The 57,671-nt window shown below is 63.9% G+C and carries 51 protein-coding genes (1 of these 51 running past the window's edge); 23 read left to right on the top strand and 28 right to left on the bottom strand.

The features are described 5' to 3' along the window. On the top strand, positions 1–676 hold the 3' portion of the coding sequence (locus tag AC07SZ_RS32950; RefSeq protein WP_494917581.1) for an ABC transporter ATP-binding protein. 302 nt of this gene lie to the left of the window's left edge; only the last 676 of its 978 coding nucleotides appear in the window; its start codon lies off the left edge, out of view; the stop codon is at positions 674–676. Between the two features lie 47 nt (positions 677–723). Beyond that, a complete protein-coding gene (locus tag AC07SZ_RS32945) occupies positions 724–2,751 on the top strand; it encodes a CocE/NonD family hydrolase (RefSeq protein WP_081294662.1) in 2,028 nt (675 codons plus the stop codon). A gap of 21 nt (positions 2,752–2,772) precedes the next feature. On the opposite strand, the gene AC07SZ_RS32940 is transcribed toward AC07SZ_RS32945, so the two are convergent. Continuing rightward, positions 2,773–3,675: a LysR family transcriptional regulator gene (locus AC07SZ_RS32940; protein WP_494917580.1), complete on the bottom strand. Its 903-nt coding sequence runs from the start codon at positions 3,673–3,675 to the stop codon at positions 2,773–2,775. A 102-nt stretch (positions 3,676–3,777) separates the two neighbouring features. On the opposite strand from AC07SZ_RS32940, the gene AC07SZ_RS32935 reads away from it, so the two are divergent. From AC07SZ_RS32935 to AC07SZ_RS32925, 3 genes are all read left to right on the top strand, one after another. Further along, positions 3,778–4,767, top strand: coding sequence for a zinc-dependent alcohol dehydrogenase family protein (locus AC07SZ_RS32935; protein ID WP_056564699.1), 990 nt, complete (start codon positions 3,778–3,780; stop codon positions 4,765–4,767). A 210-nt stretch (positions 4,768–4,977) separates the two neighbouring features. After that, complete coding sequence (locus AC07SZ_RS32930; protein WP_494917579.1) at positions 4,978–5,277, top strand: TFIIB-type zinc ribbon-containing protein; 300 nt, start codon at positions 4,978–4,980, stop codon at positions 5,275–5,277. A gap of 70 nt (positions 5,278–5,347) precedes the next feature. Then, positions 5,348–6,331, top strand: coding sequence for a Tim44 domain-containing protein (locus tag AC07SZ_RS32925; protein WP_056564705.1), 984 nt, complete (start codon positions 5,348–5,350; stop codon positions 6,329–6,331). A 37-nt stretch (positions 6,332–6,368) separates the two neighbouring features. Here AC07SZ_RS32925 and AC07SZ_RS32920 read toward each other — a convergent pair whose 3' ends face one another. Continuing rightward, on the bottom strand, positions 6,369–7,466 hold the full coding sequence (locus AC07SZ_RS32920) for a lactonase family protein (RefSeq protein WP_494917578.1): 1,098 nt from the start codon (positions 7,464–7,466) through the stop codon (positions 6,369–6,371). A gap of 197 nt (positions 7,467–7,663) precedes the next feature. Between AC07SZ_RS32920 and AC07SZ_RS32915 the strand changes: the two genes are divergently transcribed. Genes AC07SZ_RS32915 through AC07SZ_RS32905 form a run of 3 tightly spaced genes read left to right on the top strand, consistent with a single transcriptional unit; the run spans position 7,664 to position 10,538 of the window. Further along, a complete protein-coding gene (locus AC07SZ_RS32915; protein WP_056564709.1) occupies positions 7,664–8,215 on the top strand; it encodes a MaoC family dehydratase in 552 nt (183 codons plus the stop codon). 2 nt (positions 8,216–8,217) lie between these two features. Continuing rightward, positions 8,218–9,378: a CaiB/BaiF CoA transferase family protein gene (locus AC07SZ_RS32910; RefSeq protein WP_494917577.1), complete on the top strand. Its 1,161-nt coding sequence runs from the start codon at positions 8,218–8,220 to the stop codon at positions 9,376–9,378. A gap of 14 nt (positions 9,379–9,392) precedes the next feature. Further along, complete coding sequence (locus AC07SZ_RS32905) at positions 9,393–10,538, top strand: type 2 periplasmic-binding domain-containing protein (protein ID WP_494917630.1); 1,146 nt, start codon at positions 9,393–9,395, stop codon at positions 10,536–10,538. Positions 10,539–10,603: 65 nt separating this feature from the next. On the opposite strand, the gene AC07SZ_RS32900 is transcribed toward AC07SZ_RS32905, so the two are convergent. Together AC07SZ_RS32900 and AC07SZ_RS32895 are read right to left on the bottom strand one after the other, a co-directional pair. Next, a complete protein-coding gene (locus tag AC07SZ_RS32900) occupies positions 10,604–11,443 on the bottom strand; it encodes an amidohydrolase family protein (protein ID WP_494917576.1) in 840 nt (279 codons plus the stop codon). A gap of 64 nt (positions 11,444–11,507) precedes the next feature. Continuing rightward, entirely contained in the window at positions 11,508–12,293 is a 786-nt protein-coding gene (locus AC07SZ_RS32895; RefSeq protein ID WP_494917575.1) for an IclR family transcriptional regulator, read from the bottom strand. A 167-nt stretch (positions 12,294–12,460) separates the two neighbouring features. On the opposite strand from AC07SZ_RS32895, the gene AC07SZ_RS32890 reads away from it, so the two are divergent. The 8 genes from AC07SZ_RS32890 (at position 12,461) to AC07SZ_RS32855 (ending at position 19,746) form a co-directional block, all read left to right on the top strand. Then, positions 12,461–13,780, top strand: coding sequence for an ABC transporter substrate-binding protein (locus AC07SZ_RS32890; protein WP_056564722.1), 1,320 nt, complete (start codon positions 12,461–12,463; stop codon positions 13,778–13,780). 125 nt (positions 13,781–13,905) lie between these two features. Then, on the top strand, positions 13,906–14,802 hold the full coding sequence (locus tag AC07SZ_RS32885; protein WP_056564725.1) for a carbohydrate ABC transporter permease: 897 nt from the start codon (positions 13,906–13,908) through the stop codon (positions 14,800–14,802). Further along, complete coding sequence (locus tag AC07SZ_RS32880; RefSeq protein WP_494917574.1) at positions 14,802–15,668, top strand: carbohydrate ABC transporter permease; 867 nt, start codon at positions 14,802–14,804, stop codon at positions 15,666–15,668. Before AC07SZ_RS32885 ends, AC07SZ_RS32880 begins: the two co-directional genes overlap by 1 nt. A gap of 4 nt (positions 15,669–15,672) precedes the next feature. Further along, positions 15,673–16,770 carry an ABC transporter ATP-binding protein gene (locus tag AC07SZ_RS32875; protein ID WP_494917573.1) on the top strand — a complete coding sequence of 366 codons (1,098 nt, stop codon included), beginning with the start codon at positions 15,673–15,675 and terminating at the stop codon, positions 16,768–16,770. Positions 16,771–16,773: 3 nt separating this feature from the next. Then, positions 16,774–17,886, top strand: a complete 1,113-nt coding sequence (locus AC07SZ_RS32870; RefSeq protein WP_494917572.1) for a mandelate racemase/muconate lactonizing enzyme family protein — start codon at positions 16,774–16,776, stop codon at positions 17,884–17,886. Between the two features lie 9 nt (positions 17,887–17,895). Beyond that, complete coding sequence (locus AC07SZ_RS32865; protein WP_056564736.1) at positions 17,896–18,225, top strand: L-rhamnose mutarotase; 330 nt, start codon at positions 17,896–17,898, stop codon at positions 18,223–18,225. Continuing rightward, complete coding sequence (locus AC07SZ_RS32860) at positions 18,218–19,294, top strand: Gfo/Idh/MocA family protein (RefSeq protein WP_494917571.1); 1,077 nt, start codon at positions 18,218–18,220, stop codon at positions 19,292–19,294. Before AC07SZ_RS32865 ends, AC07SZ_RS32860 begins: the two co-directional genes overlap by 8 nt. After that, on the top strand, positions 19,291–19,746 hold the full coding sequence (locus AC07SZ_RS32855) for a MaoC/PaaZ C-terminal domain-containing protein (protein WP_056564742.1): 456 nt from the start codon (positions 19,291–19,293) through the stop codon (positions 19,744–19,746). Before AC07SZ_RS32860 ends, AC07SZ_RS32855 begins: the two co-directional genes overlap by 4 nt. Before the next feature lie 13 nt (positions 19,747–19,759). Here the strand turns inward: AC07SZ_RS32855 and AC07SZ_RS32850 are convergent, their stop codons facing one another. The 10 genes from AC07SZ_RS32850 to AC07SZ_RS32805 form a co-directional block, all read right to left on the bottom strand. After that, complete coding sequence (locus AC07SZ_RS32850; protein ID WP_056564745.1) at positions 19,760–20,557, bottom strand: ABC transporter permease subunit; 798 nt, start codon at positions 20,555–20,557, stop codon at positions 19,760–19,762. A 2-nt stretch (positions 20,558–20,559) separates the two neighbouring features. Continuing rightward, positions 20,560–21,417 (bottom strand): 2-aminoethylphosphonate ABC transporter permease subunit, encoded by an 858-nt coding sequence (locus tag AC07SZ_RS32845; protein WP_494917570.1) that lies wholly within the window; start codon positions 21,415–21,417, stop codon positions 20,560–20,562. Then, complete coding sequence (locus AC07SZ_RS32840; RefSeq protein ID WP_494917569.1) at positions 21,410–22,555, bottom strand: ABC transporter ATP-binding protein; 1,146 nt, start codon at positions 22,553–22,555, stop codon at positions 21,410–21,412. The genes AC07SZ_RS32845 and AC07SZ_RS32840 overlap by 8 nt, the downstream gene beginning before the upstream one ends. 32 nt (positions 22,556–22,587) lie before the next feature. Next, complete coding sequence (locus AC07SZ_RS32835; RefSeq protein ID WP_065004922.1) at positions 22,588–23,619, bottom strand: 2-aminoethylphosphonate ABC transporter substrate-binding protein; 1,032 nt, start codon at positions 23,617–23,619, stop codon at positions 22,588–22,590. 255 nt (positions 23,620–23,874) lie between these two features. Beyond that, the gene (locus AC07SZ_RS32830) at positions 23,875–24,885 is read right to left on the bottom strand and encodes a 2-hydroxyacid dehydrogenase (RefSeq protein ID WP_494917568.1); all 1,011 of its coding nucleotides are present in this window, start codon (positions 24,883–24,885) and stop codon (positions 23,875–23,877) included. Between the two features lie 2 nt (positions 24,886–24,887). After that, positions 24,888–26,246, bottom strand: a complete 1,359-nt coding sequence (gene pbfA / locus AC07SZ_RS32825) for a (R)-1-hydroxy-2-aminoethylphosphonate ammonia-lyase (RefSeq protein ID WP_494917567.1) — start codon at positions 26,244–26,246, stop codon at positions 24,888–24,890. A 72-nt stretch (positions 26,247–26,318) separates the two neighbouring features. Next, positions 26,319–27,776, bottom strand: a complete 1,458-nt coding sequence (gene phnY / locus AC07SZ_RS32820) for a phosphonoacetaldehyde dehydrogenase (protein WP_494917566.1) — start codon at positions 27,774–27,776, stop codon at positions 26,319–26,321. 244 nt (positions 27,777–28,020) lie between these two features. Then, on the bottom strand, positions 28,021–29,277 hold the full coding sequence (gene phnA / locus AC07SZ_RS32815) for a phosphonoacetate hydrolase (protein WP_494917565.1): 1,257 nt from the start codon (positions 29,275–29,277) through the stop codon (positions 28,021–28,023). 24 nt (positions 29,278–29,301) lie between these two features. Then, complete coding sequence (locus AC07SZ_RS32810) at positions 29,302–30,501, bottom strand: 2-aminoethylphosphonate--pyruvate transaminase (protein ID WP_056564766.1); 1,200 nt, start codon at positions 30,499–30,501, stop codon at positions 29,302–29,304. A 133-nt stretch (positions 30,502–30,634) separates the two neighbouring features. Next, positions 30,635–32,350: a Na/Pi cotransporter family protein gene (locus AC07SZ_RS32805; protein ID WP_494917564.1), complete on the bottom strand. Its 1,716-nt coding sequence runs from the start codon at positions 32,348–32,350 to the stop codon at positions 30,635–30,637. Between the two features lie 153 nt (positions 32,351–32,503). Between AC07SZ_RS32805 and AC07SZ_RS32800 the strand changes: the two genes are divergently transcribed. Continuing rightward, entirely contained in the window at positions 32,504–33,373 is an 870-nt protein-coding gene (locus AC07SZ_RS32800; protein WP_056564771.1) for a LysR substrate-binding domain-containing protein, read from the top strand. Here the strand turns inward: AC07SZ_RS32800 and AC07SZ_RS32795 are convergent. The 13 genes from AC07SZ_RS32795 to ehuR all read right to left on the bottom strand — a co-directional run bounded on the left by AC07SZ_RS32795 (position 33,370) and on the right by ehuR (position 47,388). Continuing rightward, complete coding sequence (locus AC07SZ_RS32795) at positions 33,370–35,847, bottom strand: GcvT family protein (RefSeq protein WP_172374294.1); 2,478 nt, start codon at positions 35,845–35,847, stop codon at positions 33,370–33,372. The genes AC07SZ_RS32800 and AC07SZ_RS32795 overlap by 4 nt on opposite strands. Before the next feature lie 77 nt (positions 35,848–35,924). Further along, positions 35,925–36,719, bottom strand: coding sequence for a DeoR/GlpR family DNA-binding transcription regulator (locus AC07SZ_RS32790; protein ID WP_494917563.1), 795 nt, complete (start codon positions 36,717–36,719; stop codon positions 35,925–35,927). An 85-nt stretch (positions 36,720–36,804) separates the two neighbouring features. Then, positions 36,805–37,512: a GntR family transcriptional regulator gene (locus tag AC07SZ_RS32785; RefSeq protein ID WP_056564778.1), complete on the bottom strand. Its 708-nt coding sequence runs from the start codon at positions 37,510–37,512 to the stop codon at positions 36,805–36,807. A gap of 99 nt (positions 37,513–37,611) precedes the next feature. Beyond that, positions 37,612–38,613 carry a N(2)-acetyl-L-2,4-diaminobutanoate deacetylase DoeB gene (doeB, locus tag AC07SZ_RS32780; RefSeq protein WP_494917629.1) on the bottom strand — a complete coding sequence of 334 codons (1,002 nt, stop codon included), beginning with the start codon at positions 38,611–38,613 and terminating at the stop codon, positions 37,612–37,614. Positions 38,614–38,618: 5 nt separating this feature from the next. Then, on the bottom strand, positions 38,619–39,797 hold the full coding sequence (gene doeA, locus AC07SZ_RS32775) for an ectoine hydrolase DoeA (RefSeq protein ID WP_494917562.1): 1,179 nt from the start codon (positions 39,795–39,797) through the stop codon (positions 38,619–38,621). An 89-nt stretch (positions 39,798–39,886) separates the two neighbouring features. Next, positions 39,887–40,879 (bottom strand): cyclodeaminase, encoded by a 993-nt coding sequence (locus tag AC07SZ_RS32770; RefSeq protein ID WP_494917561.1) that lies wholly within the window; start codon positions 40,877–40,879, stop codon positions 39,887–39,889. Continuing rightward, entirely contained in the window at positions 40,876–41,862 is a 987-nt protein-coding gene (eutB, locus tag AC07SZ_RS32765) for a hydroxyectoine utilization dehydratase EutB (protein WP_494917560.1), read from the bottom strand. Before eutB ends, AC07SZ_RS32770 begins: the two co-directional genes overlap by 4 nt. 5 nt (positions 41,863–41,867) lie before the next feature. Then, positions 41,868–42,647 carry an ectoine utilization protein EutA gene (gene eutA / locus AC07SZ_RS32760; RefSeq protein WP_494917559.1) on the bottom strand — a complete coding sequence of 260 codons (780 nt, stop codon included), beginning with the start codon at positions 42,645–42,647 and terminating at the stop codon, positions 41,868–41,870. Between the two features lie 3 nt (positions 42,648–42,650). Next, on the bottom strand, positions 42,651–43,310 hold the full coding sequence (ehuD, locus tag AC07SZ_RS32755; RefSeq protein WP_056564800.1) for an ectoine/hydroxyectoine ABC transporter permease subunit EhuD: 660 nt from the start codon (positions 43,308–43,310) through the stop codon (positions 42,651–42,653). Positions 43,311–43,343: 33 nt separating this feature from the next. After that, entirely contained in the window at positions 43,344–44,003 is a 660-nt protein-coding gene (gene ehuC / locus AC07SZ_RS32750) for an ectoine/hydroxyectoine ABC transporter permease subunit EhuC (protein WP_494917558.1), read from the bottom strand. 157 nt (positions 44,004–44,160) lie between these two features. After that, positions 44,161–45,012, bottom strand: a complete 852-nt coding sequence (gene ehuB / locus AC07SZ_RS32745) for an ectoine/hydroxyectoine ABC transporter substrate-binding protein EhuB (RefSeq protein ID WP_056564808.1) — start codon at positions 45,010–45,012, stop codon at positions 44,161–44,163. Positions 45,013–45,091: 79 nt separating this feature from the next. After that, on the bottom strand, positions 45,092–45,877 hold the full coding sequence (gene ehuA / locus AC07SZ_RS32740) for an ectoine/hydroxyectoine ABC transporter ATP-binding protein EhuA (protein WP_494917557.1): 786 nt from the start codon (positions 45,875–45,877) through the stop codon (positions 45,092–45,094). 125 nt (positions 45,878–46,002) lie between these two features. Beyond that, on the bottom strand, positions 46,003–47,388 hold the full coding sequence (ehuR, locus tag AC07SZ_RS32735) for a MocR-like ectoine utilization transcription factor EhuR (RefSeq protein ID WP_056564813.1): 1,386 nt from the start codon (positions 47,386–47,388) through the stop codon (positions 46,003–46,005). A gap of 83 nt (positions 47,389–47,471) precedes the next feature. Between ehuR and AC07SZ_RS32730 the strand changes: the two genes are divergently transcribed. From AC07SZ_RS32730 to AC07SZ_RS32710, 5 genes are all read left to right on the top strand, one after another. Then, the gene (locus AC07SZ_RS32730; protein WP_056565735.1) at positions 47,472–47,963 is read left to right on the top strand and encodes an Lrp/AsnC family transcriptional regulator; all 492 of its coding nucleotides are present in this window, start codon (positions 47,472–47,474) and stop codon (positions 47,961–47,963) included. A 130-nt stretch (positions 47,964–48,093) separates the two neighbouring features. Next, the gene (locus AC07SZ_RS32725; protein WP_056564816.1) at positions 48,094–49,587 is read left to right on the top strand and encodes an NAD-dependent succinate-semialdehyde dehydrogenase; all 1,494 of its coding nucleotides are present in this window, start codon (positions 48,094–48,096) and stop codon (positions 49,585–49,587) included. 175 nt (positions 49,588–49,762) lie between these two features. Further along, complete coding sequence (locus AC07SZ_RS32720; RefSeq protein WP_494917556.1) at positions 49,763–51,142, top strand: aspartate aminotransferase family protein; 1,380 nt, start codon at positions 49,763–49,765, stop codon at positions 51,140–51,142. Between the two features lie 9 nt (positions 51,143–51,151). Beyond that, entirely contained in the window at positions 51,152–52,255 is a 1,104-nt protein-coding gene (locus AC07SZ_RS32715) for an alcohol dehydrogenase family protein (protein ID WP_494917555.1), read from the top strand. 142 nt (positions 52,256–52,397) lie between these two features. Further along, on the top strand, positions 52,398–53,894 hold the full coding sequence (locus AC07SZ_RS32710) for an HAL/PAL/TAL family ammonia-lyase (protein WP_494917554.1): 1,497 nt from the start codon (positions 52,398–52,400) through the stop codon (positions 53,892–53,894). A 39-nt stretch (positions 53,895–53,933) separates the two neighbouring features. Here AC07SZ_RS32710 and AC07SZ_RS32705 read toward each other — a convergent pair whose 3' ends face one another. After that, complete coding sequence (locus tag AC07SZ_RS32705) at positions 53,934–55,373, bottom strand: NAD(P)-dependent oxidoreductase (protein WP_172374300.1); 1,440 nt, start codon at positions 55,371–55,373, stop codon at positions 53,934–53,936. A 267-nt stretch (positions 55,374–55,640) separates the two neighbouring features. On the opposite strand from AC07SZ_RS32705, the gene AC07SZ_RS32700 reads away from it, so the two are divergent. Continuing rightward, positions 55,641–57,497: an ABC transporter ATP-binding protein gene (locus AC07SZ_RS32700; RefSeq protein ID WP_494917553.1), complete on the top strand. Its 1,857-nt coding sequence runs from the start codon at positions 55,641–55,643 to the stop codon at positions 57,495–57,497. Positions 57,498–57,671 lie beyond the last annotated feature (174 nt).

Below are 57,671 nucleotides of genomic sequence, written 5' to 3'. Positions count from 1 at the left end.
GTTCCAGGATCCGATCGGGTCGCTGTCGCCACGGCTCAGCGTGCGGTCGCTGCTGTCGGAGCCCTTCGTCATCCATGGGCTCTCCAACCGTGATCTCGACGCCGAGGTCACGCGGCTTCTGACGCTGGTCGGGCTGCCGCGCGAGTTCGCCGACCGCTATCCGCACCAGCTGTCCGGCGGCCAGGCACGCCGCGTCGGCGTCGCGCGGGCGATCGCGCTCGATCCCGTGCTGGTGGTAGCCGACGAACCGACGGCCGGCCTCGATGTCTCCGTACAGGGCGAGGTGCTGAACCTGCTCAACGATCTGCGCGACCGCATGGGCCTGTCGATGCTGATCATCACCCACAATCTGCATGTCGTGCGCCAGATCGCCGACCGCATGGCGGTGATGTATCTGGGCCGTTTCGTCGAACAGGGCGAGACCGAAGCGATCTTCCGCGCGCCGCACCATCCCTATACGGCGGCACTTCTATCGGCCAATCCGGAGCCCGATCCCGACAGGATGCACCAGCGCATCACCCTGCCGGCGGACGTGCCGTCGCTGCTGGCGCGGCCGAAGGGCTGTGAATTCCATACACGCTGCCCGCAAGCACGGGACCGTTGCGCGGTCGATGCCCCTATCCCGGCCGCTGTGGGCGACAGCCGTCTGACCTGCCATTTCCCGCTGAACACATAAGGACAGCCCTCGGCACAACTATTGGCCGGGGCGTCGAGAGGAGCCGCATGCAAGATATCCGCGTCATCACCGATTTTCCGCGCAAGGTGCGAGAGATCGAGAACCTCTGGATTCCGATGCCCGACGGCATCAAGCTGGCGGCGCGCGTCTGGCTGCCGGAAGACGCCGACGCCGATCCGGTGCCGGCGATCCTTGAATACCTGCCCTATCGCAAGCGCGACGGAACGGTGGAACGCGATGCGCTGACGCACCCCTATTTCGCCGGGCACGGCTATGCCGGCGTGCGTGTCGACATGCGCGGCTCGGGCGACAGCGAAGGGCTGTGCAAGGGCGAGTATCTGAAGCAGGAACAGGACGACTGCCTGGCGGTGATCGAATGGTTGGCCCGGCAACCCTGGTGCTCGGGCAGCGTGGGCATGATCGGCATCAGCTGGGGTGGTTTCAACGGACTACAGGTCGCCGCCCGGCGCCCGCCGGCGCTGAAAGCTGTCATCTCGCTGTGCTCGACCGACGACCGCTACAATGACGATGTGCATTACCTCGGCGGCGCCATGATGTGCGACAATCTAATGTGGGGAACGACGGCCTGGGCGATCGCCATGACGCCTCCTGATCCGCTGATCGTCGGCGACCGCTGGCGTGACCTGTGGGAGCAGCGGCTGAACGGCAACGGCATATGGATGCAGGACTGGTTCGAACACCAGCGCCGCGACGATTTCTACAAGCATGGCTCGATCTGCGAGGACTATGCCGATGTCGAAATTCCGGTCTATGCCGTCGGCGGCTGGGCCGATGGCTACCCCAATCCGATCTTCCGCATGCTGGAAAACCTGCCCGGTCCCCGCAAGGGCCTGATCGGCCCCTGGGGGCACAAATATCCCCACTTCGCCATGCCCGGCCCACGCATGGGCTTCCTGCAGGAATGTCTGCGCTGGTGGGACCAGTATCTGAAGGGGATCGATACCGGCATTGCCGACGAGCCGATGCTGCGCGCGTGGATCCAGGATCCGGCGCGGCCGGCCGCGATCTATGATGAGCGGCCCGGCCGCTGGGTGGCCGAGCCTTCCTGGCCAGGGCCGGGCGTCGGGCAAAAGGTGCTGAACCTTGCTCCCCATGTGTTGAGCGAGGCCAAGGGCGATAACGCGATCCTGGAGATTTCATCGCCACAGACGGCCGGACTGTCTTCAGGCGCCTGGTGTGGCTACGGCGTCATGCCGACCTTGCCGGTCGACCAGCGGAGCGAGGAAGGCAACGCCCTGATCTTCGAGACGGCGCCGTTGACCGAAGCCGTCGAGATCCTCGGCTTCCCCGAATTCGAGGTCAAGCTCGCCTCCGACAAACCGGTCGCGCTCCTCTCCGCCACCCTGTCGCAGGTGTTCGCGGACGGTGCGGCCTCGCGCGTCAGCTACGGCATCCTCAACCTCAGCCATCGCAACGGCGACCTGGAGATCGAGCCGCTGGTGCCAGGGCAAGCGGAGACAGTTCGCATCAAGCTGCGCTGCTGCGGACAGCGTTTCGAGGCCGGCGAGCGCATCCGGCTGGCGCTTGCGACGTCGCACTGGCCGATCGTCTTCCCCACGGCCGAACAGGCGACGCTGTCGATCCATTGCGGCAGCAGCCGGCTGATCCTGCCGGTGCGCGCGCCGCAGAAGCTGGATGACACGCTGGGAGCATTTCTCGGCCCGGAGAGCGCCAGCCCGATGGAGCAGGAGGTGCTGGCCAAGGGCGACGGCTTCCAGCGCTCGGTGTCGACCGACCAGGTCACCGGCGAAACCGTCTACCAGGTGATCAATGACGGCGGCACGGTGCGGCACCCGCATACGGGAATGACCCTTTCGGCAAGGCATGTCGACCGCTTCACCATCCACCCCGACGATCCGAACACGGCGGTCGGCACCTGCACATGGGAGAAATCCTACGGCAGAGGCGACTGGCAAGCGCGTGTTTCGGTCAAGGCGACGGTGCGCGCGCTGCGCGATGTCTGGCGGATCGAGACCCACATCACCGCGCATGATCGCAACGAGGTGGTCGTCGACCGGAGCGAGGTCAAGGAGTATCCGCGCGACCTCAACTGAGAGGCCCGGCACGGCTCGCGATCACGCCATCAATTTCGGCAAGGCGGCCGCCAGCGCGTCGACGGCGAGCCGCACCTTGAGCGGCAGATGCGGCGTCCGCAGCCAAAGGGCGTGGCAGTCGTAGGGATAGCGCGGCTGGTCCGGCAACAGCGCCACCAGCGCACCGCTTCGAATGCGCTCGCGCACCAGCCACCAGGGCAGCCACGCCAGCCCCATGCCTTCGACCGCAGCATCGGCGATGGCATCGAGATCGTCGAGCCGCAGCCGGCCGCTGGGCACGATCTCCCGCGCAGTTTGCCCTTCACGCGCAAACAGCCAGGGCTGAACGACCTGGCCGAGGCGGCGATAGACGATTGCCTGATGGTCGGCGAGATCCTCGATCCGCCGCGGTTCGCCATGGCGTTGCAGATAGGAGGGCGCCGCGCAAACGATCATGCCCTGGCGCGCGACACGGCGCGCGATCACGCCAGCCTTGTCGTCCAGATCGCCGGTCCGGATGGCGAGATCGTAGCCGTCCTCGGCAAGATCTGCGAAGCGGTCGCTGAGCGACAGGTCTAGTTCCAGCATCGGATATTGCCGTGCCAGTTGCAGCAGCACGGGGGTGACGCAGTGGCGGCCGAAATGCGCCGGCATGGTGACGCGCAGTTTTCCGCGCGGTTCGGAGAGTTGGTCGGCGGCCAGCGCGTCGGCGGCCTCCGCCTCGGCCAGCACGACCCGGCAGCGTTCGTAATAGGCACGGCCGAAATCGGTCAGGCTCTGACGGCGCGTGGTGCGGTTGATGAGGCGCACCCCCAGCCGTTCCTCGAGAAAGCGGACGTGCTTGCCCACCATAGGTCCGGACAGGTCGAGCGCGACCGCAGCAGCCGCGAACGAGCCAAGATCGGCCGCCTTGACGAACACGGCCATGCTCTCGAGTCGATCCATATTCGAAACCCTTGGTTTCTACTGCTTTATCACTACGCCCATTTATCCATGAAACCTTTATCTGCATAGCTCATTCGGTTCAGATAATTTGGAGTAACCCGAATGGCACGTGTTGTCCGCTTCCACCAGCATGGCGGTCCCGAGGTTCTGCGCATCGAGGATGTCGACCTCTCCCCACCGGCTCCGGGCGAGGTTCAAATCCGTATCAAGGCACTCGGCATCAATCGCGCCGAAGCGCTGCTGCGCGCCGGCACCTATATCGAGACACCCGCCCTGCCCTCCGGGCTTGGCCTCGAGGCGGCGGGGGTTGTCGAAACAGTGGGCGAAGGCGTGAAGGGTTTCGCGCCGGGCGACGCTGTCAGCGTCATCCCGCCGCAATCGATGGTGCGCTGGCCGGCTTATGGCGAGTTGGTCACCTATCCCGCCGCGCTGCTCGTCAAGCACCCACCGTCGCTCGACTGGAAAACGGCGGCGGCTGTCTGGATGCAATACCTCACCGCCTATGGCGCGCTGATCGACATTGCCAAACTTGGCGATGGGGATGCCGTCGTCATCACCGCGGCCTCAAGCAGCGTGGGGCTTGCCGCGATCCAGATCGCCAACAAGGTTGGCGCGGCAGTCATCGCGGTGACTCGGACATCGACGAAGAAACAGGCCTTGCTCGATGCCGGAGCGGCTGAAGTTGTGACCCTAGCCGAGGAGGATCTCACCGCACGGCTGAACACAATCGTGGGACCGAAAGGCGTGCGCGTCGTGCTGGATGCGGTCGGCGGCCCGATCTTCGGGCCGCTGACGGCAGCGATGTCAAAGGGCGGCATCCTGATCGAGTATGGCGGCCTCAGCAGCGAGCCGACGCCGTTTCCCCTGGCTGCCGTGCTGGGCAAGACGCTGACGCTGCGTGGCTACCTCGTCCACGAGATCACCGGCGACCCGAGGAAATTGGAGGCAGCGAAGACGTTCATCCTCGAGGGCCTGGAGACAGCCACGCTGAGGCCAATCATCGACAGGACCTTTGCCTTCGACCAGATCGTCGAAGCGCATCGCCATCTCGAATCGAACGACCAGTTCGGCAAGATCGTAGTGACGATCTGAGATCGTGGTGACGGTCTGAGCAACGGCAAACAAATCACCCGGGCCGGCACTATCGCCCTTGAAGGCGCGGCTCCGCGTTCCTAACTGACTGGTGCGGGCCGGGCCCCTCTGACTGTCGCCAATGGCGACCGTGATGTCGGACCGCTTTAACGGGCCCGTTTCCATCCTTTTAGGTCAAGCGGGCTCAATCCTTTCGGTTTGGAGCCCCGTATGACATCTTCCCTCCTTGGCCTGGTTTGCCCCTCCTGCCGCGTCGCGCTTGTGATGAGCGAACGCCAGGGTATCGAAATCGACTACTGTCCGCAGTGCCGCGGCGTCTGGCTTGATCGAGGCGAACTCGACAAGATCATCGAGCGTTCCGGCAGGGAGGCGTCGCCCGCGCCGCAGCAGCAGCCGGCAGCCTTCTCGCAGCCGCAGCAAGGCCATGGCCGCGATGACGATTATTCGCGCTCGCAGGGTCACCGTTATCCCAAGCGGAAGAAATCATTCTTCGAAGAATTGTTCGATTGACCGGGCTCCGGAGCCCGGGCCGACGTTTGCTGAAAATTTCCAAAACCACATCGATAAAGGTTCATTTCCTATGATGTCTCGCACCAGCCGATTTGCAACCCTGTTTGCCGGACTGTTCCTCGCATTCTCCATGGTCGCGATCGATCATGCCGAAGCGCGGCGCGGCGGCAGTTTCGGCAGTCGCGGCACGCGCACGTTCCAGTCGGCGCCGCCGACAAGGACCGCACCGGCGCCGACCGCTCCGGTCGAGCGTTCGATGACGCCCAACACCGGTGTGAACCCTGCCGCCCGGCAGCCTCAGGCCGGCCCGCAGAGGCCGGGCTTCATGAGCGGCTTCGGCGGAACGATGATGCGCGGACTGCTGATCGGTGGCCTGATCGGACTGCTCCTGGGTCAAGGCTTCGGCGGCCTGGCCGGCATGTTCGGCTTCCTGCTTCAGGCCCTGCTCATCGGTGGCGCCATCATGCTGGCCATCCGCTTCTTCCGCTCGCAATCCGCGCGTGGCCCCGCGCCGGCGCTCGCCGGTGCCGGCAATGTCCAGGCGTCGCGATTTGAGAACCGCGCAACGGGACAGCAGCAGGCGGCAGGCTCGTTCTCAATCCCCGGCTTTGGTTCGGGCGGAGGCTCTCCGGCCACTGCTGTCTCCGAGGAGATCACACTGGCTCAGAGCGACCTCGATGCGTTTCAGCAGTTGCTGACCGACGTCCAGGAAGCTTTCGGGCGCGAAGACCATGCCGCCCTGCGCCAGGCAACGACGCCCGAAATGGTGTCCTATCTCTCGGAAGAACTGGCCGACAATGCCCAGAAAGGTCTCAGGAACGAGGTCTCTGACATCACTCTGCTGCAGGCCGACATCGCCGAAAGCTGGCGCGAGGATGACCGCGACTACGCCACGGCCGCGCTGCGCTACGAGTCTCGCGACGTGATGCGCGAACGGGCCAGCGGCAAGGTCGTCGAGGGCGACGAGGGCCATCCGACCGAAACGACCGAGCTATGGACATTCACGCGTCAGAACGGCTCGAGCTGGAAACTCTCGGCCATACAGCAGGCCTGAGCCCGGCCAGTTCATCCGGAGGGGCGCTGCAAGCCCCTCAGCGCACGATCCTGACGCACATCGGCGTGCCGATCTCGATGGCGCGTCCGGTGTCGGTCAGCATGCCGCTCGCCGCGTCACGCGCGAAGAGCGAGATGAGGTCGGCATCCTGGTTGGCGCAGAACAGATGGCTGCCGGACGGCGTCAGGGCCAGGTTGCGTGGCGTGGCACCCCCGCAAGGGACATAGCCGACGAGGCTCAGCACGCCGGTCTGCTGGTCGACAGCCATGATGACGACGCTGTCGTGACCACGGTTGGAGCCGTAGACAAAGCGGCCATCCGGCGAGATCTGGATATCCGCGCAGTGATTGCCATCGCGCGCCGCGGCGGGGACCGCCGGTTTGACGTCGATGATGGAGAGCTTGCCTGATGCCTCGTCCAGCACCATCGACACGACGGTCGAATCCAGCTCGTTCATGACGAAGACGAAGCGTCCGTTCGGGTGCAGTGCGAGATGGCGAGGTCCCGCGCCCGGCGTCAGGGCGGACTCGGTGACCTTCGTCAGCTTTCCATCATGCCTGATCCGGTAGGATACCAGCCGGTCGATACCGAGATCGGCGACGATGGCCGTTCCGCCGGCAATGGTTTCGGTGACGCTGTGGGCGTGCGAGCGTTCCTGCCGCGCCGCATTCGGGCCGCTGCCCTTGTGCGAGACACTGGCCAGCGGCGGCGTCAACGCGCCGTCCTTCTCAAAGCCGTAGACCACCACCGCACGATCCGGACCGCCCTCCCCCATGCCGTAATTGGCGACCAGCAGTTTGGCGCCATCGCGGGTGATGGTGTTGTGAGCGGTGATGCTGCCAAGCGACGGCTGCTTGTTCAGATAGGTGAGCGTGCCTGAACCACGATCGAAGCGGTAGGCGGAAACCGTTCCCTCGCGCCAGGCGAATACTTCCGAATTGGCGTAGATGCGCGAACCATCCGGCGTCACCGACAGAAAGGTCGGATTGTCGACGTCGTCGGTCTCCGCCAGCTTTCGTATTTCCAGCGTTGCTTCATCGAAGCTGTAGACGCCGAGCCCGACGCCCCGCGCGCCCTGGAAATAGGGCGCCTCGCGGTTCAGGCTGCCGACGAAGACCAGACAGTCCGTGCTCATGATTCCTCCCTGCCCGCCTGCGCCTGGGCGTGCGGGGCCGGTCAAAATTTCGCCTGTCCTCGCTTGCAACACAACCCCATATGTGAAAATAGTATTTACAAAAGAAGATTGACGGGAGGAGACGTCGTGCAGCCAAGCGCTTTCAGCGGTATTCAAGCGGTTGCCCGGAGCCTCCTGCGAGACCGCCGGAGCCAGCCATGACCGACTTCGCCCCGACCGTGGGGGTCGCCTCGACGCACCCGAGGAACATGCCCGAGGAGCACGCCGCCTTGCCGGTGTGGAATGCCGAGAACTGGTTCTACGAAGACTGGCCGGTCGGCCAGAAAATCCGCTCCTTGCGGCGCACGATGGCCGAGGGCGACAGCCATCTGTTCAACACGCTGGTGCTCGACATCCACCCCTACGTGCAAGACCAGATGTTCGCCGAGAGCGAAGGCATTTTCGGCAAGCGGCTGATCGCCGGCGCCTTCGTCTTTTCGGCGGGCCTCGGGCTGGTCGCCACCAACTGCGTCAACGCCTTTTCCTACGGCTATGACAAGCTCCGTTTCATAAAGCCTGTCTTCATTGGCGACACGATCTATTCGATCCGTTCCAACCTCGACAAGAAGCCCCGCTACAAGGAGATGGGGCTGATCCGCGCCAGCTACGAAGTGTTCAAGGGCGAAGGCGAGCTCGTTCTGTATTGCGAGCACCTGCAGACGGTGAAGTACCGCAACCCCGCCGATTTCGTCGGCAAGACGGAGAAATAATGATGCCGGCAGCAGCCGAATTGCCGCTTGCCGGTCTCGTCGTCGTCGACATGAGCCAGTTCCTGTCCGGGCCCTATTGCTCGCTCCGGCTGCTCGATCTCGGCGCCCGCGTCATCAAGATCGAACGCCCGGACGGTGGCGACCTGTCGCGCCGGCTCTATCTCAGCGACACCGAGATCGGTGGCGACTCCACCATCTTCCACGCCATCAACCGGGCCAAGGAAAGTCTCGCCATCGACCTCAAGAACGAGGCCGATCTCAAGGCGTTGCGCGGGCTTCTGGCCAAGGCCGACGTGCTGATCCAGAATTTCCGGCCAGGCGTCATCGAGCGGCTCGGCTTCGACTATGAGGCGGTCCGCAAGATCAATCCAAGGCTCGTCTACGCCTCGATCAGCGGCTATGGCGAAGAGGGTCCATGGGTAAAGCGGCCCGGCCAGGATCTGCTGGCGCAGTCGCGCTCCGGCGTGATGTGGCTGAATGGCGACGAGGACCAGGGACCGGTGCCGTTCGGGCTTGCGATCGGCGACATGCTGGCGGGTGCTGCCTGCGCTCAGGGCATCCTGGCCGCCCTGGTGCGGCGCGGCATCACCGGCCAGGGCAGCCATATCGAAACCAGCCTGCTCGAGGCGCTGGTCGACTTCCAGTTCGAGGTGCTGACGACGCATCTCAATGACGGCCGCCGCCTGCCGCGACGCTCGAGCTTCCGTAGCGCGCATGCCTATCTCTCGGCACCTTATGGCGTCTACCCGGCCAAGGATGGCTATCTCGCCATCGCCATGACGCCGATCCCGAAACTCGCCGATCTGCTGTCGCTCGATGAGCTGGCGCCCTATCGCGACAAACCGGCCTCGTGGTTCACCGCGCGCGACGACATCAAGGCGATCATCGCGCAACGGATCGCCACCAAGACCATCGACGAGTGGCTTGCCATTCTCGAGCCAGCCGACATCTGGTGCGCCAAGGTACTGACCTGGCCGGAGATGCTGGCAAGCGAGGGATTTCAGTCGCTCGACATGCTGCAGACGGTGACACGCGAGGACGATGTCTCTATCCTCACCACCAGTTCGCCACTCAGGGTCGACGGCATCAGGGCCAAGGTCGATCGCGCCGCACCGCGCATCGGCGAACACAGCGCGGCGATCCGCGCGGAGTTCGGCCTGTGACCACGCTCAAGGGCATGACCTGGAGCCATCCGCGCGGCTATGATCCGATGGTTGCCTGCTCGTCTCTCTGGCAGCGGAAAACCGGCGTCGCTATCGAGTGGGACAAGCGCTCGCTGCAGGACTTCGAATCCTTCCCGGTCGAGGAGCTGGCCCGCGCCTACGACCTGATCGTCATCGACCATCCGCATGTCGGCCAGATCACGGCGGAAAGCTGCCTGACGCCGCTGGATGTCGCCGGCCGCGAAGCGGAGCGCACCGCGCTCGCTTCGGGCAGCGTCGGCCAATCCTATCCGAGCTATAGCTGGCAAGGGCGGCAATGGGCCTTCCCGATCGATGCCGCCAGCCAGGTCCAGGGCTGGCGGCCGGATGCGCTCGATACGCCGCCGGCTCGCTGGAGCGAGGTGCTCGATCTCGCCCGGCAAGGCCGCGTGTTATTGCCGTTGCGGCCGCCGCATGTGCTGATGGTTTTCTACACGCTGGCCGGCAATCTCGGACACGCTTGCGCCACCGATCCTTCCGGTGATCTCATCGATATCGAAACCGGCAGCCAAGTTTTCGAGGCCATGCGCGCGATCGCCGCGCTGGTCGAGCCGGCCTGTTTCGAGATGGACCCGATCGTGGTTTCCGAACGTATGGCCGAGGCCAATTCCAAGATCGTCTGCGCGCCGCTGATCTATGGCTATGTCTCTTATGCGATATCAGGGTTTCGCGCACACAGGCTGGCCTTTGCAGACATCCCGGCCGTTGGCTCCAGCGGCCCAATCGGCTCGGCGCTTGGTGGCACCGGCATAGCGGTATCGGCCCTTTCCAAGGCAAGAGATGCCGCGATCGATTTCGCCTACTGGGTCGCCAGCGGCAATGTCCAGCGCGGCCCGTATGCCGCCGCCGGCGGACAGCCGGGTCATGCCGCGGGCTGGGAGGATCAGACCGTCAACGCCGCGACCGACAATTTCTATCGCGGTACACGCGCAACGCTCGAGGGCGCATGGGTGCGGCCGCGCCATGACGGCTACATGGCGTTCCAGCAGGCAGCGTCCGACCGCATCCTTTCCGGCATGACTTCCGGGCACAAGGCCGCCCACGTCGTTGCCGATCTCAATCGCCTGTTCCGGGAGAGTTCCCCCGCACAGGTGTCCGGCGCTGCCGGTGGAGGAGCCTGAACGAAACCGAACGGAGGGCCGACGTTTGCGGGCTACGACCCAGCGAGAAGCCGAGGCGACCCAGCTTATTCAAGCCGCCACAGCCTGCGGGCATTACCAGACAACAATCCCTCGCGCTCCGCGACGCTGCAGCCGGAAAGCAGCGCATGGGTAGCGGCAACCCAGGTCGAGAGCCCGCCACCAAGCGTGCAGACCGGCCAGTCGCTGCCCCAGACGACACGGTCCCAGCCGAACGCTGCGATGGTGTGCTCGACATAGGGCCGCAGCGTCTCGACCGTCCAGTTGCCAGGATCGGCATAGGCGACGACGCCGGAGATCTTGGCCATGACATTCGGGCGTCGCGCGATCTCGCTCATGTGCTCGCGCCATGGGTGCTTGCCATTGCCCTTGATGTCGGGAACGCCGCAATGGTCGAGGACGAACTGGACATCGGGCGCCAGGTCGGCCAGCGCGACCGCCTTGGGAATCTGGTGCGGCAGCACGACGAGATCGAAGGTCAGGCCGGTGCCGCCAAGCCGCTTGATGTTGCCACGGAACAGGTCGCCTTCCGAGAGGTCGTCGGGCACAACGTGGAGCACGCGGCGGAAGCCCTTGACGAAGGGATTTGCCTGCTGGCGCTCGAGATAGGCGGCAAAGCCAGCCTCTTCCGGCCGGCACGATGCGATCACGCCTGCCAGCATGCTGCCCGCCTGCCGCGACAGGCCCTGGACGCGGGCGGTCTCTGCCTCGATATCGGCCGGATCGACATCGACCTCCATATGCAGCACGCGCTCGACGCCGACGCGCCGCGCTTCCGTGGCATAGTCCTCATAGGAGAAATCGCGGTTGAGCGCTGGCACGCCGGCAAGCCAGGGATAGCGCAAGGCCGAGCGCTCGATGAGATGCAGATGAGTGTCGATGATCATGGCGAGGCTCCTCCCCCAGCGTTTCAAATCATCTCACGGAGGAATTCTTCATTCAAATAAGAATTCATACCGATGAGCCAACGGTCGAACCTGCCAGATGCGACAGCTTCTCGCATGTTGCCAGCAGGAGTTCGATGGTCCGTGTAATGTCAGGCGCGGCAGGCGTGTTGATGACGGTGATGTAGGGGATCGACAGGGCGGCGATCGCCTTGCCGTCGGAACTGCGCACCGGTGCCGACAGGTTGAAGACGCCGGCGGTCTGCATCGAGGCCATCATTTCGTAGCCACGGTCGCGGATCTGGTCGAGCCGGGTGAAGAACTCGGCCGATTGCGCCGTCTTGTCGGTGCTGCGGACGTGCTCGGAGATCATCATCTGCCGCTCTTCCTGCGAGCGGAAGGCGAGCAGCACATGGCCTGAACCGGTATCGAACAGGCTGATGTGGGAGCCGACCCGGATCGAGATGCCCCAGTAGTTCGGCGCCTCTTGCTGGGCGATCACGACGGCGGAACCACGATCAAAAACAACGAGTTGGTTTGCCTGCTGCGACGTCTCGGCCAGTTCGCGCATCAGCGGCGTGGCGTAGGAAACCAGCCGCCGCACAGGGGCATGCAATTGCGCCAGGCCGAACAGTTTGAGCGTCAGCGAGTAGCGGTCGCCGTCCAGCCTTGTCACGTAGCCGCGCCGCACCAGCCGGTCCAGCATGCGGTAGAATTCATTGGGACTGCGGTCGAGTTTCTTGGCGATTTCCGCCTGCGTCAGGCCGCCATCGACGCCGGCCAACAGTTCCAAGATGTCGAGCCCCTTGTCGAGCGCCGGCGCGCGATAGCGCTCGTCTTCGCTGTCATCCATGGGCACTTCTCCAGTGAATTCTTCCCTTCATATACGCAGGAACGTGACCGGCGGAAACAAATTTCGCCTTGACGTGCGTATGAATGTTTTGTTTGTATATGAATGTAGCACTTCTTGTCACGCGGACAAGTTGCGGTCGCGCCAAGGCGCACCCAGGGAGGAAACCAATGAACAGACTGCTTTCCGGCGTCTCCGCCGGCGCATTGGTGCTTGCATTTGGTGCAGGCATGGCCCTTGCCGGCGACCTGCCCGGCAAGTTCGAAGGCGTGACCGTCGACGTGAAGCTGATCGGCGGCCAGCAATATGAAAAGCTCTATGAGCGCATTCCCGAATGGGAGAAGGCGACCGGCGCCAAGGTCAACATCCTGACCAAGAAGAATGGCTTCGACATCGACAAGGAGCTCAAGTCCGATATCGCCTCGGGCAGCACCAACTGGTGTGTCGGCTGGAACCACTCGTCGTTCGCGCCGCAGTACACCGGCCTCTACACCGACCTCAGCAAATTGCTGCCCAAGGCGGAGATCGACGCCTTCGTGCCGTCGACGATCAAGGCCGCGACCATCGACGGCAAGCTGGAAATGCTGCCGCGCGCGCAGTTCGACGTCTCGGCGCTCTACTACCAGAAGAGCCTCTACGAAAACGCCGATAACAAGACCAAGTTCAAGGCGAAATACGGCTACGACCTGGTGCCGCCGGATACCTGGAAGGAGGTCACCGACCAGGCTGAGTTCTTCGCCAACCCGCCCAATTTCTACGGCACGCAGTTCGCCGGCAAGGAAGAGGCGATCAACGGCCGTTTCTACGAGATGGTCGTCGCCGAAGGGGGCGAATATCTCGACAAGGACGGCAAGCCTGTCTTCAACTCCGAGGCCGGTGTCCGGGCGCTCGACTGGTTCGTCAACCTCTACAAGGCCAAGGCCGTGCCGGCCGGCACCACCAACTACCTCTGGGACGATCTCGGCCAGGGCTTTGCCTCGGGCACCGTCGCCATCAACCTCGACTGGCCGGGCTGGGCCGGGTTCTTCAACGATCCGAAGTCGTCGAAGGTCGCCGGCAATGTCGGCGTGAAGGTCGCGCCGAAAGGGTCTTCCGGCAAGCGCACCGGCTGGTCGGGTTTCCATGGCTTCTCGGTGACCGAAAACTGCCCGAACAAGGAAGCCGCGGCTTCCCTGGTCTGGTGGCTGACCAATGAGGACAGCCAGAAGCTCGAGGCCGCCGCTGGTCCGCTTCCGACCCGCACGGCGGTCTGGGACTGGGACCTGAAGCAGGCTGAAAACGATCCCTACAAGAAGGAGGTTCTCTCCGCCTTCCAGGAAGAAGCCAAGCATGCCTTCGCCGTGCCGCAGACACCTGAATGGATCGAGATCTCGAATGCCGTCTATCCCGAGTTGCAGGCGGCGATCCTTGGCGACAAGACCTCCAAGCAGGCGCTGGACGAAGCGGCCGCCAAGGCGACCCAGATCCTGCAGGACGCCGGCAAGCTCTAGAACCGTCTCCCAAGGCTGCCTCCCCCATGGTGATGGGGGAGGCGATCGCATCTTGTCGGAGGCTCCGCGGTGCAAATCGCCTTTCGGCGCCCCACCCACGCAAAGCAAAACCCCAAAGGATTCTGATGAAGGGCTTCAAGCCATCGGCGCCGTTCCTGCTGCTGCTCCCGGCCTTCATCGTGCTGGCGGCGGTCGTCGTCGTGCCGCTGCTCTTGTCGCTCTATTCCAGCTTCACACCCTTCCGCCTGACCAAGCCCGAGACATTCTATGTCTTCATCGGCGTCCGGAATTATCTCTCGATCCTGGCCAATACCGAGTTCTGGTGGGCCTTCGGCCGTACGGTGCTGCTGCTGACCATCGCGCTCAATCTCGAAATGCTGCTTGGCCTCGGCCTTGCCATGCTGGTCGAGAAGGCGACACGCGGCCAGCGCATCCTGCGCACGCTGATGATGTTTCCGATGATGTTCTCGCCGATCCTCGTCGGCTTCCAGTTCAAGTTCATGTTCAACGACAATATCGGCCTGGTGAACAACGCCCTGCAGTCGCTTGGCATCACACAGGACGCCATACCATGGCTGATCGAGGGCCATCTCGCTTTCATCGCCATCTCGATCGCCGAGATCTGGTCGTCGACCGCCATCTTCGCAATCCTGATCCTGGCCGGCCTGCTCGCCATGCCCAAGGAGCCGATCGAGGCGGCGCGCGTCGACGGCTGCACGCCATGGCAGACATTCCGTTATGTGACCTGGCCGTTCGTCATGCCCTTTGCCTATATCGCCATGACCATCCGCTCGCTCGACGTTGCGCGCGCCTATGACATCGTCAAGATCATGACGGATGGCGGACCGGCGGGCCGCACCGAGCTGCTGTGGACGCTGGTTGCGCGCACCGCCTACAGCGATGGACGCATGGGCATGGCCAACGCCATGGCCTATTTCTCGATCCTGCTGTCCATCGCCTTCACCGTCTATTTCTTCAACAAGCTCGCCGCGGCGCGCACGCAGATCGGTGCGGAGTGGTGATGGACGAGAATTCTTCCGCCCGCCTGAAGCGCCGGCTGCTCGGCATCGTCTATCGCATCGGCCTGTTCCTGGCGATGCTGATCATCTGCCTGCCGGGCCTGTGGATCGTCATCTCGTCGCTGCGGCCGACCGTCGAGATCATGGCCAAGCCGCCGGTGTGGATCCCGCAAGAGGTCTCGTTCGATGCCTATGTCTCCATGTTCTCAGGCATCGGCAAGGGCGGCATCCCAGTCATCGAATATTTCCGCAACTCGCTGATCATCTCGGTGACCTCGACGGTGATCGCGGTCGCCATCGGCATGGCCGGCGGCTATGCCTTCGCGCGCTATCGTTTTCGCGGAAAGTCCAGCGTCTTCCTCGGCCTGATGCTGACGCGCACGGTGCCCGGCATCGCGCTGTCGCTGCCGCTGTTCTTCCTCTATGTGCGGCTCGGCATCATCGACACGCATTTCGGGCTGATCCTTGCCTATGTCGCGCTCAATGTGCCGTTCACGATCTGGCTGATCGACGGCTTTTTCCGCCAAGTGCCCAAGGATTTGGCGGAGGCGGCGCAGATCGACGGCTGCACGCGCTGGCAGGCCTTCTGGCAGGTCGAGTTTCCACTCGCCGGTCCTGGCATCGCGTCGGCCGCCATCTTTGCGTTCCTGACCTGCTGGAACGAATTCGCGCTGGCTTCGCAGCTGACCCGCTCGGTCAGCGCCAAGACGCTGCCGGTCGGCCTGCTCGACTACACGGCCGAGTTCACCATCGACTGGCGCGGCATGTGCGCGCTCGCGGTGGTGATGATCATCCCGGCGCTCACCCTCACCTACATCGTCCAGAAACACCTTGTCGGCGGCCTGACCTCCGGCGCGGTGAAAGGCTGATCCCATGGCAACGGTTTCTCTCAAAAAGCTGACCAAGCGCTACGGCAATACCGGGATCGTGCACGGCATCGATCTCGATATCACCGACCGCGAATTCATCGCGCTGGTCGGTCCGTCCGGCTGCGGCAAGTCGACGACGCTGCGCATGATCGCCGGGCTGGAGGAGATCAGCGGCGGCTCGATCGAGATCGGCGGGCGCGTCGTCAACGACCTGCCGCCGCGCTCGCGTAACATCTCGATGGTATTCCAGTCCTACGCGCTCTATCCGCACATGACGGTGCGCGAGAATCTCGGCTTCTCCCTGAAGATCGCCGGTGCTGCCAAGGAAGAGATGGACCGCCGCGTCGCCGAGGCCTCGGCCATTCTCGGCCTCGACACGCTGCTCGACCGCCGACCGTCGCAACTGTCCGGCGGCCAGCGCCAGCGTGTCGCCATGGGCCGCGCCATCGTGCGCGACCCCGACGTCTTCCTGTTCGATGAGCCACTGTCCAATCTCGACGCCAAGCTCAGGACGCAGATGCGCACCGAGATCAAGAAGCTGCACGCCAAGGTACAGTCGACGGTGATCTACGTCACCCACGATCAGGTCGAGGCGATGACGCTGGCCGACCGCATCGTCATTATGCGCGACGGCCATATCGAGCAAGTCGGCACGCCCGACGAGGTGTTCCGGCGACCGGCGACACGCTTCGTCGCCGGCTTCATCGGCTCGCCGCCGATGAATTTGCACGAGGCGACGATCGATGACGGCCAGATGGTGTTCGCCAGCGGCGAGAGACTGCCTTTGCCCGGCCAGTTCAAGGCCAATGTCGCCATCGGCGACAAGGTCGTGTTCGGGCTGCGGCCGGACGATATCTATCCGGCTGGCCACGGCATCAGTTCCGGCGGAGCGGCTGACGTCCATGAGATCGAGCTGCCGGTTACCGTCACCGAACCGCTCGGCAACGAGACGCTGGTGTTCGTCGAATTCAACGGCACGGACTGGGTGTCGCGCATGCTGAATCCGAGGCCGCTCCGGTCGGGTGAGCGGGTGGCGATGAGCCTCGACCTGTCGCAGGCGCATCTGTTTGCCACTCAGACCGGAAAGACATTGCGGAGCTGATCGATGGCTAGAATCGAGAAAATCGAACTGCGGATGGTGGACCTTGTGCCCAAGGTCAAGCGCACCGACGCGATCCAGAGCTTCGTCAGCCAGGAAACGCCGATCATCACGATCACCGATTCCGACGGCGCGGTCGGTACGGGCTACAGCTACACGATCGGCACTGGCGGTTCATCGGTAATGCGGCTCTTGTCCGATCACCTGGCGCCGCGCCTGATCGGCCGTGATCCCGACATGATCGAGGCGATCTGGCACGATCTCGAATTCGCCACGCACGCCACCACCATCGGCGCGATCACGGCGATCGCCATCGCGGCGATCGATACGGCGCTTTGGGATCTCAGGGCGAAGAAACAGAACCTGCCGCTGTGGAAACTCGCCGGCGGCGCCAAGGACCGCTGCCCGCTCTACACCACCGAGGGCGGCTGGCTGCACATCGAGACGGCCGCCCTTGTCGATGACGCGCTGGCCGCCAAGGCCAAGGGCTTTCGCGGCTCGAAGGTGAAGATCGGCAAGCCGCACGGTTCGGAGGACCTCGCGCGCCTGTCGGCCGTGCGCAAGGCTGTCGGCGACGGCTACGAGATCATGACCGATGCCAACCAGGGTTTTTCCGTCGACGAGGCGATCCGGCGTGCGGCGAGGCTGCGCGAACTCGACCTTGCCTGGATCGAGGAGCCGCTGCCGGCCGACGACATCGACGGGCACCTGCGTTTGTCAAACTCGACGCCGACGCCGATTGCGATCGGCGAGTCGCTCTATTCGATGCGCCATTTCCGCGAATACATGCAGAAAGGCGCCTGCTCGATCGTCCAGGTCGATGTCGGCCGCATCGGCGGCATCACGCCCTGGCTCAAGATCGCCCACACGGCGGAGGCCTTCGACATTCCGGTCTGCCCGCATTTCCTGATGGAATTGCATGTCAGCCTGACCTGCGCTGTTCAGAACGGCCGGTATGTCGAGTACATTCCGCAGCTCGACCAGTTGACCGGCAAGCATATGCGCATCGAGGATGGGCACGCACTGGCGCCCGACGAGCCCGGCATCGGCATCGATTGGGACTGGGACGCGGTCAAGGCCATGAGCATCGCCGAATTCACCACGGCGATCACCAAATAGGAGACGGATATGCAGCGGATGGGGATGGTGCTGGGGTTGAAACCGGAAAAGGTGGAGGAGTATGTCCGCCTCCACGCCGCCGTCTGGCCCGACGTGCTGACCATGATCTCGGCCTGCAACATCAAGAATTACTCGATCTACCTGAAGCGGCCCGAGAACCTCCTGTTTTCCTATTTCGAATATCACGGCACCGACTACGCGGCCGACATGGCCAAGATGGCAGCCGACCCGAAGACGCAGGAATGGTGGGCGGTCTGCATGCCGTGCCAGGAGCCGCTGGCGACCCGCAAGGAGGGCGAATGGTGGGCTTCGATGGACGAGGTCTTCCATCATGACTGAGGGCGGTTTCGACCCTGCCTCGCTCATCCAGTCCTGGCCCAAACCCTCGAAGCCCCGGCCGATCGTCACTTTCGGCGCAGGTTCGATCGTCGGAGATGCGCATTTCCCGGCCTACAGAAAAGCAGGTTTTCCGGTTGCCGGACTTTATGATCCGGACCAGACAAAGGCGCGGACCCTGGCCGAGAAATGGGGCGTCACCGCATTCCGCTCGGTGGAAGAAGCGGCCACCGTCAAGGATGCGATCTTCGATCTGGCAACGCCGCCGGGACGGCACGCCGAGATCCTGAAAGCTCTCCCGGACGGCGCGGTCGCGTTGATCCAGAAGCCGATGGGCAATTATCTCGGCGAGGCTACCGAAATCCTCGAAATCTGCCGCGCCAAGAACCTCAAGGCGGCCGTGAACTTCCAGCTGCGCTTCGCGCCGATGATGCTGGCGCTCAAGGATGCCATCGCCAAGGGCTGGCTCGGCGAGGTCGTCGATTTCGACGCATGGCTGGCGCTGGCGACGCCGTGGCAATTGTGGGAGTTCCTGCTTAAGGCGCCCCGCGTCGAGATCGCCATGCACTCGATCCATTATCTCGATCTCGTCAGGCAATTGCTTGGCGACCCCAAGGGCGTGCACGCCAAGACACTCGGCCATCCCAACCACAAGGTGGCGCAGACGCGCACCAGCGCCATTCTCGACTATGGCGACACGGTGCGCTGCGCGCTGTCGATCAATCACGACCATAAGTTCGGTCGCCGTCACCAGGCCTGCGAATTCCGCATTTGCGGCACCGAAGGGGCGGCCTACCTCAAGCTTGGCCTCAATCTCGATTATCCCACTGGCGAGCCGGATATCCTGGAAATCCATCCAAAGGGTGGAACGGACTGGGTCACCGTGCCGCTTGCCGGTGAATGGTTCCCCGACGCCTTCGTTGGACGCATGGCCAATGTGCAGCGCTTTGCGGCCGGAGAAGACCACGAACTGGTCAGCTCGGTCGAGGACGCCTGGAATACCATGGCACTGGTGGAAGCCGCCTATAAATCGAGCGCGGCGCCGGCGACGCCGATCGCGGAAAGACCTTGATGGAACAGATCCAGTATTTCGAGGATTACGAGATCGGCTCGTCGCGCCTGACCAGCGGCCGCACCATCACCGAAACGGATTTCATCGTCCATGCCGGCCACACCGGCGATTTCTTCCCCCACCACATGGACGCCGAATATATGAAGACGACGCCGTTCGGCCAGCGCATCGCGCATGGCACGCTGGTGTTCTCGGTCGGCATCGGCTTGACGGCAAGCATCGTCAACCCGGTCGCCTTCTCCTATGGCTATGACCGGCTGCGCTTCATCAAGCCGGTGTTCATCGGCGACACGATCCGCACGCGCACCACCATCACGTCCAGGGAAGACGATCCCAAGCGACCGGGTTCCGGACGCGTGATCGAACGCTGCGAGGTGGTCAACCAGCGTGGCGAAGTGGTGCTGGCGGCCGACCACATCTACATCGTCGAACGCAAGCCGGCGCAGGGCTGAAGCTCACTCAATCTCAAGAACCGGTGGCGCGTGCGGTGATACGCTCGAGCCCAAGCAGCAGGACCAGCGTGGCCGCTACCAGGATCATGGTCAGGGCCGCGCCGGCAAAGATGTCGCCGCGATCGGTAAGGCTGAAGATCGATACCGGCAGCGTCACCCAGCCCGGCGGATAGACCATGACGGTGGCGCCGAGTTCGCCCATGGACAGCGCGAAGCTCAAGCCGAAGGCGGCGACGAGATAGGGGGCGAGCAGTGGCAGCGTGACGTGCCAGAGCCGGTAGGCCGGACGCGCGCCGAGGCTTGATGCCACCTGTTCGAAGTCGGGCGAAAGCCGTGCCAGGCCGGCCGAGACATTGCCGAAGGTGAAGGCCGAGATCAGCACGAAATGCGCGATCATGACGATCGCCACCGTGCCGTTGAGCAGCAGCGGCGGATGGCTGAAGGCGACCAGCAGGCCAAGGCCGACCGACACAGAAGGCACCGCACTGGGGATGAAGAACAGCAGGCCCAGCAGGCGCTTCAAGGCGTGCCCTTGAAGGCGAAGCGAAAGGGCCGCCCAGGTGCCGCTGACCAATGCAAGCGCACTGGCCAGGAAGCCGGTAATCAGGCTGGCCTTGACCGAGTTCCAGGCCGACCCCCTGACCACATCGGTGTAATGTTCCGTCGTCAGGCCATTGGGCAGCACGCCGTTCCACTGGTCGGCAAGGCTGGACAGAAGGATGACAGCCAGCGGCGCCAGGAACAGCACACCGAAGATCAGCGCGAAAAGCAACCACAGCACGATGCGACCAGGACGTGACCAGACCAGCATGGCTAGACCCCCAACCGGCCGGCGGCGAAACGGTAGAGGCCGAACAGGCCGAGCGACAACGCGATGTTGACCACTGCGATGATGCAGGCCACCTGATAGGCCGATTCCTGGATTGCCTTGCCGTAAATCAGCAGCGGCAGCGTGATGACGCCCTTGGCGCCGATGAACAGCACGATGCCGAACTCGTTGACGGTCAACAGCAGGCAGAGACTCCCACCGGCTATGAGCGCGGGCACCGCCGCCGGCAGGATCACCTGGCGCACGATGCGGAACGGCCTGGCGCCGAGCACGCTTGCCGCTTCGATCTGGCCCCGGTCGACGAGCGAAAATGCAGCGAGCAGCGGCCGCAGGATAAAGGGCGTGTAGACCGTGACTTCGGCCAGCACCACGCCCCATGTCGAATAGAGGAAATCGACGGGTGGCAGCGGCAGTGAGAAGGCCTCCATCAGCCCGGTGTTGAGCATGCCGGCGGAGCCGTAGAGGAAGGTGAAGGCAAGTGTCACCAGGAAGGTCGGCAGCGCGATGAAGGTGTCGATCAGCCGGGCGATGAAACCACTGCCAGCGAACGGCACGAAGGCCAGGATCAGCGCCAGCACGAGGCCGACGATCAAGCATCCGGCCGTCGCCGTGACCGAGATCGTCACTGTGTTGATCAGCGCGTTGAGAAAGAAGCGCGAATGCAGCACGCGGAAAATCTCGGCGGCATTGGCGACGCCGCTGTCGTCAAGGAAAGCCTGCCGGGCAATGAGCGCCAGTGGATAGAAGAACAGCAGCGCCAGCAGAGCAGCCGGTGGCACGATCCAGAATTTGCCGGGTTCCCGCCTGATCGCCGGCACGTCAAGGGCGACCGCCTCAGACACCGGCGTCTTCCGGCAGGAGCGAAGTGTCGGCAGGGGCGAAGAACAGCGGCACCCGGGCGCCGGGTTCGGGCAAGGCGATCGGCAGCTTCGTCGCCGAGACGCGAACCGGCGTGCCCTCGACATCGAGCACGAGATGGGTGAGCTCGCCCTGCCAGTGCACCTCCCTCAACGTGCCGACGATGCGGTTGGTGTGCTCGCTGTCGGCCGTCAGGCTGAGATGCTGCGGCCTGATGCAGAGCAAGCTCTTGTCGCCGGCCTTCTCGTCACGACCGGCACCAGCGAGCACCGCATCGCCATGCCTTGCCGTGGCAAAGCCCTTCGACCCGACGCCCTCGGCGACCGTCACCGGCAGGAGGTTGGCGCGGCCGAGGAACTCGGCGGTGAACCGGTTCGGCGGGCGGCGGTAGAGTTCGGTTGTCGGTCCGTGCGAACAGACCCTGCCGTCACGCATGATGGCGATCTTGTCGGCGAGCGTCAGCGCCTCGGTCTGGTCGTGAGTGACGTAGAGGATGGTCAGGCCCGGCAGGCTACGGTGCAGGCGAGCAATCTCCTCGACCATGTTGCGGCGGATCTGCGCGTCGAGCGCCGACAGAGGCTCGTCGAGGAGCAGCACACGCGGCCGAACAGCCAAAGCGCGGGCAATCGCGACGCGCTGCTGTTGGCCGCCCGAAAGCTCGCGCGGATAACGCCGGGCAAAGGTCGCCATGCCGACGGTGCCGAGCGCATCCCTGACCCGCTCGGCGATCAGCGCCTTGTCGGCGCCTTGCGCCCGCAGGCCAAAAGCAACGTTGTCTTCCACCCGCATATGCGGAAACAGCGCATAGTTCTGCACCACCATGCCGAGCCCTCGCTCGTAGGGCGGCAGGTCTGTCACATCGGTGGCGCCGATGCGGATGCGGCCACTTGCCGGCCGCACGAAACCAGCGACGGCCCGCAAGGCGGTGGTCTTGCCAGAACCGGACGGGCCGATCATCGCCAGGATTTCACCCGGCGCGATGTCCAGGGTCAGCGGATGCAGGACGACATGCGCGCCATAGGCGACGCTGACCTTGTCGAAGTGGACATTGGAGCCGGCGCCGCGAATTTTCGCGGCGTCGATGTCCATGACATTGGTACCAGTAAAGGCGGCGGCCGACATGGCTTGGTCCTCCGGATCTTTGCCCTCGGGTGTCAGCTTCCGGTCGCCTCGTTCCACTTCTTGACGTAGTCTGGAAGCTTGCTCAGTGCCTCGTCCCAATTCGGCGACCAGATGGTGACGCCCTTCATCGCCTCCTGCGCCTTTGCGAAGTTGGCGTCATCAGGCTTCACGTCCTTGCGGGCCGGCAGGCCGAGCGCAACCGAGCTCACCGTCGACTGGGCCTCCTTGGAAAGCAGGAAGTCGATCAGCTTCTTGCCGTTGTCGGCATTGGGTGCGCCGGTGACCAGACCGATTTCATAGGGCAGCGCAAAGGTGGAGCGGGTGCCATCCGGCCCGGCGGGCCAGAAAACCCTGATGTTGGGATTGTCGGCCATCTGCGACATGTTCATCTGCAGATCGCCATTGGCGACATGCAGTTCGCCCTTGTTGACCAGTGCGGTCAGCTTGCCGGTGGAGGCGGACGGACCGACATTGTTGTCCTGCAGCTTCTTCATGAACTCGAAGCCGGCGTCCTCGCCGCCGAAGGCGTGGATGATCTGCAGCATGACGGCTGTGCCGTCACCGGCCTGGCCGGGGGTCGAATACTGGATCTTGCCCTTGAATTTAGGGTCGAGCAGATCGTTGTAGCTCTTGGGCGCTTCCGACAGCACGGCGCTGTTGTAGATGAAGTTCATGTAGTTGTTGACCAGCGGCCGGTACTTGTCGGCGCCGCCGTCGATCTGGTCGGCGCCTGCCGGCTTGTAATCCTGCAGCAGACCGTCGGCGGCGGCGCGCTGGACGAAGGGCGGCAAGGTCACCAGCACGTCGGCCTGCGGATTCGACTTTTCCTTGGCGACGCGCTCGACGACACCGCCGGAGCCGGCCTCGATATACTGCACGGTGATGCCGGTCGCCTTGGTGAAGGCAGCGAATTCGGTCTCGTACCAGCTGCCATTGCCGTCATGCAGGCCGTCGGCGGAATAGATGGTGACGACGCCGTCGGCGAATGCCGGTCCGACGAGAGCCGACGACGCCAGGAGCGACGCGGCGAAAGCCATGGCTATGGTTGCATTGCGCGATTTCATGGATCAGTTCCCCTGTGATTGTTGGCACATTCTTCGATGCACTAGGACCAATCGGCTTCGGATCTCTGGCGGACGTTGAGCCGGCTGGATGTCGTCGTTGTGACAACTTTGAGGATTGGGGATCGATAAGTAAAATCTATTTATTTTATGACAGGCAAGCTTCTACTGATATTTGTCATGGAACTGTCGCATCCCTGTCTCAGGCACGATCCTGGCTGCGCGGGAAGTTTCTATCTATTTGAAAAATATAGTCTATCAGGCGAACGAGACGCCCGAGACCTGCACCCGCAAACGCGGATCATGCGAGCGGATGGTCACCGGTCGACCTTCGAGGATCTCGAAGCAGCGCGCGAGCGTGTCGTCTTCAAGCCGCCGCATCGCCTCATGCGTGAAGAAGGTAAGATGCGGAAACAGGATCACATTGTCGCGATCGAACAGGGCGCTCATCGGATGGCCTGACCTCGCCAATGGCTCGACCGAATAGACGTCAAGCGCGGCGCCACCGATACTGCCGGCAACGATCGCATCGACAAGCGCCGCCTCGTCGATCAGTGCGCCGCGCGAGACGTTGATGATGATTGCGGAGGCCTTCAGGCAAGCGAGTTCCGCCTTGCCGATCAGGCCGCGCGTCTTGTCGTTGAGCACGCAATGAAGGGAAACGAAGTCGCAGGCGCGCAGCATGGCATGGAGATCATCGACCTTTTCGATGCCGGCGGCCTGCAGGGTTGCGGCATCGACACCAGGATCGAAGCCAAGCACGCGAGCACGAAACCCTTGGCCTGCCATGCGCGCCATGCTGCGGCCGATCTTGCCGCAGCCGACGAGCCCCAGCGTGGCGCCGGACATGTCTCGGCCGAGCCAGCGCTGCTCGGGCCAGATCCAGCCGTCACGCGATACCGCCGCTGTGATCGCCGGCAATCGCTTGGCCAGCGCGATCATCAGGGCGAACGCACCCTCGGCGACGGTCTCCTCGGCATACTCCGGCACGTTGACGACGGGAATGCCGCGCCGCATCGCGGCAGGGATGTCGATCGCATCGATGCCGACGCCGTATTTGACGATGCCCTTCAATTTCGGCGCTGCGTGGATCACCGGCGCGGTGATGGGCGTGTAGCACATGAGAAGGAGATCGGCGTCGGCAACGGCGTGCATCAAGTCCGCCTCGGCAATGCCGTCCGGCAGCGTCATCAGGTCGACGCCGCTTGCCCGCAAGCCGGCATCGATGCCTGGGCATTCGAGTTCCCGGTCGGTGCGCACGGCCTTCATGATCAGGCCGCGAGCACGGCGCGCTCGACGATGTCGAGCCCGCGGTCGAGATCGGCTTTCGAGATGACCAGCGGCGGCGACAGCGTCAGCACATTGCCATGGCTGATCTTGAAGCTCAGGCCCTGCTCGAGGCAGGCGTAGAAGACGCGTTCGGCGAGATCACGCGCCGGCTGGCGCGTGGCGCGATCCTCGACCAGTTCAACGCCGACCATCAACCCCCTGCCCCTGACATCGCCGACTTCAGGCGAACGCGCCATCAAGTCCTGCATGCGTCCAAGCATATGCCGGCCGAGCTCGGCCGCGCGTTCGACCAGCCCCTCTTCGAGGATGATGTCGATGGTGGTCAGCGCGGCGCGCGCCGTCACCGGGTTCTTTTCGTGGGTGTAGTGACCGATGGCGAAGCCGCCGGTGACGTCGAGGTCGCGGCGCGCGATGACGGCGGCAATCGGCAGGATACCGCCGCCCAGCGACTTGCCGAGAACGACGATGTCGGGTGTCACGCCGTCATGCTCGTGGGCGAAAAACCTACCTGTCTTGCCGAGACCAGTCGGGATCTCGTCGAAGATCAGCAGCGTTCCGTGCCGGTCGCAGGCCTCGCGCACGCGCTTCCAGAAGCCCGGCGGCGGCGGGTTGGGTGTCGCGCGCATCGGTTCGGCGACGACCGCGGCCACATCCTGCTCGCGGCCAAGCACATAGGCGATCATGTTGGCGCAGGCGAGCCCGGACGCTTCAAGGGAATCGTGGCCATAGGGGCAGCGATAGCCGTCCCAGGGCGCGACATGCTCGGTGCCGGTCATCATCGGGCCTGAAATGTGGGAGCGGAAGGTCGCTTCACCGCCGACGCTCGCCGCACCAAAACCGGCGCCGTGGAACGCATCCCAGAACGACACGGTCTTGAAGCGGCCGGTCGCGGCGCGTGCGATCTTCAGCGCCACTTCGATGGCATCCGAGCCGCCTGTCGTGAACAGCACCTTGCCGAGATCGCCGGGCGCCAGCGCCGCCAGTTTCTCGGCAAGTTCGACAGCGGGCTCGCAGGTGAAGCGGCGCGGCGCGAAACAGAGTTCATCGAGCTGCTTCTTGATCGCTGCCACCAGCCTGGGATGGGCGTAACCGAGGTGATGCACGCTGTTGCCGTGGAAATCCATGAAACGACGGCCGGCGGTGTCCTCGATCCAGATGCCTTCCGCCTTGGCGATCGTCGACAGACAGGGGCTGGAGAGGCTCTGATGCATGAAGGCGGCCGCGTCGCGATCGAGCAGACCGCGGATGCGGGGATCATCCTGGCCGGCGTCCCAGCGGCCGCGTGCCGCCGTCGTGTTGGAATCGCCCTCGGTATGCACAAGCTCTGATATTGCGGCCATCATCGTCTCCGAAACGCGAATGAGGGAGCGTGGAACGCCCCCTCGACTAATCTGCCAGTCGACGCTGTCCGGTCACGACCAAGGCAGCGAGAATGTCTTCACATTGGTGTAGCTCTTCATCGCTTCGATGACGCCTTCCTTATAGCCATTGCCCGAATCCTTGATGCCGCCGAAGGGCGACATCTCGATGCGATAGCCTGGCACTTCCCAGATGTTGACCGTGCCGACCTGCAGGCCCGCAATGTATTTCTGCATGCGCGGAAAGGAGTTGGTGCAGACACCCGACGACAGGCCGAAGGCGGTCGAATTGGAGAGTGCGATCAGCGCCTCGTCATCGTCCGGCGCGCGCACGATCGGGATGATCGGCCCGAATGTCTCTTCCATCACCAGTTCTGATGTGTGCGGCACGCGATCGACGACGATCGGCGGCAGCAGCGCACCCTGCCGGCCGGGATTGTAGAGTATTTCGGCGCCTTGCTCCGCGGCCATGTGGACGCGGGTTTCGAACAGTGCCGCGGCCTTCTCGTGCACGACGGTGCCGAGATCGGTCGAGCGATCCATCGGGTCGCCGAAGCGGATTTTTTTCGCCCGCTCCAGCACCAGCGGGGCGAAACGGTCGGCGACGCTTTCCTGGACAAGGATGCGCTTGACCGCAGTGCAGCGCTGGCCGGAGTTTTTCGTCGCTCCGGCCACCGCCAGGTCCGCCGCCTTCGCCAGATCATCGTCCGACAAATCGTTGAGGATGATCAGCGGATCGTTGCCGCCGAGTTCCAGCACCTGGCGCTTGTAGCCGGCGGTGCGGGCGATCATCTTGCCGACCGGCACGCCGCCGGTGAAGGTGATCAGGTCGATGTTCTCGTTGGTGATCATCTCGCTGCCGATATCGGCCGGCCAGCCGGTCACCACCGACAGCATTTCCGGCGGCAAGCCGGCCTCATAGAGAATGTCGGCCAGAAGCAGCGCCGTCATCGGCGTCAGTTCGGTCGGCTTCACCACCACGCAATTGTTGGTGGCGATCGCCGGCGCCACCTTGTGCGAGACCATGTTGAGCGGATGGTTGAACGGCGTAATCGCCGAGATCGCCTTCAGCGGCTCGCGGGTGGTGAAGATCTTGCGCGCCTTGCCATGCGGGGTGAGATCGCAGGAAAAGATCTGGCCGTCATCCTGGATGCACATCTGCGCCGACAGCGTGAACACGTCATAGGCGCGGCCAACCTCATAGAGCGAGTCGGACTTGGAGATGCCGAGTTCGAGCGTGATGAGATCGGAGATCTCTTCGCGGCGCGACGCCAGCGCTTCAGCGGTGCGAAACAGGATCTGCTGGCGCTCGTAGCGTGTCAGTTTCGACTTGTAGCCGGCGGCGATTTCGAATGCCCGTCGCGCATGCTCGGCGCGGCCGGCCGGCACGGTGCCAATGACGGTGTCATTCCAGGGGTAACGCACCTCGACGATATCATCGGCATCGACCTTCTTGCCGGCGATACGCATCGGCTCGTGGCGAACTTTGATGGCAGGGTCAAGCTTGGTCATGTGAGTCTTCCCGGTGCTCAGTGAGCAACATTGATTTTTGTCGGCTAGGCCATCGCGTCTCATCAATAGCTTCCCCCACTCCGTCGCCGCTTCGCGGCGCCACCACCCTCCGGAGGAGAGGAAGGGAGCCAAGGCTGGCAAGCTCAGCGCCTTTCCTCTCCCCGTCGATCGGGGGAGAGGTGGCCCGAAGGGTCGGAGTGGGGGTCGACTAGCGCAATCACCTACTGGCCACCCAACTCAACCCTCACGCCAGCGCCGCCGCCATCGTCGCGTAGTAGAAAGCGTCGAAATTGCGCAGCGTCGGCTCGTTCGGCAGGTCGGGCAGTACGCGGTTGACGATGAACGGCACCTCCTGCTCGGTCAGCCCGCCATGCGAGCGAAGCGGCTCGTTGAGGGCCGCCAGATCGTGGCGATGCTCCGACGTGCCAATCGTCTTGTTCTCGGTCGAGATCAGCACGATGTCGCCGATCCTATCGGCAGGAAGCTCGAAGCGCTCGCAGGCGGTCGGGCTGTCGACGACCAGCATGATGCCGTCTGTCTTGGCGAGCCGCGCCATGATGCCGGCCTGGTCGGCGCCATCGGGCAGATAGGCGGTGGCGAAGGAACCGAGCGCGCCGTGGTGGACGACATAGGGGTCGGTGATCGGCAGGATGACACGGGCAGCGTCCTTGCCAAGCCACTCGTCGAGCAGGTCCTGGACATAGACCACATCGGGCGAACCGTCCGCCTTGTGCTTGGGCTTCATGCCATGGTCGGCGGTGACGACGATCGCCGCGCCCAGCGTATCGAGCTCGGCCAGGTACTTGTCGAACATCTCGTAGAAGGCGTTGGCCTGGGGCACGCCGGGCGCATATTTGTGCTGCACATAGTCGGTGGTGGTCAGGTACATGATATCAGGACGGAATTCCCTGAGCAGCTGGACGCCGGCGGCAAAGACGAATTCCGACAGTTCAGCCGAATAGACTTCAGGCACCGGCAGTCCGAAGTGCTTGGAGGCATTGTCGATGCCGTGCTCGGCCTTGGTGGTGGTGTCGGACTTTTCCGCCGAGAAGCACAGTGCGCGGCCCTCATCGAAAGCCAGTCCCTTGCCCAGCAACGCGCGCAGCTTGTCCTTGGCGGTGACCACGGCAACCCTGGCCCCGGCATCGTAGAAAGCCTGGAAAATGGTCGGCGCGCGCAGGAAGCGCGGGTCGTTCATCATCACTTCCTTGCCGGTCTCGCGCTCGTAGAGATAGTTGCCGCAAATGCCATGCACCGACGGCGGGCGACCTGTGGCGATCGACAGATTGTTGGGGTTGGTGAAGCTTGGAATGACCGAGTGCGCGAAGCGCACCGTGCCCTTCTGCTTGATCCTGACCAAAGCCGGCATCAGCCCGGCCTTGATCGCCTCGTCGAGATAGGCCGGCTCGCAGCCGTCAAGACAGATGGCGATCGCCGGCACACGTGGCCAGGCGTAGGTGCGACCGTTGACGGCGACGTTGATGGGAGACATCTGGTTCATCGAAAATCCTCGAAATCGGCCGCGTCAGGCGGCGAGTTTGGCGCGCTCGGCGATTGCCGCGGCGGGTGGGGCGGCGGTGTCGACGCCCATTTCCTTCAGAGACTGTGCCGCCGCCTCGACGACGCGGCGCATCACATGTTCGTCCATCTGGCCGATGCAGCCGACGCGGAAGGAATCCACGACCGTCAGCTTGCCCGGATAGATGATGAAGCCCTTGTCCTTCATCAGTTCGTAGAAACGATCGAAGGCGAAGTTGGCGTGGGCCGGATTGAAGAAGGTGACGATGATCGGCGACAGCCAACGGTCTTTCAGCAGAGTCTCGAAGCCAAGTTCGCGCATGCCGGCGACCATGACATCACGGTTCCTGGTGTAGCGGGCGCCACGGCCGGCGACGCCGCCTTCGGCCTCGTGCTGGCGCAGCGCTTCGAGGAAAGCGGCCACGACATGGGTCGGCGGGGTGTAGCGCCATTGGCCTGTCTTGTTCATATGCGCCCACTGCGCATGGACATCGAGCGACAGCGAATGGCTGCGGCCCTTGGCTGCTTCAAGTTCGCTCTTGCGGGCGATGATGAAGCCGAAGCCCGGCACACCTTCGATGCACTTGTTGGCGGAGGAAACCATCGCCTCGTAGCGGATCTCGTTGACGTCGAGCGCAACGGCGCCGAAGGCGCTCATGGAATCGACCAGCAACTTGCGGCCCTTTGCATGGACCGCCTCGGCAATCTCGGCGACCGGGTTGAGGATGCCCGAGCTGGTCTCGCAATGGATGGCAATGACATGGGTGATGGCGGGGTCCGCATCGAGAGCGGCCGCCACCTCGTCGCCGCGTGGCGGCAGGTAGTCGCCCTTGTCGATCAGCGTATAGGCGCGGCCGAGATATTGCATGGTCTGCGCGGCGCGTAGGCCGTAGGCACCATTGGCCAGGACCAGAACCTTGCCGTCCCTGGGCACGAACGAGCCGAGCATCGCCTCCACGCAGAAGGAGCCGCTGCCCTGCATCGGCACGCAATCGAACTCGTCGTTCGCGTCACCGGTCAGTGCCAGCAGGCGGCGGCGCAAGTCTGATGTCATGGCACGGAAGTCGCCGTCCCAGGATCCCCAGTCGCGCAGCATGGCCTGCTTGACCGAATAGGCCGTGGTGAGCGGCCCCGGGGTCAACAGATACGGCTCGCCCAGCGCCGGCCTGGCCAGCGGCTCCGCGGCAAATTTCGTCTCGGCGAGCATGGTGTCCTCCGACAGATCGCTGCTTTTTGATGTGGCCTCATTCTTGGCCCGAACGACATATTTGTAAAATCGTTATTTTGTATCGAAGTATCGATTTAGGCGATGAGCTTCTTTGCCGATTTCATGGAGCAATTCAGCCTTGCCACGCCACGGCGGACGCCATCTCGCCTGTCGCCTCACTGCCCCTTGCCAGCCGGCTCTCGAGCAGATCGCCGCTCTGCGTCAACAGGGGGTAGGCGACCGAAGCCATCAGCGAGTTGATTTCCTTCAGTGCCCTGACCGCCTCCAGATGGATGTCGCTGGTGTCGATGCTTTGCGGCATTCCCGACTGCAGGCGCTTGAGATGACGGTCATGGCTCATGCGTTCCAGCTTGCGCATCCTCTCCTTCTCGACGACGAGTTGCCGCGCCGAATCGAGATCGCTCGATACCAGCACGTTGAGCGCAAGCTGCATGTTGGCCATGACACGGTTATGAAGCCCGGCCAGTTCGCTCCAGCCATCGCGCGAAAAGCGCAGGTTCTTGTCACGCAATTCCTGGGTGAGCACGAGCAGGTTCTTGGCGACGATGTCGCCGGCGCGTTCGAGATTGATAGCGAAGTCGGTGAGTTCGATGCCGCGCTGGGCCTCGGCCGCGGTCATGCTGCCGCGATTGACCTCGGCAATGTAGAGCTTGATCTCGGTGTGGGCGCGGTTGACCTCGTCATCGAGCTTCTGCACCTGTCGGATCTGCTCGGCAGCGCCGGCATCGAAGAAATCCATCACCGGACGCAGCATCACCTCCACGACCTCGCCCATGCGCAGCAACTCGCGCGTCGCACTGGCCAAAGCAAGGCCCGGTGTGCGCATGACGCTGCGGTCGAGCGCGCTGGCACGACGCGACATGAGGTCCGTGTCCTCGCCTGCCTTTGCCGGCGGCTTGTCGGCGATCAGCAAGGTGACCAGCCGCTCCATCATGCCGGTGAAGGGCAGGCAGCAGACGACCAGTGCGAGATTGAAAGCGAGATGCAGATTGACCAGTTGCCGGCCTTCGGTTGCGCCGAACATATCCGTCGGAAACGCTACGGCCTGAAGCGCAAACAAGGCGGCGAGCGCCGCCGTGCCACGAAAGATCAGATTGCCGAGCGGGACACGACGCGCCGCGACGGCCTCGCCGCGCGTCAGCCACACCGCGATGAGCGCACCGCCGCAATTGGCGCCGAGGATGAAGAACAGACCGATCTCGACGGGCAAAACGCCTTGCGCGGCGAGTGTGACGAACAGCAGGACCGCCGCCACACTGGAATGGATCAGCCATGTGAACAGGGTCGCCGCGGCAAAGGCGGTGAAGTAGTCGGCGCGCAAATAGGAAATCACCAGCGGCAGCAATGTGCTCTGCCGCATTGGCGCGGTCGCCTCGCCGATCATATGCAGCGACAGCAGAACGAAGGCCACCCCCATCAGGATGCGCCCGCCTTGCCTGATGCCGCGCGCCTCGAACTTCAGGAACATCGCTCCGCCGACCAGGATCAACGCCGGCACCAGCCAGCTAAGGTCGAACGACAGCACCTGTACGACCAGCGCCGAACCGAGGTCGGCGCCAAGCAGGATGGGCAGCCCTGATGACACCGACACCATGCCGCTGGCGGCAAAGCCGGTCGTCAAGATGGCGACGGCGGTGGAGCTTTGCAGCAGTACCGCAAGCAGCGTGCCGACACCCGCCGACCTGATCCGGGCGCCCCGGGTTTGTCTCAACGCATCGCGCAGTACGGGGCCGCAGGCTCGCTCCACTCCGGTACGCACCATGCGCACCGCCCAGAGCAGCAGCATGACGGCACCCGCCAGATGCAGCAGGATGATGGAGAATTGCATGGCCGTGCCTCCGATGCCAACGGCCGGCAGGACGTCGACCCACACTCAGGCTGATGGCGGGCTGAACATAAGTCAAATCGTTCGTTTCTATCTTTCAGTTAGTGTGCCTTATGCTAAGCTGTCAGCGATCCCAGGGTCTCGGAGGCACAGAAGATGCGCTACGTTCAGCTGCGGGCCTTTCACCAGGTGGCCATCTCAGGTGGTTTTTCGCGCGCCGCCGAAGCGCTGTTCCTGACCCAGCCCGCCATATCGGATCAGGTGCGCAAACTGGAGGAAGAGTATGACGTTCTGCTCTTCAACCGAAACAAGAAGCAGGTCACGCTGACCCATTCGGGCCAGAAGTTGCTCGAGATAACCCACCGCATGTTCGATACCGAGCAGCAGGCGCTCGAATTGCTGACGGAGTCGCGCGCGCTGCGTTCCGGCACGCTGCGCATCGTCGCCGATGCAGCACACCATTTGCTGCACATCCTCGGCAGCTTCCGGGCTCGCTATCCCGGCGTCCAGGTTTCGGTGCGCGCCGGCAACACCGAAACGGTGATCAGCAGCCTCTACAGCTACGATGCCGATATTGGTGTCCTGGGCGAGGTGCCGACCGGGCGCGATTTCGAGGTGCTGAAACTGAATTCGACACCGATCATCGCCTTCACCTCCATCGACCATCCGCTGTCGGACAAGAAGTCGCTGACGCTGAAACAACTCGCGCAGGAACCACTTGTCATGCGCGAGCGCGGTTCGAAGACGCGCCAGAAGCTCGAGGACCTGGCCGCGGCGTCGAAGGTCGAACTCAGGCCTGTGATCGAGGCGGAGGGCCGCGAAGCCGTCCGCGAGATCGTCGCCTCGGGTGCCGGCATCGGCTTTGTCTCGGCGGCCGAGTTCGGCCAGGATTCGCGTCTGGTGGCGATCGCCATCGACGCGCCCGAAACCCTGATGGACGAAGCGCTGATCTGCCTGCGCGAGCGTAGCGGCGGCAAGCTCGTGCGTGCCTTTCTCGACATGGCGCGCTCGATGTCGGCGGACTAAGCGGCGGCCCTGATCTCCAGCGCATCCGCCTTCACCCGCTCCGACTTCGGATCGTAGGGGCTGCGCAGATGAGCCATGGCGGCATGGCGCACACCGGCAAGGTCGATTTCGAAACGGCCGTCGGTGAGGAACGCGGCATCGACGCCGGCTTCATTCTCGATCAGCCCGAGCGCCACCGAGCGGCCGAGCGTGTGGCCGTAGGCGGCTGAGCGAACCTCGCCGACCGGCTTGCCGTCGCGCAGGATCAGTTCGCCGCCCCACAACATCGGCTCGGCATCGTCGAGCGTGAACAGCACGATGCGCCTGGCCGGTGCCGCCGACGGCTTTGCCTTGACCAACGCCTCGTGGCCTATGAAGCCGCCCGGCTTGTTCATGGCGACAGCGAAGCCAAGCCCGGCCTGCCAGGGATTGATATCAGGGGTCAATTCCCTGCCCCAGGCGCGAAACCCCTTTTCGATGCGCAAGGCGTCGAGCGCGTAGTAGCCGGCATCCAGGAGGCCGAATTCACGCCCCGCTTCATGCAGCGCCTCGTAGACGCCGACGGCGAATTCGGTCGGCACGATCAGTTCCCAGCCGAGTTCTCCGACATAGGTCATGCGATTGGCATAGGCGGTGGCGTAGCCGATATCGATCTCGCGGATGGTTGCGAAGGGGAAGCCGGCGTTGGAAAAGTCCGCTGACGACAATTTGCCAAGCAGATTGCGTGAACGCGGCCCCATCACAGCCAGCACCGCATAGGACGAGGTGACGTCGGTCAGGATCGCATGGGCATCGGATGGGATATTCTTGACGATCCAGTCGGCGTCGTGGACCGCCTGCGCCGAGCCGGTGACGATGAGGAATTTCTCCGTGGCAAGCCGCATCACGGTAAGATCGCTTTCATAGCCGCCGCGCGCGTTGAGCACGGCCGTGTAGACGGAGGTTCCCACCGGCACATCGACATCTGCGGCGCAGATCCGGTTCAACACCGCACAGGCATCGCGGCCCTGGACGAGCAGCTTGGCAAAGGAGGTCTGGTCGAAGATGGCGACCGCTTCACGCGTCGCCTTCATCTCGCGCTTGACTGCCTCGTGCCAGTTCTGGCGGCCAAAGGCGTAGTCGTTCTCGGCCTTCTCTCCCGGGGCGGCGAACCAGTTGGCACGCTCCCATCCCATCTTGGAGCCGAAGCAGGCACCCTTGACGGCGAGCCGGTCGTAGAGTGGTGAGCGGCGGAACGGCCGTGCGGTATCCAGTTCGCGGTTCGGCCACGGCATGGCGTAGTGCAGGCCGAGCGTCTCCTTGACCCGGTCATGCAGCCAACGCGGATTGTTGTTGAAGGAGGCGAAGCGCCTGATATCGACCGGCCACAAATCCATGGTCGGCGCGCTGTTGACGATCCATTCGGCCAGCGCCCTGCCCGCGCCGCCAGCGCTGGCGATGCCCATCGAATTGAAGCCGGCGCCGACATAGAAATTCTTCAGTTCCGGCGCCTCGCCCAGGATGAAATTGTTGTCCGGCGTGAAGCTCTCGGGGCCGTTGTAGAATTTCTTGACCTCGGCCTCAGCCAGTTGCGGTACGCGGACGAGCGCATTTTCCATCAGGATCTCGAACTGGTCCCAATCGTCGGGCAGCAGCGCGAACTCGAAGTTTTCGGGAATGCCGTTCATGCCCCACGGCTTGGCATGCGGCTCAAAGCCGCCCATGACAAGGCCACCGACCTCCTCCTTGAAGTAGATGAAGCCGTCGGGATCGCGCATGACTGGCAGGTCCGGATGCACACCCTCGATCCTGCCGGTGACGATGTACATGTGCTCGGCCGAGTGCAGCGGCACCGAGACACCGCACATCAACCCGACCTTGCGGGCCCATTGGCCGGCGCAGTTGACGACGATCTCGGCGGCGATGTCGCCGCGATCCGTTTCGACGCCGCAGGCAACGCCGTTCTTCACGCTGATGCCGGTGACCTTGACCCGCTCGAATATTCTGGCGCCGCGGTTGCGCGCGCCCTTGGCCAGCGATTGCGTCAGATCCGTTGGATTGGCCTTGCCGTCGCCCGGCAACCAGACGGCGCCGACCAGATCGTCCGTCGCCATCACCGGCCATAGATCTCCGGCTTCCCTGGGCGAGATGACATCGATCTCCACCCCTTGAGCACGGGCCGAAGCGGCCGTGCGCTTCAGCACTGTCATCCGGTCGGCGGTACGCGCAACCGACAGCGAGCCACAATTCTTCCAGCCTGTGGCAAGACCGGTCTCGGCCTCCAGTTCGCTGTAGAGCAGCGTGGAATAGCGGATCAGGCTGGTCATGTTGGAGTGGCTGCGCAACTGCCCGACCAGGCCGGCGGCATGCCAGGTGGTGCCGCCGCTGAGTTGGCCCTGCTCGAGCAGGACGACATCGGTCCAACCAAGCTTGGTCAGATGATAGGCGACCGAACAGCCGATGATGCCGCCGCCGACAATGACGACACGTGCCTGGGTTGGAAATTCATGTGCCATGAGCGTTCCGCCATGTGAGGGATGGCCGGCACATTAGCACAGGAAAGTCAAATATCAACTCAAAAAGTCACAAAATATCACATCAACATCGCCACGATGAGTCCGAGCCCCTTTTGCGAAAGCGCTTCGACAAGCGCAGGTTCGGGACTGGCGTCGACGATCACTCCGGCAGCGCGGTCGAAGTTTGGAATCCTGAGCGGCGTCAGCTTGCCGAACTTGCTGCTGTCGAGCACGAAATAGGCCCTGCCGGCGAGCGCGATCATACGGCCACGCTGCTCGGCCCCGGCGCGAGTGAAGTCGGTGACCTCTCCGTCCGGCGACAGGGCACCGCCGCCCAGAAAGGCGATGTCGACGCGAAAGCGCGCCATGGCATCGAGCGTGTCGATGCCGGAAGCCGCTTCCTCGCCCGGATCGATCTCGCCACCCAGCATGTGGACGCGCATGCCGGGGACATGGCACAGATGCAGCGCGATCTTCAGGCTGGCGGTGCAAATTGTGAGGTCGCGCAAGCCAGCCATGGCCTGCGCGACAGCAAAAGTGGTGGTGCCGGAATCGAGGAAGACAACCATTCCGTCCTTGATCAGGCCGGCGGCCGCCTTGCCGATCGCCGCCTTGCCTGGGGTATTTTCCTGGCTGCGCAGGCTCATCGCCGGTTCACTCGGCTCGAAGCGGGCGGCACCGCCATGCACGATGCCGAGCCTGCCCTGGTCCGCAAGCAGCTTCAGGTCACGGCGGATGGTTTCGCGCGAGACATCGAAGAACTCGGCCAGTTCGGCGACGCTGACGGAACCCTGGGCGCCCAGCCGCCTGAGGATCTCGTCGTGGCGGCGCGGGGCAAGGGCGCGCGCCGGCAAGTGACTGACGGGAGACATGGCGATCCTCGCGGAGGGCATTGATGTTGCAGTATGTGGCAGTGAACGGATATTGACGCAACTGCACTTGGCGTACCGGTTTTGATCAGCCCTCGGTACTGCCTGCCGAGGCTCGTATTTTTCGCGACAGACCGCCGCCCTCTATCGCTTTGACGAGTGTCTCGCTTCCTTCGCGCAGATGTCGCCGCAGAATGCTTACGGCCACCTTGCCGTCATGCCGGCGGCAGGCGGCCAACAGGTCGCGATGCTCGCTCTGCGAGCGCGTACGATAGTCGAGGTTCGACAAGAGGATGCGGACATAGCGATCGGCGGCGTTGTGATGCGCCTCGATCAGGCCAAGCAGGCGCTGGTTGCCGCAGGCATTGTAGAGCGACAGATGAAAGGTGCGGTTCAACGCGCCCCAGCGGCCGACATTGCGCTCCGCATCGATCTGGTCGAGCGCCTGTTCGGCCTCATCGAGCTTGCTGTCCGACAAAGCCGGCACGGACAGCCGCAGCGCTTCGCACTCCAGCAATTCGCGCACGGCGTAGATCTCGCTTATTTCGGCGCCGTCCATCCGGGCGACATGCGCGCCCTTGGTCGGGTGAATGGAAACAATACCCTCCGCCTCCAATTGGCGAAGGGCGTCTCGAATCGGCATGCGGCTGAAGCCGAACTGCTCGGCCAAGTCGTCCTGGCGCAGCGCGGTTCCCGCCTTCAGCGTCCCGCTGGCTATGGCCTCGCGCAGGACATTGGCAACCTGCTCCGCCACGGTCTGCGGCCTCTCAATCAGGCCTTCGGAAAATCCGCGCAATCGATGCTCCCACCTCGGATGGCATCAGCCTAGTGGAAAAGCATCGAGGATATAAGTATCCTCGTGTACAGGATTGGGCTTGGCCGGGAACCGCTTTGATCAATCGACCCGCACGGCAACCACCGCCACGCAGTCGCCGGCCTTGACCAGGCCTGGAAAATGCCGCGCCGCCAGCATGCCCGACATTTTTGCCCGGATTTCCTGCGGGGCGACGCCGGTGCGGCCAACGGAATGGATGCGCGCCAGCATCGAGCCTTCCTGGACGGACTCGCCGAGATCGACCATGGTCTCGATCATGCCGTCGTCCTCGGCGAAGGAGAAGCAATCGCCGGACGGCATGTCCAGCCACTGAGTTCTGTCCCTCTCGGCCGCACCAGCAACAATGCCGGCATGGCGCAGCACATTGAGAATGCCGCGCCGCGCGATCCGCACCGTTTGCGCGCGTGAGGTGCCGCCGCCGCCAAGCTCGGTGCTGACGAAGACCTTGCCCATTTCCTCCGCCGCCGTGTCGTACATGCCGACGGAATCGATCTCGATCATGCGCATCGAGAACGGAGCAGAGAATGCCGCCACCGCATCGAAGGCTTTCTGCTCGAGTGCCTTGTCGGACAAAGTGTGCGCGGCGCAGAACGGGACGAAGTCCAGCGTCTTTCCACCAGAGTGAAAATCGAACACGATGTCGGCGCGCGGCAGCAACTCGCGCTGGAAATAGTCGGCGATCTTCTCGGTCACCGTACCATCCGGCCGGCCGGGAAAGCTGCGGTTCATGTTGCCCTTGTCGATCGGCGATGTCCGCGTGCCGGCTCTGAAAGCCGGATAGTTCATTGCCGGCACGATGATCACCGTGCCGCTGACTTGCGCGGGATCGAGCGTACGGGCGAGATCGTAGAGCGCCAGCGGCCCTTCATACTCGTCGCCATGGTTGCCGCCGGAAAGCAACGCCGCCGGTCCCTTGCCGTTGCGGATGACGCAGATCGGGATCATCACCGAACCCCAGGCAGAGTCGTCTCGGCTATAGGGCAGGCGCAGGAAACCATGCTGGACACCATCGCGGTCGAAATCGACGGTCGGTGCGATCGGCGACGGGCGAAGGCTGGACAGCGGGCTCAATTCTTCACCACCAGTTTGCGCGGCACATTGGCCAAGCACTCTACCCCGGTTTCGGTGATCAAGATGGATTCGGTGATTTCAAGCCCCATCGTCTCCAGCCACAAGCCGGTCATGAAGTGGAAGGTCATGCCGGGCTTGAGTTCGGTGCGATCGCCGGGGCGCAGGCTCATTGTGCGCTCGCCCCAATCCGGCGGATAGGACAGGCCGATCGAGTAGCCGGTGCGGTTGTCCTTGACGATGCCGTATTTTTTCAGGACGGCGAAGAAGGCGTTGGCAATGTCCTCGCAGGCATTGCCGGGCTTTGCGGCCGCAAGCCCCGCCTCCATGCCTTCCAGGGTCGCCTTCTCGGCATCGAGAAATTCCCGGGTCGGCTTGCCGAGGAACACGGTGCGCGACAGCGGGCAATGGTAGCGGTTGTAGCAGCCGGCGATCTCGAAGAAGGTACCCTCCCCCCGCTTCATCGGCTGGTCGTCCCAGGTCAGGTGCGGCGCCGAAGCGTCCACGCCCGACGGCAGTAGCGGGACGATCGCCGGATAGTCGCCACCGATACCGTCAACGCCGCGCGTGCCGGCGTCATAGATTTCGGCGACGAGATCGCATTTGCGCATGCCGACTTCAATCTTGTCGACAATGCGCTGATGCATGGCTTCGACGATGCGGGCGGCCTTGCGCATATAGTCGATCTCGGTCGGGCTCTTCACCGCGCGCTGCCAGTTGACCAGGGCGGTGGCATCGACGAAGCGGGCATTGGGCAGATGCTTCTGCAGCGACGCGAACGCAGCGGCCGAGAACCAGTAATTGTCCATCTCGACGCCGATGGTGAGCTTGCCCCAACCGCGATCGATCACCACGCTTGACAGGAAGTCCATCGGGTGGCGCTCCGTCGACTGCACGTAGTGATCGGCGTAGCCGATGATGTTGTCATGCGCGAGATAGGCGGTGCGTTTGGCGCCATTGGCGTCCTGACCTCGGCCATACCACACCGGCTCGCCCGAAGGCGGCACGATGACCGCCTGATGTACATAGAACGACCAGCCGTCATAGCCGGTCAGCCAGGCCATGTTGGAGGGGTCGCTGATAACAAGGAGATCGACGCCCTTGACCTCCATGGCTTTCCGCGTTTTCGCGAGGCGATCGGCAAATTCGCCGCGCGAGAATTTCAGGTTTGGTTGCATTGTTCTTGGTCCTCGTTTGTGGGAGCTTGAGCACGATCCTTTCGGAAAACGGGTTTCCACTTTTCCGGATCGTGCTCCTGCGACCAGCGTCAGCTTTCAAAAATGGTTCCGGAGTTGGTCGCCCGCGCGCGGTCGCGGGCGAGCGTGGCGATCGCGGTGTCCTGGACGCCAGTGCCGGTCAGGTCGGCGATGGTGATGTCGCTGGCCGAGCGCCGGCCATGTTTGACGCCGGCGATGACCTGGCCGAGTTCAATGACTTCAGCATCAGCCGGCATCACTCCCGCCGCGATCGCATGGTGGAGTTCGCCCAGCCGCCGTGTCTGGCGGGCGCTATCAGCGACATAGAGATCGGCCATGCGCAGGATCGCCGGCGCGATCTCGTTCTTGTGCTCGGCATCCGAACCCATGGCGGTGATGTGCTGGCCGGCGGACACGAAGCCGGGCTTGATCAGCGGCTTGGTCGACGGCGTGGTGGTAACGATGATGTCGGCGCCGGCAACGGCGCTTGCCGCGTCGGGCTCGGCGCGCACGACAATGCCCAGTCTTTCGTGCAAGCGGGCAGCGGCGGCTTCGGCCTTGGCGGCGTCGCGCGCCCAGATGCGGGCCTCCTTGATCGGCCTGACAAGGCGCAATGCTTCCAATTGCAGACCTGCCTGCAAACCGGCGCCGAAGATCGCCGCCACGGTGGAGTCCTCGCGCGACAGATGTTTGGCCGCGACCGCACCGGCGGCGGCGGTGCGGACATCGGTCAGGTAGCCGTTGTCGAGCAGCAGCGCCTCGACCACACCGGTCTTTGCCGACAGCAGCACCATCATGCCGCCGCCGCTCGGCAGGCCGAGTTTTGGATTGTCGAAGAAGCCGGAGCTGATCTTGACGGCAAAGCCGTCGATACCGGGTACGTAAGCGGACTTCACGTCGACTTCGCCGCGATGCTCGGGGATGTCGAGCCGCAGTATCGGCGGCATCGCCACCGGCAAGGTGGCGAGCGCGCGAAAAGCGTTCTCGACACAAGCGACGGCGTCGAGATCGAGCGTCACGATCTTGCGCAATTCAGCTTCAGTTAGGATTGTCATCCGGCTCATGCGGCACGCTCCGCGATCGCCTCACCGCAGATGATCTTGCGGTGCGCGTTCATGTCGATGTTGCGGCCGGAGAGCAGCACCACCACCGGTCCTTCCGTCTTGACCTTGCCGGCGAGCAGCGCGGCGATGCCGACCACGCCGGCGCCCTCGACGATCTCGCGCTCCCGCGCATAGGCGTGGCGTATGCCGGCGGCGATCTCGTCCTCGCTAAGCAGGATGACGTCGTCGAGCAGGTCGCGGCACATGGTGAAAGTCAGCCTGTTGTCGAGGCCGATGCCGCCGCCGAGCGAATCCGCCAGCGTCGGCAATTCCTCCACCAGGACAGGCCGGCCGGCATCAAGGCTCGCTTTCATCGCGGCACCCCGCGCCATCGACACGCCGATGATTTTTGTTCCGGGGCTGACACCCTTGACGGCGGCAGCAACACCGGAAGCCAATCCGCCGCCGGAAAGTTGCACCAGTACGAGACCGGCATCAGGAACCTGCTCGATCATCTCCAGCCCGAGCGTGCCTTGCCCGGCGATGATGGCGGGATGATCGAAGGGCGGCAGCATCACCAGTCCCTCCCCCGCCACCAGCCGCTCGACCTCCTGCTGCGCGTCGTCCTGGCTGTTGCCGACGATGCGGACCTCGGCGTCGAGCCGGCGGATTTCGTCGAGCTTGTTCCGGGGCACCAGACGCGACATGCAGATCACGGCGCGCATGCCTTCGAGTTTCGCCGCATGCGCCAGTGCCCGGCCGTGATTACCGGTCGAGGCGGCAACGACACCGCGCGTCTTCTCTTCCGCGCTGAGCGAAGCGACGGCATTCGAGGCGCCGCGCAGCTTGAAGCTGCCGGTGGTCTGCCGGTGCTCGAGCTTGAGGTAAACCGGCACGCCAAAGCGTTGCGAAAGGCTTGGGGACGTCGCAGTTGGCGTCCGCTCGACCTTGTTGTGAATTCGCTCGCGCGCGGCATGGATATCGCTGAGGGTCACTGTCGCCATAGTCGTCAGCCGCGCGGCAAAGGCAGTGTCATCAGACGGCCGAATTCAGGGTGGGCTGTGTCGTCGCCACACAGCCGCAAACAATTCCAGGCACTGGCCTGGTTGCTGGTGACTACCGGGCGACCGATCGCCTTTTCCATCCCTGTGACCGCAAGCGCGCCGCGCAGGGCCGTGCAGGATACGAACAGGGCGTCGGCCTGTGGGTGAGTCACTTGCCGCGTAAGATCGACAAGCGCCGCCGGCGGAATCCGCGCCATCTCGCGATCGTCCTCGAAGCCGAGACAGGTGAAGCTGGCGATCTCGAAGCCACGCGCAGCGAAATACGTCGCCATCGGCCTGGAGGTTTCGACCGTGTAGGGCGTCAGGATGCTGATGCGACGCACGCCGAAGGCGTTCAGCCCGCGCACGCCTGCCATCGGCGGCGTAACCACGGGAATGCCTGACTTGGCGGACTGAATCGCCGCCTCGATCTCGGCATCGCCGATCACCACCGAGGCCGAGGTGCAGGAATAGCAGATGGCGTCGAGCTTCTCGCCGGGCAGGATCAATGCCGCGCCTGCCGTCAGCGCCGGCTGCATCTTGCGCAGGTTTTCCGGCGTCGTCGGATTGGCATAGGGGATGCGCGCGACATAGACGCCGATCCGATCGCTTGCCATCATGCGGCGAAAGTCCGGTTCGCTGGTGTGATCCGTGGCCAGGATGATCAGGCCGATACGCTTGTCGAGCGGACGATCGTCGAGCGATGGCCGCTTCGGATGGACTGTGATTTCGGGCAAGGGTTTCATCGGTTACCTCTCGATCTTGCCGTAACGACGCTCCAGCCAGCGCAGCAGCACGACCGAACAAAGACTGATGGCGAGGAAGAAGGCGCCGACCAGCGTGATCGGCTCCAGATAACGATAGTAGGTGTTGGCGACGCTTTTCGCCTGGTTCATCAATTCCAATACGGTGATCGCCGAAAGCAGCGGCGTCTCCTTGAACATGGCGATGAAATAGTTGGCCAGCGCCGGGATCATCGGTGGGATGGCCTGCGGGATGATGATGTGCGTCCAGGTCTGCCGGGCGTTGAGGTTGCAGGCCTTGGCGGCCTCCCACTGGCCGCGCGGCACATTGTCGATGCCGGCGCGGTAGACCTCCGCCGTGTACGTGCCGTAATGCAGCCCAAGCCCGATGACGCCGGCAACGAGCGGCGGCAGAAGAATGCCGATGTCGGGCAGCACGTAGAAGATGAAATAGAGCTGCACCAGGAGCGGTGTGCCGCGGATGAATTCGGCCGCCCAGCCGACGCTACGCGACAGCACCTTGTTGGGCGACCGGCGCGCCAGCGCAATGCCCAGCCCCACGATCGCCGCCAGCACCGAGCCGAGCAGCGTCGCCAGTATGGTGATCTTCACCCCCTGGATCAGCGTCGGCAGGATCTGCCGGACAAAATCCCAATCCCAATCCATCAGCGAACCTTTGCCATCAGCGCGCCACGACCATCAGACACGCACTCCGTCGAGGCCGCGCGCCATGCGGCGCTCCAGCGAGCGCACGCCCCATGAGATGAGCAGCGCCAGGATGAAATAGATGACCAGGATGGTGGCGAACGGCACCATGGTATTGCCGGTCTGTGCACGCACCACCTGCGCCTGGAAGGTGAGATCCGCGAGCGAGATCAGCGAGACCACCGAAGTCGCCTTGAGCAATTCGATGGCGTTGTTGCCGAAGGTCGGCAGCATCACAAGAAACGCCTGCGGCAGGATGACGTGGCGCAGGCCTTGCCAACGGCCGAGATTGAGCGCGATGCAGGCTTCATGCTGTTCGCGGCCGATCGATTGCACGGCACCGCGCACCACTTCGGCGGCATAGGCGCCGACATTCAAGCCGAGTGCCAGCACGCCGGCTTGCAGCGGGGTCAGTTCGAAACCCACCAAGGGCAACACGAAATAGGCGAAGAACAGCTGCACGAAGATCGACGTGCCGCGGAAGAACTCGATGTAGGCGGTGGCGAGCGCGCGCAGCACGAGGAAGCGCGACAGCCGTCCCATGCCGGCAAGAAAGGCCATGATCAGCGCAAGCAACGATCCCATCAGCGTCAACTCGATGGTGACAAGTGCTCCCTGCAATATCAGGCCGAAATAGCCGGACCACTGGGTCATGTAGGTTCCAACGTTTGATCTTGGTCCCTTCTCCCCGTTCACGGGGAGAGATGCCGGCAGGCAGTTGAGGGGCGGCGTTGGCTTCTCCAAACTTGGCGCTGCCCCTCATCCGCCCCTTCGGGGCACCTTGTCCCCGTGAACGGGGAGAAGGCAAAAATCATTTCGCCGCGCAAAGCTTGTCGCGCGTCGTCGACATCGCGGCGGCGGCCGAGAAGCCGTAAGGCTCGATGATCTTGGCGAACTCGCCCGACTTCTTCATCTTGGCGAGTTCGACGTCGAAGGCATCGCGCAGCGCCTCGTCGCCTTTCTTGAAGGCGGCGCCGTCGCAATACACCGGCGCGCCCTGCACCGGCGCGATGACCTCCAGGTTCGGATCATTGGCCTTTTTCATCAGATCGTTGATCGACAGGACCGGCAGCGAATACGCGTCGATGCGGCCGTCCTGTACCATCTTCAGGCCGCTCTGGCCGTCCGGCACGACGATGACACGTTCGCGCGGCACGCCGGCGTTGAGCGCCAGTTTCTCCTCGGTGCCGCCGCCGGGCGCGCCAATGGTGGCGGACGTGTCCTTGGCGACGTCCTCGTAGCTCTTGAAGCCCTTTGGATTGCCCTTTTTCACCAGCATCGCCTCGGCATCGCACAGCACGGGTTCGGAATAGGCAACCGCGGCGCAACGCTCCGGCTTCATGAACAGGCCGGCGGTGACGACGTCGAAGCGACCGGCCTGCAGGCCGGGGATCATGGCGCCATATTCGGAAATCGAGGCAACGACATCGGCGACACCCAGCCGCTTGAATATCTCGCGCGCCACGTCGGGCGCGGCTCCCGAAACCTTGCCGTCGGCGGCGACCGCCGTATAGGGCGGTTCATTGGCGATGGCGAGGCGGGCGAAGCCCTGCGACTTGAGCTGCTCGAGCTTGCTGTCGTCGGCCGAGCCCGGAATCGAGGCGGCCAGCACCGCCGTCAGTGCAAGGCCGGCGACGCCGGCCAGAATGCCAAGTTTCTTCATTGTTCCCAACTCCTTGTTTCTTGGTTTTGTCATTTGGTTTTGATTGCGGGACGGCTACGCCTTCCCGCAGGCATGGCGGTCAGACGCGATGTCCGGCCGCGATGATCTTCTTCAGGAAGCCTTGCGTGCGCTCCTGCTTGGGATGGCGGAAAATCTCGTCGGGCTTGCCTTCCTCGACGATCTTGCCGCGATCGAAGAACAGCACCCGGTCAGCGAAGTCGTGGGCAAAGCCCATCTCATGAGTAACCAGTAGCATGGTCATGTCGGTCTCGGCGCAGAGCCGCCACAAGACGTTCAACACCTCCTCGACCAGCTCCGGATCGAGCGCCGATGTCACCTCGTCGAACAGCATGATCCTGGGCTGCAGTGCGAGCGCCCTGGCGATCGCCACGCGCTGTTTCTGGCCGCCCGACAGCTGCGCCGGCATCGCCTTGGCCTTGTCGGCCATGCCGACCATGTCGAGGAGTTCCATCGCCCGCTTCTCGGCGGCGGCGCGTGGCGTGCCCTTGGTCAGCATCGGCGCCAGGGTCACATTGTCGATGACGCTCTTGTGCGGAAACAGGTTGAACAGCTGGAAGACCATGCCGATCTTCTGGCGCATCCTTGCCAGATGCCGCTCGTCGGCCGGCAGCAACTGGCCGTTGCGCTCCATGTGGTAGAGATGCTCGCCCTCGATCTGGATGTGACCGCCGTCGATGCGCTCCAGCGTCATCAGGATGCGCAGGATCGTCGTCTTGCCCGAGCCGGAGGGGCCGATCAGCGCCAGCTTCTCGCGCGGCATGACCTGCATCGACAGGCCGTCCAGCACCTTGAAGGCGCCGAAGCTCTTCGAAATGGCATCGACCTTGATGATGGGTGCGGACAAATGAATTTCCCCGTGCTGGAGAAGCCTGTGCCCTTAACGATGCGGAACGCGCCAAATCATGTCAATTGGGAAAATAATATCATGACAATTATTCTGATTCCGCACAATTTCGAAGCATGGGCGGCCTAAATCGCCAGCAGCAGATGCTCCGGATCGCCAAGCAAGAGCTTGGTGACAACGCCGAGGCCGGCGCGCAGTTCCCCTTCGGTGGTCGAGCCCAGCGAGATACGGACAGCCGGATGCCACGGCGCATCCGAAATGCGGAAGGACGTGCCAGGCGCGATCGCCACGCCCTGGAGCCGGGCCTGGGCGACAAAGCCCTCCTCGGCGCGGTCGTCGGGCAGTTGCAACCAGACGTGCAGCCCGTCGCGCCGGGCGCGATAGTCGATCCCGGCAAGCACCTCGGCCGCGATATCCTGCCGCCGCCGCAGGGCCGTGCGCTGCCAGCGGACGAGTTCCATCGCGGTGCCGTCGGTCACCCATTTGGTGGCGATCTCGGCCACCAGCGGCGTTGCCATCCAGTTGGAGACCAGGTGCCGGTTGGCGACGGCGGCGACATAGCGGTCGGGCGCGGCGAGATAGCCGATGCGCAGGCCGGGCACGGTGATCTTGGTGAAGGAGGTGACGTAGAGCGTGCGCTCCGGGGCAAAGGCGGCGACCGGCGGCGGCCGGTCCTCGACCAGCGGCCCCAGCACATCGTTCTCGATGATGGCGATGTCGTGCTTGCGCGCGACCGCGGCGATCTCGGCGCGGCGCCCAGCATCCATCAGCGTTGCCGTAGGATTGATCACCGAAGGCTGCACAAACACGGCGCGGATGTCGGAAAGCCTGCAGGCCTCGTCCAGCGCTTCCGGGATCAGGCCATTATCGTCGATCGGCAGGCCTTCGAGGTTGAAGCCGAGATAGCGCGCCAGCGGCACCAGCGTATGATGGCCGATCGCCTCGGTGGCGACGGTCGATCCCGGCGGCGCCACACTCATCAGCGCCACTGTCATGCCGGCGGTGGCGCCGTTGGTCAGGCTGATATTCTGCGCGGAGGCATCCAGCCCGCAAAGTTTCAGCCATTCGACCGCCACCGCACGGTGGCGCGGAAACACCATGTTGGGCCGGAAGGATAGCGCCGAACTCGACGGCAGGTTTTCGGCGAGCCACCCCAATGCCTGCTTCAGCCGCTCCAGATGCATCGGCTCGCAGACCGGCTTCAGGATGGACAGGTCGATGACCTCGCCAAGACGCTCCGGCAGGTAGGGTGGCTCCGGTTCGCGGCGCTGCGTCTGGACGAAGCTGCCACGGCCGATCTCGCCCGAAATCAGGCCGCGCCGGATCAGCTCCTCATAGGCGCGGCTGACCGTTTGCACCGACAGTTTGAGGTCATCGGCCAGCCGGCGATGCGTGGGCAGACGGGCGCCATTAGCGAGACGCCCGTCATGGATGGCGCGCGCGAACTGATCGGCCAGCGATTGATAGGCTGGCCGCCGGATGAGCGCGGGATCTGGTTGCCACAATGTCATGACTTATTAGAGATCGAAATCAGTGCAATTGACAATCGAAATAATGCGCCCTCATGGTACCGTGGACGAAAAAGTGGGCTCTGATGACCGCAGCGAAACTCGACGCTATCGACCTCAAAATCCTCGACGCCATCCAGCGCGACGGGCGCATCACCAAGCTGGCACTGGCCGAGCAGGTAGGGCTGTCGCCGACGCCGTGCTGGATGCGGCTGCGCAAGCTGGAAAAGGCCGGTATCGTTGCGGGCTATCACGCCCGGATCGCCATGCGCGTCGTGGCGCCGGTGGCCACCGTGCTGATGGAGGTGACGCTGGCCAGCCACCGCCAGGCCGATTTCGACCGCTTCGAGCGCGTCATCCGCGACATCCCCGAGATCGTCTCCTGCTGGTCGGTGGGTGGCGGCGTCGACTATCTGCTGAAAGTGATGGCGCGCGACATCGACGCCTACCAGCGGCTGGTCGACGGGCTGCTCGAGCGCGAGATCGGAATCGATCGCTACTTCACCTACATCGTGACCAAGACGGTGAAGGAAGAGATCGCGCTTCCCATCGCCGAGTTGCTGCCGGCGTCACCGTAGTACCGGAGAGATCGTCTGCCGGGACGGTGCAATAGAGAGAATCTCTCTCCTTCCGGGTGCCCAAACAGCCTCTCTGTCTACGCATGGCGGATAGTCTTCCCGCATCAGTCCGAACCGGGAGGCCTCGACCATGTCCGCGCATTTCGCCCGCTCGCATCGCCACGAAGCGCTCGACCGCCTAGCCGACCGCCGGCTGCTGCGCGAGCTCGCCTATGTCGACGGCCACTGGACGGCGAGCGAGGCCGCCGAAAGTTTCGAGGTCACCGATCCGGCGACCGGCACCACCGTTGCCTTCGTTGCCGCGCTGGATGCACGGCAAACGACAAAAGCGATCGATGCCGCCGCACGAGCCTTTCCTGCCTGGCGGTCGCTGCTGCCGCAGGAGCGGTCAAGAATCCTGCGAAAATGGTTCGAGCTGATCATCGCAGCGAAAGATGATCTGGCTTTGCTGATGACCTTGGAACAAGGCAAGCCGCTGCAGGAATCGCTGGGCGAAATCGACTACGCCGCCTCCTTCGTCGAATGGTACGCCGAGGAAGCCAAGCGCCTCAACGCCGAGAGCGTCACCAGCCATCTGCCGAACGCGGAAATGATGGTGCGACGCGAACCGCTCGGTGTCGTCGGCGTCGTCACGCCGTGGAATTTTCCGTCGGCCATGTTGGCCCGCAAGGCGGCCGCCGCCCTTGCAGCCGGCTGCACCATCGTCGCGCATCCATCCTCGGAAACGCCGCTGTCGGCGCTGGCGCTGGCCGAACTTGGCGAGCGCGCCGGCCTGCCGGCCGGGGTCTTCAACATCGTCACCGGCAAGGCCGCGACGATCGTCGGGCGGATGTGCGAGGATCCGCGAATCCGTGCCATGAGCTTTACCGGCTCGACCGAGATCGGCAGGCTGATCGCGGCACAGAGTGCGCCGACGATGAAGCGGCTGGTGATGGAGCTTGGCGGCCACGCGCCGCTGATCGTCTTTGCCGATGCCGATCTGGACAAGGCCGTGAGCATCGCCATCGATGCCAAATTCGCCACATCGGGCCAGGATTGCCTTGCCGCCAACCGCATCTACGTCCAGCGTCCGCTCTACGATCGCTTCTGCGCCGCCTTTGCGAGACGCATCGAGGCGCTGCGGACCGGTAATGGCCTCGCCGAGAAAACCGACATCGGACCGCTGATGCATGAGCGCGCGGTCACTAAGGTCGAGGAGCAGGTCGCCGATGCGCTTGCCCATGGCGCGCGCTGTCTCACCGGCGGCAAGCGCCATCAGGCCGGGCCATTGTTCTACCAGCCGACACTGCTGGCCGACGTCACCGATGAGGCGTCGATCATGCACGAAGAGACCTTCGGGCCGGTCGCGGCGGTCGCGCCCTTCGACAGCGAGGACGAGGTCATCGGATGCGCCAACGCCACCGAATACGGCCTGGTCGCCTATGTCGTGACAGAGAACGGCGCGCGCCAGCAGCGCATGGGCCGCGCGCTCGACTACGGCATGGTCGCCGTCAACCGCGTCAAGATCACCGGCGCGCCGATCCCGTTTGGCGGCGTCAAGCAATCCGGCATCGGCCGCGAAGGTTCGCGCCATGGGCTGGAGGCTTTCACCGATCTGAAATATCTCTGTCTGGACGTAGCTTAAGATGTGTCGATATTCAGGTGATGCCGGCCTGCAAATGCCAGGCTTCTGCGCTTCCGGTGCTCACGTACTTGAGTACGCTCCGCTCCGGTTCTCGAAACCTGACATTTTCGGCTCGGCCTGACCTGAATCTCAACACATCTTAAGTCGCGTTCGCTTTCCTCAAGGAGTCAGAAAAATGCTCGACCAGTCCAACGAACTCGCCGCCTGGGATCGCGACCACTTCTTCCATCCCTCGACGCATATGGGCACGCATGCGCGGGGTGAGAGCCCGACCCGCATCATGGCCGGCGGTGAAGGCGTCACCGTGTGGGACAACAATGGCAAGAAGAGCATCGATGCCTTTGCCGGCCTCTATTGCGTCAATGTCGGCTACGGCCGCCAGAAGATCGCCGATGCGATCGCAACCCAGGCTAAGAACCTTGCCTACTATCATGCGTATGTCGGCCACGGCACCGAGGCCTCGATCACGCTTGCCAAGATGATCATCGACCGCGCGCCGAAGGGCATGTCGAGGGTCTATTTCGGCCTCTCCGGCTCGGACGCCAACGAAACCAACATCAAGCTGATCTGGTACTACAACAATGTGCTGGGCCGGCCGGAGAAGAAGAAGATCATCTCGCGCTGGCGCGGGTATCACGGCTCGGGCGTGATGACCGGATCGCTGACCGGGCTCGACCTGTTCCACAACGCCTTCGACTTGCCGCGCGCGCCGGTGCTCCACACCGAAGCGCCGTACTATTTCCGCCGCGCCGACCGCTCGATGAGCGAGGAGCAATTCTCGCAGCACTGTGCCGACAAGCTCGAGGAGATGATCCTGGCCGAGGGTCCTGAAACCTTCGCCGCCTTCATCGGCGAGCCGATCCTCGGCACGGGCGGCATCGTGCCGCCGCCGGCCGGCTACTGGGAGAAGATCCAGGCCGTGCTGAAGAAGTATGACGTGCTGCTGGTCGCCGACGAGGTGGTGACGGGTTTCGGCCGGCTGGGCACCATGTTCGGCTCCGATCACTACCGCATCAAGCCGGATCTGATCACCATCGCCAAGGGGCTGACCTCGGCCTATGCACCGCTTTCGGGCGTCATTGTCGCCGACAAGGTGTGGAAGGTGCTGGTCGAAGGTTCCGACAAGCTCGGCTCGCTCGGCCATGGCTGGACCTATTCGGCGCATCCGATCTGTGTTGCCGCGGGCGTGGCCAATCTGGAACTGATCGACGAGATGGATCTGGTGACAAATGCCCGCGAGACCGGTGCCTATTTCCGAGCCGAACTGGCAAAGGCCGTCGGTAGCCACATGAATGTCGGCGACGTGCGCGGCGACGGCATGCTGGCGGCGGTCGAGTTCGTCGCCGACAAGGACGACCGGGTGTTCTTCGATGCTTCGCAAAAGATCGGTCCGCAAGTGGCGACGGCGCTTGCCGCCAGCGGCGTCATCGGCCGCGCCATGCCGCAGGGCGACATACTCGGCTTCGCGCCGCCGCTCTGCCTGACGCGCGAAGAAGCCGACATCGTGGTGGCCAGGACCGCCGATGCGGTGAAAAGCGTGTTTGCCAATCTCTAAGATCGACCCATGAATGCCATGACAAAAAATCTCCCCGCCACCATGGCCGCCGTGCTGCTCACCGGGCACGGCGGACCGGAAAAGCTCCTCTACCGCACCGATGTGAAAGTGCCGGCACCCGCGCCTGGCGAAGCGCTGGTCAAGGTCACAGCTTGCGGCATGAACAACACCGACGTCTGGGTGCGCCAGGGCGCCTATGGCACGGAAGACGACGCTTCCGCCGTGTCGACCTGGCGGCGGCAGGGCAACACGCTTGTTTTCCCGCGCATCCAGGGCACCGACACGGTTGGCACCATCGTTGCGGTAGGCGATGGCGTTTCGCCGGACCGTATCGGCGAGCGGGTTATGGTTGATTTCTCGATCTACAATCGCGACGACGATTCGCTGGCCGACATAGATTATATGGGCCACGGCCGCGACGGCGGTTATGCCGAGTATCAAACCGTGCCGGCCGAGAACGCGCATGTCGTCGACACGGACATGACCGATGTCGAACTCGCCACCTTCTGCTGCGCCTATCTGACCGGCGAACAGATGCTGGAACGCGCGGGCCTGAAGGCCGGCGAGCGGGTGCTGGTCACCGGCGCCTCCGGCGGCGTCGGCTCGGGCATCGTGCAACTGGCACGGGCGCGCGGCGCCATTCCCTATGCCGTCGTCGGCAAGGGCAAGGAGCAGGCGGTGCTCGATATCGGCGCCGAGGCGGTCATCACCCGTGGCGTCGCCGACCTGCCGCGAGCCGTGACCGAGGCGACCGGCGGCCAGCCCATCGACGTGGTGGCCGATCTCGTCGGCGGCGCGATCTTCAACGATCTCCTGCGTATTCTCAGGCCCGAAGGCCGTTACACCACCGCCGGTGCGATCGCCGGCCCGGTCGTGCAGCTCGATCTCAGGACCATGTATCTCAAGCAGCTGCAGTTGCATGGCTCCAGCCAGGGCACGCGCGCCGATTTCCGCCGGATCGTCGGATATATCGAGGCGGGAAAAATCCGGCCGCTGGTCGGCGGCGTCTACAGGCTCTCCGATTTCCACCACGCGCAGGCGGATTTCGTTGCCAAGGATTTTGTCGGCAAGCTGGTGGTGGTACCCGATGCTGTCGCGGAGCAGCCGGTGTAGTTCCAAAAATCTCGCCCCTCCCTTGCCTGCCTTCTCGCCGCTGCCACAATGGGAATGACTTGCAGTCCAGCCAGCAAGCCGCCACAAACGGCGATGCCCATGCCGTTTGGTCCGGGCGTCTGGTCACAGGAAACAGCGAGACATGACAGCCCGAATGATAGTGCTCGACGCCAATCCGCTCGGCGTCGCGGATGTGGCTGAGATTGCCCGACGCAGAGCCCGCCTGATGCTGGGCGAAGAGGCGATGCGCCGCATCCGGGCGAGCCGCGCCCTCATCGAGCATCTCACCGGGCTTGGCAAGCCGATGTACGGCGTCACGACTGGCCTCGGCGCCTGTGTCGACACGCCGCTCGCGCAGGCCGACCTGATCGCCTTCCAGCACAGCGTGCCGCTCAGCCACAGCATGGGTATCGGGCCTGCCCTGCCGACCGAAGCGGTGCGGGCGTTGATGACCGCACGCATTTCGGGCATGGCGGCCGGCGGCACCGGCACCTCCGAACGCGTGGTCCTGGGTCTTGTCGCCGCGCTCAACGCCGGCGTCCATCCGGTGATCCCCACATGGGGATCGATCGGCGCGGCCGACCTTGCCCATCTCGGCCATATGGCAAGGTCGCTGCGCGGCGATGGCGAGGCGGAGTTCCAGGGCAGGATCATGCCCTCCGCCGAGGCGCTGGCTCTCGCCGGACTGGAACCGCTCGACCTGCGCGAAAAAGACGGCCACGCCATCATCGTTGCCAACAGCCTGTCGACCGGAACGGCGTGCCTGTGCCTCGAAGACATCGCCCATCTCATTGACTGGGCGCTGGCTGCCGTGGCGCTCAACTATGAGGCGTTTCGCTCCTCCCTCACCGCGATCGACGCGGATGCCCTTGCCGCGCGGCCGGCGTTCGGCCAGCGCGAGATCGGCGCGCGGCTGCGTAAGGAGCTCGTGGGCAGCGGCCTGTGGCAGGACAAGGCGGCGCGGCGCCTGCAGGATCCGCTCAGCTATCGCTGCGTGCCCCAGGTCTGGGGCGGCCTGCTCAATGCGTTCGAACAGGCAAGGCTGGCAACGGAGATCGAACTGACCCATTCGGGTGACAACCCCGTCATCCTGCCGCAGGACGAGCGGGTGGTTTCCAACGGCAATTTCGACCTCACGGCGATGACGCTCGCCTGGGAACAGCTCGGCCAGGCGCTCGCGCATTGCGCCGTCGGCACCGCCAACCGCTGCATGAAGCTGATGTCGCCAACCATAGCGGACCTGCCGCGCTTCCTGTCGGCGAGAGGCGGCAGCCGTCAGGGCTATGCGGAGCTGCAGAAACCATTGTCAGCGCTCGAAGCCGAAATCCGGCATCTGGCCAACCCGATGTCGCTCAGCCCGCTGGCGGTTTCGGACGGCATCGAGGACCAGTCGTCGATGGCGCCGCGCGTGGTGGCCAAGACGGCCGAGATTATCGAGCGCATGCGCTATCTCGTTGCCATGGAACTGATCTTCGCGGCGACAGGCGTGGAGTTGCGCGGCGTCGTCGACAGAATGGGCGAAGGGCCGCAGCGCACCTTCGCCGCTGTCCGCGCGCTCGTCAGCCCACTCGACGACGACCGCGAGATGAGCGCCGACATGACGCGGGTGGCACGGATGGTGGCGGGACCAAGATACTGAGCCAGCTTGTCGCCATTTTTAAACCCGGCCGGCCTGATCCTATTGGTAAGGGCCCCTGAGATTGAGCTTCTCGGCCAGGAGGCAGAAGCGGTCGATCAGCCGGACAAGTTCCTCGCCTTGTTCGCCGACAATCGCGCCGCGCTCGGCGGGCGGCGCCTCCGATAGAGCCTTCCACAAGCGGCTTTGCCGGTCACAGACGTCAGCCAGTTCGGAGCATTCGCTGGCGGCCAGTTTCAGGAGATGATCCGCCGTCACCGGTCCGATGCCGGGCGGCGTCGTCGCGCCAAGGGAAAGATACCCTTCCGGCACGGTGCCTTTCGCATTGGTCACCGATTTGCGGCGGATGACATCGAAAATCTGGTCGACGGCCTGCTTGGCGCCGGCCACGCGCGAGGGATGGTCCGTATCGGCCGCGGCGTGCGGCAGAAGTTCAAGCCTGGCCCCATGCCTTTCGACAAGGCCGAGATAGGGCAGCATCGGGCCGGAGAGACGCCCGGTCGACATATCGCTGAAGAGATCGGCATCGATGGCGGCGTGGCGCACCTGCCCTGCATCCAGCGCGTCGCCAAGCGCCGCAACGTCGACGAGTTCACCGCGGTCGTAATTGACCAGCACCGCGCCCCTGTTCATGCGTGACAGGACATCCGAACCGATGAGCCCGGCATTGGCGTAGCGGCCAGTCCGCGCGTCCTGCTTGCCCAGGCCGACATGGACACTCAGCACATCGGCGCCTTCCGCCGCATCGACAAGGTCCGCCGCATAGGCGAAACCCTCGGCCTCGATCCAGTCGCGGTGCCGTGGCCGTGCATGAATCACCACGCGCATGCCGAAGGCGCGGGCGAGCTTGGCCACCTCGCGGCCGATATTGCCATAGCCGATGATCGCGATCGTCTTGCCTTCGAGCTTCTCGGTCGGAAAATCGCGCAGTTCCCTGCCGGTATCGAAGGCGCCGCGCGCCACCCGGTCGTGCAGCAAGGCGACCGGGAGATCCGGCAGCACTTTCAGGATCGCCTTCATCACCATCTGCGCGGTGGCGCGGCTGTTGATGCCGGGCGTGTTCATCAGCACCGCGGTGCCGCCCTCGCCGCTGCCGCCGCCCCAGGAGCGAGAGCCCATATTGCCGGTGCCGGCGCCGATGCGCACGCCGGCCAACGGAAAAACGGTCTCGGCGGGCAGAAAGGTCGCCGCCGCGATGACGCCGTCATAGCGTCCGTCGCCCGCGGCTTCGATCAGTTCCTCCCGGGTGCTGAGGTCCGGCCGGTAGAAGAAATGCACCCGGCCCTGCTCGAGATCGGCTTTGTCGCCAAGCGCGGACAGGTGGAAGCGGCCGCCCTTGGCCTCGATATGGGCGCGCGCCTCGCTCGGATCAGGCTTGCCGTCGGGTCCGAGGCGCAAGCCGACCAGATCGCAGATCAGCACGGTGTAGACGGCTTGCGGATCGATCAGATCCGCGACCTGTGTGCTGGTGTTTGTGGTCACGTCGTTCCCCCATGCAAATGCGGCAAGCCCTGCTACCGGCAGCAGGGTATCCTGAATAGCCAGAACCTATCGGCCCGGAAAGGTTCCGGATCGATCGCTGGCGGCAAACCGGCGGCAAGTTGCGACACGATCGCCTTTTCAGGCACAGTGCGATGCCGCCATTGGCCCCTTGAAGGGTCAAGTCCGACACGCGTAACATCGCGCCATCAGAACTGAGTCTGCTTTATTCATCCGGGCTAATGTCCGGATTGGACTGGATATTTTCCTTTGAGCACGGATGCAGCCAGCGGCGTGGCGAAGCGCGGCAAATCGTTTGCCCATGTGGCGGAAGCCTCTTGGGGCAAGGGCCTCAGCACCTTGCTGCGGATCGTGCGCATGACGCTGCGCCACCCCTGGCAAGTCGCCATCACCCTCGCCTCGACCTTCATCGCCGCGACGCTGCAGCTTTTCATTCCGCGCTTGCTCGGACGCGCCATCGACCAGGCTCAGGGCGTGATGGCCGCGGGTGCCGGAACCGCGGCCGAGCAGGCGCTGTGGAACACGGCGCTGACGCTGCTCGTCGTCAGCATCCTGCGTGGCCTCTTCACCATGGCGCAGAACTATTATGGCGAGGCGGTCGGCCACCAGACCGGTTATGAACTGCGGCTCGCCTTCTACGAGAAGATCCAGCGCCTGAGCTTCTCCTTCCACGACCGGGTCCATACCGGCGATCTCATCACGCTCGGGCTGCTCGATCTCGACGGCGTGCGCATGTTCTTTTCCACCGGCATCCTGCGCGTGGTGCTGCTCGGCGTGCTGATCGGCGTTGGCGCCTACCTCCTGATCAGCACCGATCTCGTGCTCGGACTGTTGAGCCTCAGCTTCGTGCCGTTCGTTGCCTGGCGCTCCTCGGTCACTCAGCTCAAGCTGCGCAGCACCTGGCTGACCCTGCAGGAACGGCTGTCGGTGCTGAGCCGGGTGATGGACGAAAATCTCGGCGGCATCCGCGTCGTGCGCGCCTTCGCGGCGCAGCGCCATGAGCTGGCGAAGTTCGACCGCGCCAAGCAGGATGCTCTCGAGCTGGCCAATGAACGCGTCGACATCCGCGTCTCCAACACCAGCGCCATGAATTTCTCCTTCCTCGCCGCCATGGGGCTGGTGCTGTGGTTCGGCGGCCAGAAGGTGATCGCGGGCCAGATCAGCGTCGGCACGCTGGCCCAGTTCCTCACCTTCATGACCATCCTGCAGATGCCGGTGCGCCAGCTCGGCCTGATGGTCAATTCGTTCGCGCGCGCCTCGACCTGCGGCACGCGGCTGTTCGAACTGCTCGACACCGAGCTCGACATCAAGGACGCGCCTGACGCCAGGGAACTGGACATCACCGAGGGCGTGCTGCGTTTCGACAATGTCGGCTTCCGGTATGAGGGCGCGGGCGGCCGCCCGACCCTGTCCGGCATCTCTTTCGAGGCCAAGTCCGGCGAGACGGTCGGCATTGTCGGTCCGCCCGGCAGCGGCAAGTCGACCATCGCGCATCTGATCCCGCGCTTCTACGACGTGACCTCGGGCGCGATCACCATCGACGGCCAGGACATTCGTAAGGTCACGCTGCAATCGCTGCGCAAGGTGGTCGGCGTCGTGCAGCAGGATGCGTTCCTGTTCACCACCTCGATCGAGAACAACATCGCCTACGGCAATCCCTGGGCGCGCGAGACCCGTATCGGTCAGGCCGCCGAGTATGCCCAGCTGCACAACTACATTATCGGGCTTCCGGCCGGCTACACCACGGTCGTCGGCGAGCGCGGCGCGTCGCTTTCCGGCGGCCAGCGCCAGCGCCTGACCATCGCGCGCAGCCTGATGCTGCGGCCATCGGTCCTGGTTTTCGACGATTCCACCGCGGCCATCGATGCAGGCACCGAGCAGCGCATCCGCGCAGCGATGAAGCGCTTCGCCAGGGATCGTGTGACGCTGATCATCTCGCACCGGCTGAGCTCGCTGATGCATGCCGACCAGATCCTGTTCGTCGAAGGCGGCCGCATCGTCGAACGCGGCACGCATGAGGAATTGCTGGCGCTCGGCGGTCGCTATCGCGCGCTCTACGATCTGCAACTGCGGCCGGACGACGATCGGCTCGAGGGAGCCGCATGATGCCGACGCAGGACGAAGACGAGAAGGATGACAAAAGCGGACGGCCGACAAAGGCGGTCGTCGGCTCACACCGCGACGAGGAAGAGGTTTTCGGCAAGGCGATTATCGGTTTGACAAACCCAATCGATTATGCGATAACGAATCCAAGGAGTTATCGCCATGCCCGTCCTGTCC

The sequence above is a fragment of the Mesorhizobium sp. GW821-FHT07A06 genome (assembly GCF_059419085.1).
This window is presented reverse-complemented; position numbering and strand designations above follow the sequence as displayed.

Bases quoted from the DNA above. Each gene is read 5' to 3' on its own strand.
- AC07SZ_RS32800 (WP_056564771.1), top strand. From the start codon at position 32,504: ATGCGCTACGTTCAGCTGCGGGCCTTTCACCAGGTGGCCATCTCAGGT.
- AC07SZ_RS32945 (WP_081294662.1), top strand. From the start codon at position 724: ATGCAAGATATCCGCGTCATCACCGATTTTCCGCGCAAGGTGCGAGAG.
- AC07SZ_RS32810 (WP_056564766.1), bottom strand. From the start codon at position 30,501: ATGCTCGCCGAGACGAAATTTGCCGCGGAGCCGCTGGCCAGGCCGGCG.
- AC07SZ_RS32790 (WP_494917563.1), bottom strand. From the start codon at position 36,719: ATGTCTCCCGTCAGTCACTTGCCGGCGCGCGCCCTTGCCCCGCGCCGC.
- AC07SZ_RS32915 (WP_056564709.1), top strand. From the start codon at position 7,664: ATGACCGACTTCGCCCCGACCGTGGGGGTCGCCTCGACGCACCCGAGG.
- doeA (WP_494917562.1), bottom strand. From the start codon at position 39,797: ATGCAACCAAACCTGAAATTCTCGCGCGGCGAATTTGCCGATCGCCTC.
- AC07SZ_RS32835 (WP_065004922.1), bottom strand. From the start codon at position 23,619: ATGAAATCGCGCAATGCAACCATAGCCATGGCTTTCGCCGCGTCGCTC.
- AC07SZ_RS32940 (WP_494917580.1), bottom strand. From the start codon at position 3,675: ATGGATCGACTCGAGAGCATGGCCGTGTTCGTCAAGGCGGCCGATCTT.
- AC07SZ_RS32805 (WP_494917564.1), bottom strand. From the start codon at position 32,350: ATGCAATTCTCCATCATCCTGCTGCATCTGGCGGGTGCCGTCATGCTG.
- ehuB (WP_056564808.1), bottom strand. From the start codon at position 45,012: ATGAAGAAACTTGGCATTCTGGCCGGCGTCGCCGGCCTTGCACTGACG.
- AC07SZ_RS32770 (WP_494917561.1), bottom strand. From the start codon at position 40,879: ATGAGCCGGATGACAATCCTAACTGAAGCTGAATTGCGCAAGATCGTG.
- eutA (WP_494917559.1), bottom strand. From the start codon at position 42,647: ATGAAACCCTTGCCCGAAATCACAGTCCATCCGAAGCGGCCATCGCTC.
- AC07SZ_RS32850 (WP_056564745.1), bottom strand. From the start codon at position 20,557: ATGCTGGTCTGGTCACGTCCTGGTCGCATCGTGCTGTGGTTGCTTTTC.
- AC07SZ_RS32920 (WP_494917578.1), bottom strand. From the start codon at position 7,466: ATGAGCACGGACTGTCTGGTCTTCGTCGGCAGCCTGAACCGCGAGGCG.
- AC07SZ_RS32795 (WP_172374294.1), bottom strand. From the start codon at position 35,847: ATGGCACATGAATTTCCAACCCAGGCACGTGTCGTCATTGTCGGCGGC.
- AC07SZ_RS32710 (WP_494917554.1), top strand. From the start codon at position 52,398: ATGACAGCCCGAATGATAGTGCTCGACGCCAATCCGCTCGGCGTCGCG.
- ehuC (WP_494917558.1), bottom strand. From the start codon at position 44,003: ATGACCCAGTGGTCCGGCTATTTCGGCCTGATATTGCAGGGAGCACTT.
- AC07SZ_RS32905 (WP_494917630.1), top strand. From the start codon at position 9,393: ATGACCTGGAGCCATCCGCGCGGCTATGATCCGATGGTTGCCTGCTCG.
- ehuD (WP_056564800.1), bottom strand. From the start codon at position 43,310: ATGGATTGGGATTGGGATTTTGTCCGGCAGATCCTGCCGACGCTGATC.
- eutB (WP_494917560.1), bottom strand. From the start codon at position 41,862: ATGGCGACAGTGACCCTCAGCGATATCCATGCCGCGCGCGAGCGAATT.
- phnA (WP_494917565.1), bottom strand. From the start codon at position 29,277: ATGAACCAGATGTCTCCCATCAACGTCGCCGTCAACGGTCGCACCTAC.
- AC07SZ_RS32880 (WP_494917574.1), top strand. From the start codon at position 14,802: ATGGACGAGAATTCTTCCGCCCGCCTGAAGCGCCGGCTGCTCGGCATC.
- AC07SZ_RS32870 (WP_494917572.1), top strand. From the start codon at position 16,774: ATGGCTAGAATCGAGAAAATCGAACTGCGGATGGTGGACCTTGTGCCC.
- AC07SZ_RS32900 (WP_494917576.1), bottom strand. From the start codon at position 11,443: ATGATCATCGACACTCATCTGCATCTCATCGAGCGCTCGGCCTTGCGC.
- AC07SZ_RS32890 (WP_056564722.1), top strand. From the start codon at position 12,461: ATGAACAGACTGCTTTCCGGCGTCTCCGCCGGCGCATTGGTGCTTGCA.
- AC07SZ_RS32910 (WP_494917577.1), top strand. From the start codon at position 8,218: ATGCCGGCAGCAGCCGAATTGCCGCTTGCCGGTCTCGTCGTCGTCGAC.
- AC07SZ_RS32935 (WP_056564699.1), top strand. From the start codon at position 3,778: ATGGCACGTGTTGTCCGCTTCCACCAGCATGGCGGTCCCGAGGTTCTG.
- AC07SZ_RS32885 (WP_056564725.1), top strand. From the start codon at position 13,906: ATGAAGGGCTTCAAGCCATCGGCGCCGTTCCTGCTGCTGCTCCCGGCC.
- AC07SZ_RS32725 (WP_056564816.1), top strand. From the start codon at position 48,094: ATGTCCGCGCATTTCGCCCGCTCGCATCGCCACGAAGCGCTCGACCGC.
- pbfA (WP_494917567.1), bottom strand. From the start codon at position 26,246: ATGGCCGCAATATCAGAGCTTGTGCATACCGAGGGCGATTCCAACACG.
- AC07SZ_RS32895 (WP_494917575.1), bottom strand. From the start codon at position 12,293: ATGGATGACAGCGAAGACGAGCGCTATCGCGCGCCGGCGCTCGACAAG.
- AC07SZ_RS32925 (WP_056564705.1), top strand. From the start codon at position 5,348: ATGATGTCTCGCACCAGCCGATTTGCAACCCTGTTTGCCGGACTGTTC.
- phnY (WP_494917566.1), bottom strand. From the start codon at position 27,776: ATGACCAAGCTTGACCCTGCCATCAAAGTTCGCCACGAGCCGATGCGT.
- AC07SZ_RS32720 (WP_494917556.1), top strand. From the start codon at position 49,763: ATGCTCGACCAGTCCAACGAACTCGCCGCCTGGGATCGCGACCACTTC.
- AC07SZ_RS32715 (WP_494917555.1), top strand. From the start codon at position 51,152: ATGAATGCCATGACAAAAAATCTCCCCGCCACCATGGCCGCCGTGCTG.
- AC07SZ_RS32865 (WP_056564736.1), top strand. From the start codon at position 17,896: ATGCAGCGGATGGGGATGGTGCTGGGGTTGAAACCGGAAAAGGTGGAG.
- AC07SZ_RS32875 (WP_494917573.1), top strand. From the start codon at position 15,673: ATGGCAACGGTTTCTCTCAAAAAGCTGACCAAGCGCTACGGCAATACC.
- ehuR (WP_056564813.1), bottom strand. From the start codon at position 47,388: ATGACATTGTGGCAACCAGATCCCGCGCTCATCCGGCGGCCAGCCTAT.
- AC07SZ_RS32730 (WP_056565735.1), top strand. From the start codon at position 47,472: ATGACCGCAGCGAAACTCGACGCTATCGACCTCAAAATCCTCGACGCC.
- AC07SZ_RS32930 (WP_494917579.1), top strand. From the start codon at position 4,978: ATGACATCTTCCCTCCTTGGCCTGGTTTGCCCCTCCTGCCGCGTCGCG.
- AC07SZ_RS32830 (WP_494917568.1), bottom strand. From the start codon at position 24,885: ATGAAGGCCGTGCGCACCGACCGGGAACTCGAATGCCCAGGCATCGAT.
- AC07SZ_RS32860 (WP_494917571.1), top strand. From the start codon at position 18,218: ATGACTGAGGGCGGTTTCGACCCTGCCTCGCTCATCCAGTCCTGGCCC.
- AC07SZ_RS32840 (WP_494917569.1), bottom strand. From the start codon at position 22,555: ATGTCGGCCGCCGCCTTTACTGGTACCAATGTCATGGACATCGACGCC.